This window comes from Leeuwenhoekiella nanhaiensis (assembly GCF_002744755.1).
In the GTDB taxonomy this organism is placed as follows: Bacteria; Bacteroidota; Bacteroidia; order Flavobacteriales; family Flavobacteriaceae; genus Leeuwenhoekiella; species Leeuwenhoekiella nanhaiensis.
In genome coordinates this window covers 1-57,671 of record NZ_KZ319301.1, presented here as the reverse complement: position 1 = coordinate 57,671, position 57,671 = coordinate 1, and the positions used below count along the sequence as shown (strand labels likewise).

Genomic DNA, 57,671 nt, shown 5'->3' with positions numbered 1-57,671 from the left:
AATTCTGGACTAAAATCTTTGCGCTTACTTTTGGTATTGGGGTGGTTACCGGAATTGTGATGGAATTTGAATTTGGTACCAACTGGGCGACCTACTCGCGCTATGTGGGTGATGTTTTTGGCAGCGCCCTGGCGGCTGAAGGAATCTTTGCTTTTGCCCTCGAAAGCGGTTTTCTGGGCGTGTTGCTTTTTGGCTGGAACCGCGTTAAGCCCTGGGTGCACCTAGTATCAACTATTGGAGTATTTCTGGGATCTATGTTTAGTGCGATCTGGATTGTGGTCGCAAACAGCTGGCAGCAAACGCCCGCAGGCTATCACATCGTGGGAGAAGGCCTGAATGCCCGTGCTGAGATCACCGATTTTTGGGCGATGGTTTTCAATCCGTCTAGCGTAGAGCGCATCATACACGTTTGGCTCGGTGCCTTTTTAGCAGGCGCGTTTTTGATACTGAGTGTTCACGCCTATTATATTTTAAAGGGACGTTATGTGGCGATCTCTAAAAAAGCCTTTAAAATCACCTTGATTGTGGCTACGATAACTTCCCTAGGGCAGCTGGTTGCCGGTCACGCGAGTGCAGACGGAGTTGCCAAAAATCAGCCCGCAAAGCTTGCTGCGCTGGAGGGACATTTTGAAACGGAAGCTCCGGCAGATTTATATCTTTTCGGCTGGGTAGATAAGGAAAAACAGGAAGTTACCGGTCTGGCGATACCCGGCGGACTTTCTTTTCTGATAGATCAGAACTTTAAAACGCCGGTAACCGGGCTTAATGCCTTCCCCGAGGAAGATCGCCCCTCACAAATTAACGCGGTGTTTCAGTTTTACCATCTTATGATTGCTATTGGCATGTTTTTAATAGCCCTGAGTCTTTATGGCTGTTATTTATTATGGCGCAAAAAGCTGTTTCAAAAGCGCTGGTTGTTATGGGTGTTTGTGTTTACCGCTTTGCTTCCGCAGATTGCCAATCAGGTAGGTTGGTTTGCCGCCGAAATGGGCAGACAGCCCTGGGTGGTTTACGGCTTGCTGCGCACAGATCAGGCTTTTTCGCAGGCGGTGTCAGCCAACCAAATTTTGTTTTCGCTGATCCTGTTTATGTTAGTGTACAGCTTGTTGTTTGTGCTGTTTGTGTACCTGCTGAACAAAAAAATAAAGCATGGCCCTTATGAGGAGTCTGAGGAAGATGATGACAACCGCCCGCTCACTAAAGAAATTTCAAAAGCAGTAACCGGTTAAAACACAGATTATGGAAACATTTTTAGGATTAGATTACCCCACCTGTTGGTTTCTGGTTGTAGGCGGACTTTTTTCGGGCTATGCCATTTTAGACGGTTTTGATTTTGGCGCGGGTGCCTGGCATCTGTTTTTTAAAAAGGAACAAAGCAGGCGTATCGCGCTGAATGCCGTGGGGCCGGTTTGGGATGGTAATGAAGTTTGGCTAGTTATAGGCGGCGGGGCGCTGTTCGCGGGTTTTCCGGTGATGTATGCTACCCTGTTTTCGTCGCTTTATGTACCCTTTATGCTGTTTTTGGTATTTATCATATTTAGAGCGATCGCTATTGAATTTCGTGGTAAAGAACCGATGCTGTGGTGGCGCAGGCTTTGGGATGTGTGTTACAGCATTTCGAGCATAATGCTGGCGTTTTTACTCGGAATCGTTTTAGGCAATGTGCTTCAGGGAATCGCTATAGGGCCCAATTTTGAATACGCGGGATCGGGCTTTTTTGAATTTTTAAATCCGTACGCGCTGATGACCGGTGTTACGACTTTGACACTATTTATGGCGCATGGTGCCATTTATTTACTGCTAAAGACCGAAGGCCGACTTTTTGCCAAGCTTACCTATCTGCTCAAGAAAGGCATGATCTTCTTTATGGTAAGTTTTGCCATTACCAGCCTGTATACACTATTGTACATTCCGCATCTGTCTGATGATTTTAAGAGCAATCCCGCGCTGTTTATCGTGCCCCTGCTCACCTTTATGAGTATCGCCAATGTACCGCGCCTCGCCAGCAAGCGCAATTATAAAATGGCGTTTTTCTTCTCCTCACTTACGGTAAGCCTGCTTATGGTTCTGGTGGCCATAGAATTATATCCCAACCTGCTGTTTTCAACCCTGGACCCTAAATACAGCCTGGATATTTACGAGGCGGCTTCGTCCGACAAATCCCTGGGTATTATGCTACTGTTTGTTGCTATTGGCGGTCCGCTTGTGCTGGGCTATACTTTTTTTGTCTACCGAACCTTTAGAGGCAAGGTGCAACTGGATGATCACAGCTATTAACGCATATACTCCTGCCACGCTACGATAAGGTATTTTTCTTTTCCGTTTTTCTTAAGGCTAGAAAGCCGTAGTCGTATTTTTCCTTTTTGGTGTTTTTGGAAATCCAATTAACGCATTAATAAACGGTTCACGACAAGGGCTATAAACGCATTGCTGTCGATTTTCCGCTCGGAAAATCAACACCTTTTAGTATCTTCACCTGAACCAAAAATCCTGCGGATTTTTTCCGCAACGATTTATAGCCTAAACCTTGGGTACCAATTTGATGAAAACAAAGTACGAAAGAATTTTATGGTTGATTTTAACGATTCTGTTCGTCACTTTGATTATTAAAATGACTAATCTTCCATCTGCATACGGATTTTGGTTTCCTTTTATTCTATCATCTCTTTTTTGTCTTGTGGCAATTGGAATTGGCGGAATCATAATGGCTGGACTCCTGAAAGCTGTTTTGAACTATGAAATCAAATTCTGGAATTTATTCAGCATTACCTCATTAATAATTACAACCGGACTTCATGTTTACTTTCATTATCCACCATTGAAAATAATCGTACCGAACAATTTTGCTGGAGAAGTAACTTTAGTGGTTGACCCGAATAATAAAAAAACCCTAATAATTGACTCGGACGGAACTGGATACATAACTGAATCTATTTATTCAAACTCAAGCGGAGATAAAAAACCAAATGTTTATTTCCAAAACGGAGAAAAAATCTCGGAAAATAGAATAGTAGGATATGATTCACTATTTTTCTATGGACGAGGAAATTATAATGGAAAGTATACTTTGAAATTTGAAATAAAACGTGAATAAAAAATTGGTGCCAAAAATATATAACCGCAATTACGGCATCCCGAGGCTTCGGGAGACTACTTCCTAAGCCACTCGGAATTGCTAACGCCAGTACCAAACTAAAAATTAATGTTTATTAATCCGAGACTGATTGTTATAGGAGACCATTGTAGTAAATATGACAGAACAGCCGACATTTAAAATTAAATGGATAATTGACATGATTAAGGAACGGGAACCTGAACGGACTGACCTAATTAAGCAATTGGAAAATTCAGAAATCAAAGAGTGGTTTAAACAGGCTTATGTTCGTTTTGTAAGCGGATTTAAGCCTAATCAATCAGATTCTGAATGGCAATTTGAAGAATGTATTGAATTGGAGCATTCTTCAGAAGGAATAATTGTTTTGGATATTTTAAAAGACGGCAGAATTGGTGGAATTGAGTTCTTGAATTATATTCCACATTATTGACTTGCGGATATGAAGTGTGACTGAATTAATAAAAAGATAAAATACGTTGCACAAGTCTCTAATTCTTAATGACCTCAATTATTTAAACCTCCCGAAACCTCGAGATTAAGCGGTTTTCTCTTTTTATATAATCTGTACGTTCTAGATTGTTTCTAAATCAATCACTAAACAATCAATTAAAAAAGATTGCTTTTATGGAATTCCTTAAAATTTAGTGAGGTGATTTTCATAAGTTCACAAATTATCAGATTTTTAAAAAATATGCGTAACACCATTTTAATTTGCCTTTTAACTTCAGTTTTAAGTCTTTCAGCAACAGCACAAATCACCTTCGAACCTGGGTATTACATCACCAATGAGGGTCAAAAAGTAAACGGTTTAGTACGCAACGCAGACTGGAGCAACAATCCAACCAGTTTTGAATTTAAAGCGAATGCCTCTGCAAAATCTCAAACTATAGATATTGTTTCTGCAAGGGAGTTTGGTATTGATGCCAGTTCAAAATATGTGCGTGCCCGGGTTGATATTGATCGTTCAACGGAAGACATCGCAACCATGAGTACGAGCCGCGCCCCAGATTTTAACGAAGAAACCCTTTTTCTTGAGGTTTTAGTAGAAGGTAATGCGACCCTTTACAAATACAAGGACGGTCAGCTCATTCGGTATTTCTTTAAAACCGAAAATTCAGACATCAATCAGTTGATTTATAAAAAATACCTCTTCAGCACCCGAACAACAGCAGAGAATAAAGCTTTTCAGCAACAACTTTACGACCAGGTTAATTGCCTGGATCAAAGTGTTACGCAGATCAGCAATCTCAGCTATACGAGTCGCCAGCTCGTAGCCTACTTTGTGACAGAAAATGCGTGTTCTAATGAGGCTTTTACAAATTATGAAGCTAACCGAATGAAGGCAGATTTTAATCTGCATTTAAGAGCAGGCGTTAATTTTTCGAGCCTAAGCGTAAGCAATGTCATTGCGGTATACCGCGACAGCGATTTTGGTAATAGTATTGACCCACGTTTTGGTATCGAGGCTGAAGTAATCCTTCCTTTTAATAAAGGCAAGTGGAGTTTGTTTACCGAACCCTATTATGAATCCTATAGCGGGGAAAGCTTTAGAGAAGGTAATAGTGGCCCGCTAAGCAATTATGAAAATCGTGTTGATTATGAATCTATAGGCTTACCATTTGGCATAAGATATTATGCATTTTTAAATGAAAAATTAGCAGCTTACTTAAATCTGGGAGTGCAATGGCATTTTGATTTTGACAACGAGATTGTGTTTGCCAGATCTAGCGGAAGCGAAATACCCATCACTATAAAGGCCGGACAAACGCTCTTTTTTGGTGCAGGCCTTAGTCTTAACAAAAGGTATTCTTTAGAATTTAGATACAACACCTCCCGCGATCTCACCTCTACTTCGGGTACCGTAGCAAGTGAATTTCAGGTAGTATCACTCTCCTTAGGTTACAAACTATTCTAAAATTCATTCTCAACAGGTTTTAAAAATAAAGACAGAATAAGACTCTAGATAAGCCCTGATGCTCAATTCGTTTTGAAAAAGCATCAGGGCTTTTTTTATGAATGTAACCGGTGTTACGTAACCTTCATGCAAGTTTTTGGTTCTTTGCGAGACTAAGATGAAGCATTGAAAAAGAAACCCCTAAAAACCCCTTCACATGAATTGGATTTATGATCCCTGGCCCTGGTATGTTTCAGGCCCCCTGATTGCGCTTACCATGTTTATTTTACTTTTTGCCGGCAGACAGTTTGGTATGTCGTCTAACCTAAGAAACCTCTGTGCGGCAACGGGAGGCGGTAAAGCTGCAGATTTTTTCAAATTCGACTGGAAAAAAGAACGCTGGAATCTACTGGTTATGGTTGGTGCGGCCCTTGGAGGCTTTATTGCCTCTCAATACCTTTCAGACAATACGGTTGAAATCAATCCCGATGTAACCCAAAAACTGGAGACTTACGGTATTTATTCGACCAATGAGGCTTACCTGCCTAACGAGATCTTTAGTCTGGAAGCACTGAGCAATCCGGCTAATATTCTAATCCTGATCGTGGGTGGCTTTCTGGTAGGTTTTGGCGCACGCTATGCGGGCGGTTGTACTTCAGGACACGCAATTTCAGGCCTGAGCAATTTGCAGCTCCCCTCGCTTATCGCCGTGATTGGCTTTTTTGCCGGTGGCCTGGTGATGATTCATTTCATTTTCCCCTTAATATTTTCATAATGAAAACCATATTTTATTTAGTTGTAGGAACTTTTTTCGGAATACTGATGTACAAATCTGAAGCGGCCTCTTGGTTTCGTATTTACGAAATGTTTGAGTTTGGCTCCTTTCACATGTATGGAATTATTGGATCTGCACTCATTCTGGGCATTTTGGGTGTTCAGCTTATCAAACGCTTTAATGTAAAAACCCTCAAGGGCCAGGATATGCATTTAAAGCCTAAAAACAAAAGTTTTTACCGCTATGCGATTGGCGGAACTCTTTTCGGCTTAGGATGGGCATTGGCAGGTGCCTGCCCCGGACCTATGTATGTACTTGCGGGTGCAGGCTATATATCGATCCTGGTTGTAATTTTTGGCGCCCTACTCGGTACCTTTATATACGGCTTGTTGCGAGATAAGCTTCCGCATTGATGATTAAGATTGGTCCCTTACCCGTCTGATTTTAAATTTATGTTGATAAAGCCTCCTTCAAGGGGGCTTTTTTAATGCACGAAGTTTCCTATTTTTACCCCCAAAGTCACAAAAATGCTCATTATTGGTATCGCCGGGGGGACCGGCAGCGGTAAAACAACGGTTGTTAATCAAATCGTACAGGAACTTCCTGAAGGTGAGGTAACCGTTATTTCCCAGGACTCCTATTACCGGGATACTTCGCACCTCAGCTATGACGAGCGTGTAAAAATCAATTTTGATCACCCTAAAAGCATCGATTTTGAATTGCTTTGTGAGCATCTGGATCAATTGCGTGCAGGTGAAACCATAGAACAACCCGTCTATTCATTTGTAAAGCACAACCGCACCAGCGATAAGGTGATCACGCATCCGCGAAAAGTCGTAATTGTTGAAGGCATTTTGATTTTGACCCATCCTGAAATACGGGATCTTTTTGATGTGAAAATCTATGTTCACGCAGATTCAGATGAGCGCCTTATACGTCGCCTGAAGCGGGATATTGCAGAGCGCGGTCGGGATCTGGAAGAAGTGCTTACGCGCTACCAGACCACCCTTAAACCCATGCACCAGCAGTTTATAGAGCCTACCAAAGAGTATGCAGATATTATCATACCTTATAACCGCTACAATACAGTGGCGATAGATATCGTTCGCAGTATTATAAACGAGCGTCTGGTCTAAACTAAAGCATTATACCGTGTCAATCCTTAAAAAACTTCGTCAAAAAAAATGGTTTCGCATTTTGGGTAATAAGTACGTGCTGTTTTTAGTAATTTTTACCGTTTGGATGGTGTTTTTTGACACCAATTCCTGGTTTATTCACGACGAACTGGACGATGAGATCGAAAAGCTTGAGGGAAACCGGGCTTATTTTAAAGAGCAAATTCAGCAGGATCGCAGTCAGATCAATAAACTTAAAGACAGTCAGGAGCTGGAGCGTTTTGCCCGCGAAGAATACCATATGAAAAAAGAAGGCGAAGAAATTTTCATCATCGAGTATGAAGACAGCCTTAAACTCAAAGAACATGAATAACCCATCGGACGAAAATTCCAATAAAAAACCCAAATCTGCCCTTGACGTGGCTTTTGAGGCCAGTAGGGAATCACAAGACAAACGAACCGGACTGTTTGCCGAATTTAATGCTGTAAGCGAAAAAGGGTTTAAGCAACAGATTCAATACGATCTTAAAGGCGCAGAGTATAACGAGTCTTTGGTTTGGAAAAGCCCTGAAGGCATTCACGTAAAGCCTTTTTACCATCGGGAAAGTACTGCGGTCACCTCAATTCCCGGACAGCCGCAATCCTGGCAAGTCGCTGAAGAAATTTATGTTCTTGACGAAAAACAAACCGCCAGAACCGCTCACGAAGTGCTTCAGAAGGGAGCCGAAAGTATTGTTCTAAAAGCTGATAAACCTTTAGACAGTAAAAAATTGCTGAATGCCCTTCCGGCGGAATCCTTCAGCCTGTATTTTAATTTGAGTTTTTTCGATCATGAATTTATGCTTTCGCTTTGCGAAAATTTGAAGTCAAAACCTTATAAATCTTTCCTCAATATAGATCCGGTGGGCAATCTAGCCTTTACCGGAAACTGGTTTTCTGATCAAAAAACCGATTTTAAAGGCCTCGAACGGCTTTTTCTAAACACCGCTAACGATAACGTTATAGGTGTTGATGCCACAGGATATCACAATTCAGGAGCTACGGCTGTTCAGCAATTGGCCTATGCTTTGGCGCACGCCAATGAATACCTCAATCATTTTGGCGACCAACTCAACAATCAGACGATCACGTTTAAAGTAGCTGTTGGCTCTAATTACTTCTTTGAAATTGCAAAAATCCGTGCCCTGCGTCTGCTTTATGCAAGCCTGGCATCAGAATACAAGCTACCGGAAACCTGCCACATTCTTGCAACTCCTGCCCTCCGCAACAAAACGCTTTACGATTACAATACCAATTTACTGCGCACAACGACTGAAGCGATGAGTGCTGTTTTGGGTGGCGCTAACACAATTTGCAACCTGCCTTATGATTCGATTTATCATAAGACTAATGAATTTGGCCAACGCATTGCGCGCAACCAACTGCTCATTCTAAAGCACGAAAGCTATTTTGATCAGGTAACAAATCCCGCTGAAGGCGCTTATTATGTTGAAGCCCTGACCACTCAGCTGGCAGAGCAGGCGTTGGCCCTGTTTAAAGAACTGGAAGCCGGCGGCGGACTCGTGACTCAACTCATTGAAGGAAAAATTCAGAATAAAATCAAGGAAGCTGCTGCAAAGGAACAGGCGCTTTTTGATACGGGCGAAAAAATTCTGGTAGGGACAAACAAATATCAAAATGCAGAGGATCGCATGAAAAATGAGCTGGAATTGTATCCTTTCCTTAAAGTCAAACCCCGAAAGACGCTGATACAGCCCATTATTGCCAGACGCCTTTCGGAAGCAATGGAACAAAAACGTCTGGAAGATGAATAGAATGTTATTTTTTGTGTTCATCGTACTTCTTGTTTCGTGTAAAGAAGTCGTTCAAACGGCTACCACACTCTCTAGAGCAACTGAAGAAGAGGCGCCCATGGTGGTAGAGGGGAGCTATTTTAGCCTTGATAAAGACGCGGTGTCAATCTACCTGCCCGATACTTTCGAAAAATATACGATTAGTGAATATGCGTACGAGGCAAAGCAGCTTAACGATAGTATTACTGATCCGTTTATAGCCTTATTTACCAATTTACGGGATAATTTAAAGGGCAATTTCTACCTGCTCTACGATAAAGAAAATTACTCGTTTTGCGCAGTAAATAGTATTCCGTACTTCGATTTTAAAAGACAGGATGCCAAGTATATGCTTGCGATGATCCGTAAAAATCAACAGGATGCTTCAGGCCCTGATCTGTTCTTTGAAAAGCAAACCGCAAAGTACAGTGCGACAGATGATGTAAAGATCTTTAAGGCTGTTTTCAAACTTTCTAATTTTGAGGAAACCTTGATGAATTATAGGCATATTTATCTGATAAGTACCCGTAATAATCAAACCTTTCAATTCATTTTCAATACGCCATTTGAAGCTGATTTTGATCCGTTTATTAGCCGAATGAAAATTTAAACTATGCGCAAAAACCTGCAACATATTAAAATCAAAGCATTTCAAGCGGATAGCATTTCGAGCGATTCTCAGCTTACCGCCGAAGAAATCGAGGTAAAAAAACAATACACCGCTCAGGATCTGAAGAACCTGGAGCATCTGGATTTCGCAGCCGGGATTCCGCCTTATTTACGCGGTCCGTACAGTACGATGTACGTGAGCCGCCCCTGGACGATACGCCAATATGCCGGTTTTTCAACCGCTGAAGAAAGCAATGCGTTTTACCGCCGCAATTTAAAAGCCGGGCAAAAAGGACTTTCTGTGGCTTTTGACCTCGCCACCCATCGTGGTTATGACAGCGATCACGAGCGCGTGGAAGGCGATGTAGGTAAAGCCGGCGTTGCCATTGATAGCGTTGAGGATATGAAAATCCTTTTTGACCAGATTCCGCTTGACCAGATGAGTGTCTCGATGACGATGAACGGTGCGGTGCTTCCCATTATGGCTTTTTATATTGTTGCTGCCGAAGAACAAGGCGTAAAACCCAAACAATTACAGGGAACCATACAAAATGACATTTTAAAGGAGTTTATGGTGCGCAACACCTACATCTACCCTCCTGCCCCGTCGATGCGCATCATTTCAGATATTTTTGAATTTACGTCTAAAGAAATGCCGAAATTCAATTCGATCTCCATTTCGGGTTATCATATGCAGGAAGCCGGTGCAACCTGTGATATCGAACTCGCATATACACTGGCAGACGGACTCGAATACCTACGCACCGGTATTGCTGCCGGAATGAGTGTAGACGACTTTGCGCCCCGGCTGTCGTTCTTTTGGGCGATTGGGATGAACCATTTTATGGAAATCGCCAAAATGCGTGCAGCGCGTATGCTCTGGTCGAAAATTGTGCAGCAATTCAATCCCAAAAATAAAAAGTCGCTTTCCCTGCGCACCCATTGCCAGACCAGCGGCTGGAGTCTTACCGAGCAGGATCCGTTTAACAACGTGGCGCGCACGACCATAGAAGCAGCTGCGGCAGCTTTTGGAGGAACACAAAGCCTGCACACCAATGCGCTCGATGAGGCGATCGCTCTGCCTACCGACTTTTCGGCGCGCATAGCCCGCAACACGCAAATCTATTTACAAAAAGAAACCGAAATCACCCGAACGGTAGACCCATGGGCCGGGAGTTATTATGTGGAAAATCTCACCCACGAGATCGCTGAAAAAGCCTGGGCTCACATTCAGGAGATTGAAGCGCTTGGCGGGATGACCAAAGCCATTGAAAAAGGAATTCCCAAACTGCGTATTGAGGAAGCAGCAGCCCGTAAGCAAGCCCGTATAGACAGCGGTCAGGATATCATTGTAGGCGTCAACAAATACCGCCTGGACAGCGAGGATGACATCGTTACCCTTGAGGTTGACAACGACGCCGTGCGCAAATCACAAATAGAACGCCTCAAAAAACTAAAAACAAAACGGGATTCTAAAGCCGTTGAAAAAGCCCTGGCTGATTTAACAACCTGTGCTAAGACCGGCGAGGGTAATTTGCTAACTTTAGCAGTAGCAGCAGCCCGTAAACGTGCTACTTTGGGCGAAATTTCGTCTGCTCTGGAAGAGGTTTACGGCAGGCATAAAGCACAAACCAAATCCTTTAGCGGCGTGTATAGTAAAGAAATTAAAGAAGATCCCGCTTTCGCGAAAGCCCGGGAACTGGCAGATCGTTTTGCAAAACTCGAGGGGCGTCGTCCACGTATTATGATCGCCAAAATGGGCCAGGACGGCCACGACCGCGGAGCCAAAGTTGTCGCAACCGGCTATGCCGATGTAGGCTTTGACGTTGATATTGGTCCGCTGTTTCAAACGCCGAAGGAAGTCGCCCGCCAAGCGGTAGAAAACGATGTACACATCCTGGGCGTTTCTTCCCTCGCGGCAGGTCATAAGACCTTAGTGCCACAGGTGATTGAAGAACTCAAAAAACTGGATCGCGAAGACATAATGGTAATCGTGGGTGGTGTGATTCCGCGTAAGGATTATCAGTTTCTGTTTGACGCGGGCGCCGTGGCGGTTTTTGGTCCGGGATCGAAGATTAGCGAGGCGGCGATTTCCATTTTGGAGATTTTGCTGAAGACTTTTGAAGAGTAAAAAGCATTTAGATGTTACTAAGACTTTTTCAAATGTTACATGAGACCTACAATTCTGTGAATTAATGAAATAGATACATTTTTTAAGTTAATTTCCTTTACTTATTAAATGCATCAATCATGAAAATCAACAGTTACAGTCTTACTTTTCTAATCTTTTTTCTGGCTTTAAGTCCCGGCAATTCTCAAACCGCAGTTCAGTTTATCGACGACCCGGCGTATGAAGTCACCACCAGTGGGATAACCTATATAAGCCGAATAGAAAGGACTCCGGAAGAAACCCGAGTCACCATTCATTCTAAATTTATTCCCGGTTGGTGGGTCAATTTTACCAAAGACACGTATCTAAGGGATGTAGCTACGGATGAGAAGTACAAGATCAAAGAGGTAATAGGTGCCGAATTTGATGAAAAACTCTGGACACCGGAATCTGGCGAACAATTCACCGAACTCATTTTTGAACCGCTTCCTCTTTCGACTCAAAAAATCGATTATGTGGATGGAGAAAGCACGATTTATGGTGTTTCACTAACTGAAAGCGCTTCTGAAACTTCAAACGAAGTACCTGTAGAAGTGATGAACTGGCTGGAGGAAGAGTTAGCCAAATCTGACCCGGCATTAGAAAGTTTTGATCCTGACACCTTTTTCAGTCGAAAAATGGGACGGGTTGTGGGTTATATCAAAGGTTATGATCCCAGACTTGGTTTTGAAACCGGAATGATTTACATCGGGAATGAGCTTACCCGGGAAGAATATCCCACAGTAATAGAAATTGCTCCTGATGGACGATTTGAAGCCGAAATACCCTTGGTTCAACCCGTAGAAACGTATATGGTAATTGCCGATGAAGGTTTTACCTTTTATCTGGAACCCGGTACTACTCTGGGCCTTGTTCTGGATTGGGAAGAGTTTTTACTCGCAGATCGTTATCGTGACCGTCGTTACGAATTTGAAAGTATTGAATATCTTGGGCCGCTAGCTCAGATAAATGAGGAATTACAAACTTTCAAACCGGAGCGGTTTGATTATGGTAAGGATTTTACAAATATGATCAAGACCTTGCCTCCTCTTGATTTTAAAGCGGAGGTATTAAAGCAATACTATACCAACGAAGAAAAATTAGCTGCGCATTTATCTAAAAATACCCTTTCACAAAAAGCACAAGATCTTTACAGGGCTTATGTTAAGTTGATTTCGAGTACCGATCTGTTTGACTATGTATCGAACCGGACGTATTATAAAACGCAGGATACTACAAATGCAGTACTTAAAATGGAAGTACCTGATTCTTACTACCAAGCCATTCAGGATTTATTGCCGGTTAATGATCTTGGCGCTTTAGCAACGGATCAGTATAAAGTTCTAATAAACCGCCTGGAGTTTGCAGAACCACTTCAGGAAGTAGATCGCAATTCTTCAAGGGCCAAATATCGTCAATCTGAAAAAACCTTGCAGGAGTACTTTGAAGAAGAAGGAATTCTTTTGGAAGATAAATTTAAGGAACTTTTAAAACCACTGACTGAAGATGAGGCTTCAAAACTAGACGCTTTGGAGCGCAGACAACTATCTGATGAGTTTAATGAAAAATACTTTGTGGAGTTACAGAACTTTAGTAAAAAATACACTGAGCCCCTCCCAAAAGATAAAGCCCCAATTGAACTGGAAAAATGGAAGCAAAAAGACAGCTTGCTTTTTAATATTTTTGGTATTGAAAAGGGTCTGGCAAGTGATATTATTAAAGTACGAAGTTTAAAATTTTGGTTCGATTTCTGGGGAAAAGAGACCTCAGAGCTGGTCTGGACGAACCTTAAAAAAGACATAGGTAACCCATTTTTAAGAGCTGAAGGACAACGTATGTATGACCAGACATACCCTCAAGTGTCAGATAACGAAGAGCTTGTTGATGGAGATCTACCTGCATCCGAAATCTTTAAGGAAAATACTCTTGTGCTTCCTGAAGGTAAGGGTACCGCGGCTTTTCGTAAGATTACAGACTCATTTAAAGGGAAAATCCTGTTTGTTGATTTTTGGGCTACTTCTTGCGGTCCCTGCGTGGCCACCATTAAACATATGAAAGAAACCCGTAAAAAGTTTAAAGATAATCCTGATTTTGAATTTGTCTTTATCACGGATGAATCCCAATCCCCCCAGAAAACCTATGATAAATTTATTGCTGATCAGGAGCTGGAAAATGTATATCGGGTAGATCAGAGCACCTATCACCGTTTCAGGGATTTATTCAGTTTTAATGGAATTCCTCAATACATTGTTTTAGACAAAGCCGGCAATGTGGTTGATGCTGATTTTCAGATGTATGCGTTTGATTTCGAGTTGCCAAAAATCCTTAAGAAGTATAAGTAGTTTAGAAAAAGTAGGATTAGGTGATTGAATCGTTTGCTGAAAAATGTACATTTAAAAAAAGCAATACGAATTACACGAAACTATTATGAATTACACCGATAAAATGCTGCGCGATGATGCGCTTAAAAGAAAAACTATTGTAGTCACCGGTGGTGGCAGCGGTCTGGGAAAATCAATGACCAAATATTTTCTAGAGCTCGGAGCCAACGTGGCAATCACCTCCAGAGATCTCGATAAACTTAAAAATACCGCTCAGGAACTTGAGGATGAGACCGGAGGCACCTGCTTTGCCGTGCAATGCGATGTACGCCACTACGATCAGGTTGAAGCCATGCGGGATGCGGTTTTAAAACGTTTTGGCAGTGTTGACGTGCTTCTCAATAATGCCGCAGGTAATTTCATTTCGCCTACCGAGCGACTTTCGGCCAACGCCTTTGATGTGGTTATTGATATTGTATTAAAAGGAAGTAAAAACTGTACGCTGGCATTTGGTAAGCACTGGATTGACCGGGGCGAAAAAAACAAAACCATCCTGAATATCGTGACGACCTACGCATGGACGGGTTCGGCCTATGTAGTGCCCAGCGCGACCGCAAAAGCCGGTGTACTGGCGATGACGCGCTCTCTTGCAGTAGAATGGGCGAAGTACGGCATACGCTCTAATGCGATTGCACCCGGCCCCTTCCCTACCAAAGGTGCCTGGGAACGACTGCTTCCGGGAGATCTGGCGGAAAAATTTGACCTGTCTAAAAAAGTACCGCTACGTCGCGTAGGCGATCATCAGGAACTGGCAAATCTGGCTGCTTATCTCGTTTCTGACTTCTCTGCTTATCTTAATGGTGAGGTCGTTACCATTGACGGTGGCGAGTGGCTTGAAGGCGCGGGACAATTCAACCTGCTTAAAGACATCCCAGAAGAATTATGGGATCAGCTTGAGGCTATGGTTAAAGCCAAACGCAAGAGTTAACTCTTACCGAAAAAAAACTCGAAATTAGAGCCTTAATTTATGGTTTTTCAAAAACTATATACTTAGTTTTAACGATCCCTATACAACGCCCATTCGGGCAAGTACTTACACTAACATTAAATACGTATTAATGAAAAAGCACAATTTTTGGATTTTTGGTCTCTGTCTGTTCCTCCTGGGAACGGTACAAGCTCAAAATGTAGAGAACAAGGCCAATTCGGCAAACATTCCGCAAGGTCAAATCCCAACAGATCCTAACGTCAAAATAGGAAAGCTTGAGAACGGTCTCACCTATTACATTCGCAACAATGGCAAGCCCGAAGACAAGGTAGAATTACGTCTGGTTGTTAATGCCGGTTCGATCCTTGAAAATGATGATCAGCAGGGTCTGGCGCATTTTATGGAGCACATGAACTTTAACGGAACTACCAATTTTCAAAAAAACGAACTGGTAGATTACCTGCAAAGCATCGGTGTGAAATTTGGTGCTGACCTTAACGCTTACACCAGTTTTGACGAGACGGTATACATCTTACCCATCCCCAGTGATGATCCTGAAAAGTTGGAAAAAGGATTTCAGATTCTGGAAGACTGGGCGCACAATACTACGCTTACTGAAGAAGCCATTGATGGGGAACGTGGCGTCGTGCTTGAAGAATACCGTCTGGGCTTAGGTCCTGATAAGCGTATGCTACAGGAGTATTTACCTAAAATGCTTTACGGTTCAAAATATGCAGAGCGCTTACCCATTGGTAAAAAAGACGTTCTGGAGAACTTCGACTACGAGACTCTGCGTAATTTTTACAACGACTGGTACCGTCCTGATTTGATGGCGGTAGTCGCTGTGGGTGATCTCGATGTAGCCACCCTGGAGCAAAAAATAAAAGATCACTTCGGAAGAATTGAGCCTGCAAAAAATGCTCCGAAACGTGAAGAATTTGATCTGCCTAACCACGAGGAAACCTTCATAACTGTAGCCAGCGATCCTGAAGCGCCTTTTAGCCGCGTTCAGGTAATGTACAAAGACACGTTTAAGAGTCCGGCTGCTAAGACCACTCAGGATTATAAAGATCTGGTTGTGCGCAGTTTGTTTTCAACGATGTTAAACAACAGGCTGAATGAATTGCGTAATGCGGCAAATCCTCCCTTTATTTTTGGATACAGCTATTATGGTGGCACCTATGCCCGTGATAAAAAAGCCTATCAGTCTGTAGCTCAAACGAGCGAAACCGGACAACTGACTGCATTACAGGCCTTGCTGGAAGAGAACGAGCGCGTAAAGCGTTTTGGTTTTCAGGAAGGTGAACTGGAGCGCGCCAAAAAAGAGCTGATTGCCCGTATGGAAAAGGCTTATAAAGATCGTGATAAGATAGAAAGTGGTCGTATTGTAGGTGAGTACATCAATAATTATCTGGAAGAAGAGCCTATTCCCGGGATTGAGTGGGAATATGACTTCTATCAAAAAGTGCTTCCTTCAATAGAACTTAAAGACGTAAACGGTCTTATTAAAAACTTTATACATCCAGACAACCGGGTAATCATTCTTACCGGCCCCGAAAAAGAGGGACTGGAGTTGGTCAAAGAAGACGAAGTTTTGGCTTTGCTTGAAGAAGTAGAGAATGCTGAACTAACTGCCTACGAGGACGAGGCTGTACGCAGTGAACTGCTTGAAACCAAACCTCAGGCGGGCACAATTGTTTCTGAAGAAACCAATGCCGACTTAGACTACAAATCGTTTACCCTGAGTAACGGAGCAAAAGTTACCTACAAAATCACCGATTTTAAGAATGACGAGGTGCTGTTTAGCGCTTTCAGTTATGGGGGTACAAGCTTATATTCTGACGAAGACTACCTAAATACCGTTTACGCCAATGGTGGTTTATCACAGGCAGGTATTGGCGGTCTTTCCCTTAACGATATGAATAAAATGATGAGCGGAAAAATAGTTGGTGTTTCACCCTATATTTCCAGCAGTACTGAAGGCTTTAGAGGTCAGGCAGCGCCAAAGGATCTTGAGACGCTTTTTCAACAGGTCTATTTGTATTTTACAGGTCTAAATAAAGATGAAGAAGCCTACAATTCATTTATAAGCAAGCAAAAGAGCTTTTTGGGCAACCTGATGGCTAACCCCAATTACTATTATCAGAATGAAATAGGCAAAGTACGTAACGAGGGTAACCCAAGATTTAGTGGTTTCCCTACACCTGAAAAACTGGATGAGGCTGATTACGATTTGGCGTATGCCAAATATCAGGAGCGTTTTGCAGATGCCGGGGATTTCAACTTCTACTTCGTTGGGAATATTGATGAAGCAAAGCTGAAAGAATTTGCTAAAACTTATATTGGCAGTCTACCCGGAAAAGACAGTAACGAGACTTTTGAAGTGCCAGAGTTCCGCGTGAAAGATGAGTATCAAAAAGTTGTTGTAAATAAAGGTACAGATCCTAAAAGTAGTGTTCAAATTGTATGGGTTGAAGAAACCGATTATGATGCTGATGAAGCTCTTGAATTAGACGCTCTTGGCGAAGTACTTACCATCAAACTTATTGAGCAATTGCGTGAAGAAATAGGTGGTGTTTATGGTGTAGGCGCTAACGGAAACTTACGTAAATATCCTTATGGAAATGCAACTTTCAGCATCAGCTTCCCTTGCGGGCCTGATAATGTGGAGAAACTAACGGAAGCTGCTCTGGCCGAAACAGAAAAACTTAAGGAAAATGGTCCTACTGCTGAAGATTTGGCTAAAGTCAAAGAAACCTATTTACAGGAACGTAAAGACAAAATGCAACAGAATGGCTTTTGGCTTTCGGTATTGCAGGAAAGTGATGAAGACGATATGGATATCTCGCGTATGATGAGCTTTGAAGAACGCGTACAGGCACTTACCGCAGAAGAACTTCAGGAAGTGGCCAACAAATATCTGGATGCCAATTACTTTATGGGCGTTTTAATGCCTGAAGAAACCGAGTAATGGTTAATACATAAATCACTAAACTCCCTCAGGTATTCTTAACCTCGAGGGAGTTTTTTTATGGGTGATACCAAAGGTATAATACCTTGAAGCTTGCTTAAAAAAATAGCTTAATAGAATGCCTTTTGGGTGTTATGCAAAGGAGTTTATTCTGCTCCAGATTGAGCAAGTGTCTCTTTGTTTTTATTGCCTTTAAAAACCGAATCAAAACCCCGTTTCAGTAATTGAAAACTTACCACGTAGAATAGCAATACCGGGAAATAGCTAAAATCAAAGGCTACGGCCTCTAAATGAAAGATGTGCTTAAAAACATCAACCAGGTAAAGCGGAAACTCAAGTATCGCATGAATGTTCCATACCAGTTGAAGACCTATAAAATAGAGAATTACCGCATTGTTAAACACGGAATACCCTAACAGAAAGGAGGCTTTAGGTCTTCGATCTGTGGTATAAAAGCGTTTGGGAGACTTTATAAAGTCGCTCAAAGCAGCATTAGCTCTGGATAAAAGGTTGGGTGTCCCACTCCAATCAGACAAAAGCCAGTACCCGTCAGAACGTATAAAGGGAATAAGCTGAATCATGCTGTAAAGCGCCAGCATAAACACAATCTGATTGAATAAAACAACATCAGGGTAAAGCCAATTTAGAAGGTAAAAAAACACCAGACACCACAATTGCATATAAACTCCGGCCAGATTGCCAATGATGCGTTCGCTTTTCTTAGCCTGCCAAAGGGCAGTAATGTTTGAAAACAACACCGGGAAAATAAGGTATAGCCCTCCTCCTATTTCTCCGTTTTTCCCTGTGAACCGTTTGCAGGCTGCAATATGACCAAGTTCATGAAGTACTATGGTGCCCAGATACAAAAGCATTAAATCAGTCACCGAAAAACCCGTATTTTGAAAGCTGAAGCGTATCAGACTAAAAACCGCAAGCAGAAATAACAGACCAAAACTGATGTAAAAAAATACTTTATTAAATAAGGGAATGAAGGGAGCAGCAATTTTACCGGCCCATTTCGCGTTGAGAATTACAAACTGAAGGTTGATGAATTTATGTTCCTTTTCCTCAACGGGTTCGTAGTCTAAAAGCAAGCCGGTAAATCCTAACCGGTTTACAATAAACGCCCAAAATTCCTCAAGTTTAAATTGATAGCCGTAATCCTCATTAAATCTGGAACAGGCATCTTCCAGGTTTTCAGCACGCTCCAGGAGGTCTACCAGTTCTTTTGCCGGGGCAGAAATGATATAATGCCTGTTAGCATTCTGCAGAACCCAGGAGTTTTGCTCGTATTTTGAAATGCTGAAATGCTTTTTTAAGATTGCCATTTTACTTACTTACCTCGTCGATGATATTCCGGTTGTGCTCAAGCATCTTAAACATACTTTCGATCCAGGAAACCAAATCATAAAGTTGCAGGTTTAAAGCCTCAGCTCTGGCCTTTTGAAATTGCTCTTCCGCAAAATCATTACATTCACGGGCAATTCCTGACAAATAGAAAACACGTTCTTCAAAACGTTGCAAATTATTTGGATTTTCTACCCCTTCTTTTTCGATATAGCTTCTTACCCGGCTAATGCAATAGGTCAACTGCCCAGATTCAATATCCTTATCAAAGTCTTCCAGATCGTCAAGCATTTGCATGCCATAAAACAAGGGAGTTAAGAGCTTCTCCAGCCGTTTTTGATCTATTTGCGATTCAAAAAGCAGCAGCAATCCGCCTGATGGGACAAACGCAGGCGCGTGTTTAGCGAGGGCGTAAGCTTTAAAGCTTTCAAGACTATGCGAAAATGAAGCGGTATTATGTTGTTTTTCAAGAACCAAACCGCAATAATAGGCACTCATATAAGTTTCCATAATGTTCCAAAAACGGGAGTTCTCATCAAACAACCGCGCTAATATGCGCAAAGATTGGGTATTAGAACGATTTGCTTTAACAAGCTTGTGCTCTGCTGCCGGAACGCCAATCTCAAATGCGATTTCTCCATCTACCAGAGCATCAATCGTAAAGGTGTAATACGTGTAGTACTCTACAGCCTTTTTAAACGTATTGAATCTTTCGTCATTGTTTATGACGCATAATGGACTGATAAAGTCGAGTAAACGGGTAAAAAAATAGGTAGAGACTGTGTTTTGAGACATATCTGAAAATGTAAAAAGTTCAAATTAAAAATTTAATTTGAACTTTTAGTTTTAACTGCACCTTAAGGTGCCACCCAACTAGTACTTATTTTAGGTTGGTGTACCGCCACATGATGGTGGAGGTGGTGGTGGACAAGACGGTGGCGGTGCACAAGGATCACACGAGCTGTGTGTTTTCGCACAACCGGAGTCGTGGCTGTAATAGAACGTAAATTCCTTACGCTCTTCCAATTTCTCAAAAGAGAAATCTTCCAGATTAAGTTTGGTTTGGTTCATAATACTTAGTTTAAAATGATTAACAGTAATGAATCTACAAGCATTTAAAGGATCAAAAAAATAAAATCGACCAAACCCCAAATTTTCAGACGTAAATAGTTTATTCAATGAATATAATCTATTATTAAAAATAATTAAAGTATAAGAGAGTCAGTTTTGCAAAAATTCATTTTGCCGGCTTCTATTCCAGAAGGAGTAGTCAACCGCGACTGTTAACAAAAAGCATTTTATTTGCGGGTTATATATTGTATTTTCGCTTAATAATTCTCACAAATCCTATGGGTAAAATCATTGCAATTGCAAACCAAAAAGGGGGCGTTGGTAAGACAACTACTTCGGTAAACCTGGCAGCCTCTTTAGGGGTTCTTGAAAAAAAAGTTCTTCTTATTGATGCAGATCCACAGGCAAATGCCACCTCCGGTCTGGGTATTGACGTAGAGTCTGTGGAGTTGGGCACCTATCAGCTACTGGAACATTCAAGTTCAGCTGAAGAAACCATTATAAAGACCGAATCTCCAAACCTGGATCTTATTCCCGCTCATATTGACCTTGTAGCGATAGAAATCGAACTGGTAGAGATGGAACAGCGTGAGTATATGCTGCGTAAGGCCATACGCCACCTGAAGGATCAGTACGACTATATTTTGATTGATTGTGCACCTTCTTTAGGACTTCTTACACTTAATGCACTTACAGCATCAGATTCGGTAATCATACCTATACAATGTGAATATTTTGCCCTTGAAGGGCTGGGTAAATTGCTCAACACCATTAAAAGTGTTCAGAAAATACATAACAACACCCTGGACATTGAAGGCTTACTGCTAACGATGTTTGATTCACGCCTGCGTTTATCTAATCAGGTTGTAGAAGAGGTACAAAAGCATTTTGATGAAATGGTTTTTGAAACCATCATACAGCGTAATGTGCGTTTAAGCGAAGCTCCAAGTTATGGTGAAAGCATAATAAACTACGATGCGGGCAGTAAAGGTGCCGCAAATTACTTAAGTTTAGCCCAGGAGATAATCACAAAAAATGACGCGTAAGCATGGCTAAAGCAATGAAAAAACAAGCTCTGGGTCGTGGTCTTTCTGCATTGCTGAAGGATCCCGATAACGACATAAAATCAGCAGGAGATAAAGGTGCAGATAAGGTTGTAGGCAATATCGTTGAGTTAGAGCTTGATCAGATTGAGGTAAACCCGTTTCAGCCTCGTAGCAGCTTTAATGAAGAGGCTCTTAAGGAACTGGCTTCGTCAATCAGGGAGTTAGGGGTTATTCAACCCATTACCGTACGTAAGATAGATTTTGGAAAGTACCAACTGGTATCAGGTGAGCGCCGTTTTAGAGCTTCAAAACTCGTAGGTCTTGAAACCATCCCCGCTTACATACGCATTGCAAACGATCAGGAATCGCTTGAGATGGCTCTGGTTGAGAATATTCAGCGTGAGGATCTTGACCCCATTGAGATCGCTTTGTCTTATGAGCGTCTTATTGAAGAAATAAATCTTACTCAGGAGCAAATGAGTGAACGCGTGGGTAAAAACCGCTCTACGATCTCCAACTATCTGAGACTCTTAAAGCTTGATCCCATCATTCAAACCGGAATGCGTGACGGATTTTTGTCAATGGGCCATGGCCGTGCTCTAATCAACATCGACAGCACTTCAGATCAGCTTGATATCTACGAAAAGATCATCGAGAATTCTTTATCTGTACGGGCAACAGAAGCTTTAGTCAAAGATTATAAAGCCGGAAAGGGTATTAAAACGCCCGAAAAACCAAAACCAGCACAGGTTCCTGAGTTTATTGAAACCGGAAAAAAAGAGTTTGCTGAGTATTTTGGGGCAAAAGTTGATGTAAAAGTTGCCGCTAAAGGCAATGGAAAGCTAATCATTCCGTTTTCATCTGAAGAAGACTTTAAACGTCTTAAAAAACTCATTTCTGGTGCGTAAACTGCTTCCGTTTATTACAGGTCTTTTTTTGACCCTTACGATTCAAGCTCAAATTTCTGAAGAGCAGGAAGCACCCACTGTCAAAGCGGAAGCCATTGACGAGACCTTTCAGGAATACGATGCCTTAAAACCTTCACGTGCCGCGTTTTATGCCGCTGTACTCCCGGGACTTGGTCAGGCCTACAATGGCGACTATTGGAAAATTCCCTTGGTTTACGGTGCAATTGGTACCGGTGTAGGTATCGCGATATACAATCATGATTTGTTTCAAACCTATCGAACGGCTTATAAAGACCGCATTGCCGGGCGTATTGATGAGTTTACTGAAATTGATGAAGAAGGCAATATCAATCAGATTTTTACGGAAGATCAATTGATAAGAGCCCAGGATTTCTACCGCAGAAACAAAGAACTTTCCATCTTAATTACCGCAGGTATTTATGTGCTCCAGATTTTAGAGGCTAACGTAGACGCGCATCTTTCGCAATACGATATTGAAGACAGACTAAGTTTCGCCCCATATATACAACGCGACGATTTAAACATTTCCAATAACTTTGGAATGCGTATTACCTATTCGTTTTGATTGTGAAAGCGCATTAGCGGCATTTAATAAATAAACCAAAACCAACCGATACGGATAGAAGATTAACTATCCCGGCAAAAAATTAAAAACAGATGAACATTGCGCTCTTAGGCTACGGCCGAATGGGAAAAACCATAGAAAAACTTGCTACCGAGCGTGGTCATAAAATCGTAAAAACTATTGATCAGGATGATGACTACGAATTTAATGGCGCAGACGTGGCTATAGATTTTAGTGTTCCTGATGCGGCAGTAGCAAATATTTCAGCCTGCCTTAATGCAGGTGTTCCGGTGGTTTCTGGCACTACAGGTTGGTTAGAACATTATGATGAAATGGTTTCGCTTTGCGAAAACAAAAAAGGCGCATTTATATACGCCTCAAATTTTAGCGTGGGTGTCAATATCTTTTTCGAACTCAATAAGCAATTGGCCAAAATGATGCAAAACCTTGAGGAATATGATGTAGATATGACCGAAGTGCATCACATTCACAAGCTTGATGCCCCAAGCGGTACCGCAATAACCCTGGCTGACGGAATACTGGATTATTCTGACAAGAAGGATTGGGTTTTAGACGAAAAGGAAACCGGTAAACTGACCATAAACGCAGTTCGTGAAGGCGAGGTTCCCGGTACGCACACTATTAAATATCAAAGCGCGGTTGATGAAATCACCATTGAACACAAGGCACACAGTCGCAATGGTTTTGCTTTGGGAGCAATTATCGCCGCGGAATGGTTAAAAGATAAAACCGGCGTTTACGGTATGAAAGATGTTTTGGGTTTATAGCTAATTAATCTGAGCAAATAAATTACCTCAGAGGTATTTACCAATAGCATTCGCAATAAAAATGTAACAGAATATTGATTTTTTTGACTTACAACCTAAGTTGATCCTTTTGTAGTCAGCATTTAAAATAAAGACCTATGACACTAGCACAGTGGTTTATTTTTTTTCTGGTAGTTCAGGTAATCCATTTTTTAGGAACCTGGAAACTGTATAAAAAAGCCGGCAGACAAGCCTGGGAAGCACTTGTTCCCGTTTACAATGCCGTCATTCTCATGAAAATAATCGGCAGACCCTGGTGGTGGACGATTTTGTTATTTATACCCATCGTAAACCTCATCATGTTTCCGGTTGTCTGGGTTGAAACCGCACGAAGTTTTGGTAAAAATACCACCACAGATACCGTTTTGGTCCTTGTAACACTTGGGTTTTACCTGTATTACATCAATTACACTCAGGATGTAACCTATAGAGAAGATCGTTCTTTGGTTCCTAAAAGCTCTTCAGGAGAATGGGTAAGTTCGATACTATTTGCAGTGGTAGCCGCCACAATTGTTCACACGTATGTGATGCAACCCTTTACCATACCTACAGGATCGCTTGAACGTACGCTGCTTATTGGAGATTTTCTGTTTGTAAGTAAGTTTCACTACGGCGCACGTACCCCAATGACCACGGTCAGTTTCCCAATGGTACACGATACGATTCCTAAATTGGGTATCAAATCTTATTTAGATAAGCCCCAACTCCCCTATTTCAGACTTCCCGGATTTCAGGATGTGGAGCGCAGCGATATTGTTGTATTCAGTTGGCCGGTTGATACGGTCAATAAATTTTACAACCTTAATGATGGTAAATACTACCACAAACCTATAGACAAAAAATCAAATTACGTAAAACGTGCAGTAGGCTTACCGGGAGACAGCCTCAAGGTTGTAGACGGTAAAGTGTTTGTAAATAACAAACCTTTAGAATTGCCAGACCGGGCACGCGTGCAATACGGTTATACCGGAGTATCAAAAAACGGAGGCTTTAATGCCGGTAATCTTTACGATCAATACAAGATCAAACAACTCAGTTTTGTTCAGGGCAACCAGTTTTTTATCCCGGAGCTTTCGGAAGAAAGCGCGGCACGATTTAAAAACCATCCCAATGTTGCAGCTCTTGAACGCTTTATAAGACCAAAGGAAGATAAAGATGCTGATATATTTCCAAAAGGATCAGCCAGCCTGGGAAATGTAGATCAGATTGCGTCGGTATATATTCCTAAAGAAGGAACGACGACTCCTATAACTACAGAGAACATTCCACTTTACAAAAGACTTATAGAAGTTTATGAAGGGGAAGAGATGGGAAATCCGCGTAAAGTCAGCATTAATGGAAACCAGGTATTGCTAGACGGGCAACCGCTTACCTCCTATACGTTTAAGCAGGATTACTACTGGATGATGGGTGATAACCGCCACAACAGTGAAGACAGCCGTTTTTGGGGTTTTGTACCCGAAAATCATATTGTAGGTAAACCCGTATTTATCTGGTTTAGCTGGGATAGCAATGGTAAAGGTATTGGTGAAAAAATACGCTGGGAGCGTCTGTTTACTACAGTGGGTGGTAGCGGTCAACCGGTATCTTATTTTGTGTATTTTCTTGTTGCCCTGGTAGCTTATTTTATTATATCTAAAATCATCAAAAATAAGCGGGCTTCAAAGTCGTAAAACAATACTAAAACGTGGCTAAAAGCATCAATTCCTCAGGTTTTGATGCTTTTTGTTTTAAGACCCCTAAAAATTCAGATTTTAACACTTATACCTAGGTATTCCAAGCCCTAATCCATAGTTTGTCCCTATGGAAACACAGGAAAAAAACACACAACGTAAAGTAAAAAATAACGACACCGTAAAAGTACATTACACCGGTAAGCTTACTAACGGTCAGATTTTTGACAGTTCGGTAGATAAGCAGCCATTAGAATTTCAATTGGGTCAAGACATGATCATTCCGGGTTTTGAGCAAGGTTTGATTGATATGTCTGTAAATGAAAAGAAAACCGTTACTATTCCGGAAGCTGAGGCTTATGGTGAAGTACGGAAAGAGCTTTTTCAGGAAGTTCCTAAAAGTGACTTACCTTCAGAAATTGATCCTCAGGTAGGTATGGGACTTATGGCTAAAAATCCTGACGGAACAGAACGTCAGCTACGTGTTGCTGAAGTGCGCAACGACAGTATCGTAATTGATGCCAATCACCCGTTAGCCGGTCAGGATCTTGTATTTGATCTGGAACTCGTAGAAATAAAATAATCTATTTTTAAAGAAAGCTGAAAACCAGCCAAAAAAAAAGAGAATCCTGCAGTTCATCGAATTGCAGGATTTTTTTTAACAGAAAAATAAGAACACCAGAGCACTATTGACCGGTTTTCGAGGTTATAGAAACCTAACTATAATTTTTACAAAAATGAAAACTTTAAACACCGTTGCGGCTCTGGGCGTAACCATACTCACCGTTTCTTGTGTATCTAAAAAGAAATACACAGAACTACAAAGTCAATACGACAATACCCGGGTAACACTTACCAAAACACAGGTAGAAAAAGAGGAACTTGAAGCTAAGTATAATGCAATAGAAAATCGGGTAGCAGATTACAATACTAAAATCAACTCCCTGCGCGATGAGAACTATCAGAAATTAGATCTGGTAGAAAATCTGGCGGTTATGTCTGAAGCGTCTAAGGAAAAAATGCGTGAGACGCTAAAGAATGCTAATCAGGAGGAACTTTCTCAGGCAACAAGCCTTGAAGATTCTATGAATCTGGCTATCTCTTACAATTTAAAAAAGAATCTGGATGAAAACGTCACTGCAGATGATGACATTCAGGTTGATATTGATGAGACCGTAGTTATGATCAATGTTTCAGATAAGTTGCTTTTTAATAGCGGAAGCTACCGTGTAAGCCGCAAAGCTGATGACCTTCTGAAGCGTCTGGCTGATGTCATTAATTCTGAACCCGCCGTTGAAGTTATGGTTGAAGGTCATACTGACGACCAGACTGTAAAACCCGGCGCTTACATTAAAGACAACTGGGAATTGAGTGTACAACGTTCTACTGCCATCATCCGTGAGCTACAGGACAAGTATAATGTGGATCCTGCTAAACTGATCGCAGCAGGACGCAGCAGCTACCTTCCACTTGTAGATAATGCAACAAAAGAAGACAGAGCAAAAAATAGAAGAACGCGTATTATTATCCTTCCTAATTTAGATAAGTTTCTTTCTCTGGTAAGTAGTACCGACTAGTTTGGTTAAAAATCCTTGTAAAAAGCTGCCTTAGGGCAGCTTTTTTTATGAGTACGATTGAAATTCAGGCTATTTTGATCATTTAGGATTAAATTATCGTGTCTATTTCTTAAATTCAGGTTTTAGTCAGAACTATTGAAAATTTATGAAAGTCTGTGATACACCACTTATTAACCATGTGCTTCAGGAACACAGATTCTCTTTTGGAGTGTTTTACTTTTTTGACGACTTTATTATTTCTGAAATAGCAGAAGGAGTTTTGTTTGATTGGGATAAAGCTTTTGAAGTTATTAGTCTGGGTACCGACTTTTATGGCACCGAAACCAATCATTTGAATTACATTTCAAACCGAATAAATGACTACTCCATAAAACCTCAGGACTGGTTAAAGTTCTTAGGTATGGGCAAACGATTCAACATCTTTGCTGCCGTTACTTACCGCTCAAAATCAATTCCTAACCTGATTATTGAACGTTTTTTTTATAAAGACACCATCGTCTCATTTGACAGTCTGCTTGAAGCTGTTAATTTTATACGGCAAAAAGAAGACCTCGTTCCTCTTCAAAGCTTTAATGAACTCTAAACCCTTATTTTTCCATGCATCTACTTTATGAATTGGCACTCATTTGTGCAGGAATACTTCTAGCTGTAGCTACGCTCACCAAATACGATGGAAAGATGCAAATCGTAAGTAAAATAGCTGGTGCCTTACAACCATTTGCAGCGGTAATTGGAGGGATTTGTTTAATTCTGGGCATTTGGTATCTGCTCAGACCCTTCTGCTTTTTTAGAGATGCTGTAAGTATTTTAGCAGGACTAACCCTTTTAGGCGGAGCTTTAGAAAACAGACCCAGCTTACACGATTTTTTCAACAGAGCTTCGGCGGTGCTTAATCCCTATCGTGTAATTATTGGCATCATCGCGCTTATTCTGGGTGTACTCGGTCTTTTCAACATCAGTTTTATATGCTAAAAAAAAGCTTCATCAGAATCTGATGAAGCTTTACAATCATTTATTCTAGAACAATCCTAGAGTTCCTGAGTTGTTGGTCTGATTAAAATTTCATTCACGCTACTGTGCTCCGGTTGAGTAAGTGCATAATGAATAGAATTTGCAATATCCTGAGCCTGTAATGGCGTCAGATCCTGAAACTGAGACATCATTTCCTGAACGTCCTCGTCAGTAATCGTATTTGTTAATTCGGTATCCACAAAACCAGGTTCGATAGCCGTAACTTTAGTATTGTATTTAGGCCCCATTTCCTGGCGAATTCCTTCACTTAGTGCGCGTACCGCATATTTAGTTGCACAATACACTGCACCTGCAGGCATTACTTTTCGCCCTGCGACAGAAGAAATATTAATGATATGACCGCTTTTGGTTTCTTTCATATCTGGCACTACACTGGCAATACCGTTTAGAACACCTTTAATATTTACATCAACCATTTTGTCCCACTCGTCAGTCTTCAGGTTTTCAACAAAAGACAACGGCATGAGTCCGGCATTGTTGATGAGGACGTCCACTTTACCAAACGTCTGGTGTGTTTGGTCCATTACTCCTTTCCAATCCTCTTTACTGGTAACGTCAGCAGTCACGACAAGCGCTTTGCCACCATCTTTTTCAATTGCATTCTTTAATTCTTCCAGACGCTCTGTACGTCTTGCCGTAATTACCACATTTGCTCCTGAGGCGGCAAGCTTTTTTGCAGTTGCTTCACCTATTCCACTTGATGCTCCGGTTACTATTACGGTTTTATTTGATAAATTCATAGTTTTTGATTTTTTGATTTTATCAAAATTAGTGATCATCTGTCCCTTTCTAATTAACCTATGTGATCGCAAGTTGTTAAGCAGGCATTAAAAGCTGTTAAGCTGTGTTAACTTATAGATCAAACTTGTGAATGGAGCGCTTTACGAATACGGCTTAAGGATTGGGGCTGTATACCCAAATAACTGGCAATCTGATAATTGGGAACACGTTTTTCGATATTGGGATAAGAATTACAGAAGTCTAGATAACGTTCTTTTCCGCTCTTATCAATACCGCTTAATACACGGCTCTTTAAACTCAGGAAAGCGCGGGTTACTTTAATTCGAAAAAAACGTTCAAATTTCGGTACCCGGTTGTAAAATTCTTCCAGATGGGCTTTTTGCAAACCTAAAACAACCGAATCTTCTATACATCTAACGTTAAGCGAGGCTGTGGTTTCATTATAAAAAGCAGTAAAATCGCTTATCCACCAGTCTTCAATGGCAAACTGAAGTACAGACCGATCTCCGCTTTCTGAAGTATGATAGGCCTGAATACAACCCTCAAGCACATAATACTCTTTGGTTACCAGATCGCCCTGTCGTATGATAAAATCATCTTTACGAAATTTTTCAACAGACAAAATGCTTACAAATTCATCAAACTCGGCATCTGTAAGTGTAATAATAGATTCAATATGACGGCGAAGTACGGGATACATAATTTTTGTACTATAATTTAAAGATAAGCTTATTGAGATGTGTTTATATCCTTCTGTTAAGCTTTAAGTATAATTTAGGAATAGCACTTTGACTTTCAATTTACTTTTATATAAAGATTGAAGTCTATGGATCTGGCTATAATTGAGGTATTCGTCATACTGGGATTAACTATTGTTTTTTTTGTTACCGAACTCTTTCCGGTTGACAAAATTGCCATTTTTATAATTGTGGCATTGGTACTTCTGGGTTTGGTTTCCCCGGAAGAAGGTATAAGCGGTTTTTCCAATACCGCAACCATTACGGTACTTGCGCTTATGATTTTAGCCATTGCACTTGAGGATAATGGTGTAATCGCCTGGCTTGCGCAAGGTCTTCAAAAATTGAGCATTCTCCCGCTCATCCTGCTTATTCCGGTTTTTATGTTTATTACTGCGGGTATTTCTGCATTTATAAGCACTACGGCGGTGGTCATTGTTTTTATCAAAATCATATTTCAACTTTCAGAACGCTTTGGGATACCTTCCGGGAAATTATTACTCCCCGTTTCTTTTGCCGGTATTCTGGGCGGAAGCTGTACGTTGATGGGTACTTCAACAAACCTCATTGTAAATTCTATAGCACAGAACAGAGGCGTTGAAAAATTGGCTTTTTTTGAATTTGCCTGGTTGGGTGGTATTTTTTTAGTTATCGGCATAGTAGTGGTCAGCATCGCATCGCGTTTTCTACCATCTGGCAACACTTCAGAAAATCTCGAAAAATCGTATAAACTTGATGAACTCATCACCACTTTAAGTATCACTAAAGATTCAAAACTCATTGGCAAATCTATAAATGACTCTTCGATGCTTAGTAATTCCAATGTCACACTTTTGAAACTGGTGCGTAAAGGTGTCGTAACCAATGCTCCGGGGAAGTATATCAGCCTTCAGGAAGGCGACAAACTGGTTTTGATGGCCGATTTGGAAACAATAAGCCGTATATCTAATGAAGAAGGACTTTCGGAACGCAAAACAGAAATGACAGAGTCTGAAACCAAAGAAGCTGAAGATACGGCCATACAGTTGGTAGAAGTTCTTGTGCTTCCGGGGTCCTCGCTGATAGGAAACTCCTTATCTGGCATAAAACGCTATAAGCTTGAAGGAGCCTTGCCGGTAGCTATCAAAAAACGAAAGAACATCCGTAACACCACCGAAAGACTTATACGCAAAGACCTGGATCAAATCCGAATTAAATCAGGTGACCGCATTCTGCTGGAAATCACTCAGGCTGAAATACAAAAGCTGGAACAGGTAGAGGGAATAGCGGTTCTCAAAACACACGAATCCCTTCAACATACAGATACGAAACGCAAATACATCACCGCAGCGATTTTGATTACTGTGATAGGCCTGGCTGCATCGGGAGTGTTGAGCATTTTGGCGAGTTCGCTCACAGGTATCGCTTTGCTCCTATTGACCAACAGCTTACAGATGGATAAAATCTATCATAAAGTAGACTGGCAAATTTTCTTCTTGCTGGCAGGAATGATCCCACTAGGCGTTGCGATGACAAACAGCGGTGCTGATGTCTGGCTTTCCGAAAAACTGCTGATGCTTTTTGAGGGAAAAAATCACCTCTTCATACTGGGCGCTCTTTTTAGTATAACCATGATTTTAAGCGGTTCCATTTCTAATAATGCTACGGCGGTGATAATGACACCTATCGCCATAACCGTTGCCTCAGGTCTTGATTTGCCTGCGAAACCGTTTATTCTTGCGGTACTATTTGCCGCAAGTTTCAGTTTCTTTACACCGGTGGGTTATCAGACCAATACGCTTATCTACAGTCTGGGTATTTATAAGTTTAAGCACTTTCTTATTGTGGGAGGTTTGCTTTCATTAATACTCTGTATGGTAGCAACCTTTCTGCTTTCAGGCCTACTTTAGGTAAACGCTTTTAAGGCAAGCCTGGAGTCATCTAAAGGAAGTAAAACCTGATATCGAAATGAGATTAAGAGTTTTATATCTTTTAGCTATGCCCAAAAAAAAAGCAGCTATCTAAAAGAATCAGATAACCGCTCGTTTGGGATTGATGAATGTGTCTTTAATACTCAGTCTTCTCACCATCGGCACATTTCCCATAAAAAGGAAACAAGCCCACTGTCTTATAAACTTTCCGCCACCTCGGCAGCCGTTAGTCTAAATTTAAATCTGAATAAAAAAGAACGTTTTTGATTGATGTTATATAAGATAGACGCGCCACTAGTTTTTTTGTTACAGTACATGGTAAAGTTTTTTGTTGTTAAACTAATGTAAAGCCCCATAGCTATCTCTTTAGATAACTATTACCTTTGTGTTTTTATGAAAAATCCCTTGAAAAACAAGCCAAATTCTTCTTTAAAACACAAGGCCTTTACCACCTTAATGAAAATCATAAAGTACGTTGAAATTGGTTTTCGTTTTGCGGCACTTAAATTTCATACGGCTATTAAACGCAAGTGGGTACGTTATCCGCTAATGGCCTTTGGGTCGCTTTTTTTCATGTTCTCCCTGTTTTTTTTAAGTATTTATCTGGGGCTTTGGGGTAAACTTCCTACCAAGTATGAACTCTCCCATCTTGAACAATCTCTGGCTACCCAACTGGTAGATCGCAACGGTGAAAATATTGGTAATTACTACATTTTTGATCGCAGACCCATAGGATTTGAAGAAATTCCCACCCATCTTAGAGATGCCTTAATTGCTACCGAAGACGCCCGCTTTTACAAGCACGACGGTGTTGACAAATTAAGCCTGATGCGGGTATTTTTTAAAACGCTCCTAATGCAGGACGAATCTTCCGGAGGTGGAAGTACACTTACACAGCAATTGGTTAAGAATATTTATGGACGTCCCGATAATGGCACCTTAGGACTGGTTGTATCGAAATTTAAAGAATTTATTGTCGCTCAGCGCATCGAACAGGTTTATTCTAAAGACGAAATAATAAACCTCTACTTAAACACCGTTCCGTTTCCTGACAATACCTATGGCATTGAAAGCGCCAGCCAAAAGTTTTTTAATAAAAGTACTGAATTGCTTACACTCAATGAAGCCGCGATTTTGGTAGGTACGCTTAAAGCCAATAACAGCTATAATCCCCGTGTAAACCCTGAACGCGCTAAAAAAAGACGGGATGTGGTTATCAATCAAATGTTACGCTACAAGTATCTGAAACCTCAGGATACTATTGGGATGGAACGGGATACAATCGTCCTAAACTATCAGGAACGCAGTGATCTGGGCATCGCTCCCTATTTCAGGGAATTGATACGTAAAGAAGCCCGCGAACTGTTGAAAAACTATTCAAAAGAAGACGGCAGCTCTTACGACCTGTATCAGGATGGTCTTACCATTCACACCACTCTCGATAAAAAAATGCAGCAATATGCCGAAGCTTCCATGCGTGAGCATATGGCAGCCCTGCAGACACAGTATGAAAAAGCGTATGGGAATTACGCACCCTGGAAGCAAAAATCTATACTGCAACCTTCTCTGGAGCGTCTTCCCTATTACCAAAAACTTATTAAAGACAGTATTTCCGGTCAGGCACTTGAAGATTCGCTAAACCTTAAAAAGAAGCGCTCTATCTTTGACTGGAATACAGACGAGCGCACCCAGCAAATTTCGGTACGCGATAGTCTGGCGCACTATCTTTCCCTTCTCAATTGCGGGTTCATAGCAATGGATCCTCAAACCGGAGGTATTCTGGCCTACGTAGGCGGAATTGATTTTGAAAATTTTAAATACGATCACGTAAGTCAAAGTGAACGTATGGTAGGTTCTACCTTTAAACCCTTTGTATATACCACCGCTCTTGAAAATCAAATGGATCCCTGTACGTATTATGATGGATCGCAAGAAGTATATCATTTTAATGGCAAAGTGTGGTCTCCTTCAAACTCGGGCGGAGAGGGTGAAGATTTGAAATATTCGTTGAAAGGAGCTTTAAGCAACTCCATCAACACGGTTGCCGTTAAGGTTTTGCTTGATGTAGGAATAGGCAAAGTAATCAATCAGGCTAAACGCATGGGTATTGAAAGTAAACTGCCTTATGTTCCATCGCTTGCTTTAGGAACTGCCCAAATCAAAATGCGTGATTTAGCTTCGGCATATACCGCATTTGTAAATCAGGGAAAACCTGCTAAACCCTATTACATCACAAAAATAGTAGACCGAAGCGGACGTGTTATCGCCAAATTTGAGCCCGAAATTGCTGAAAAACCCGTAATGCGCAGCAGTACCAGACAGGCCATGATCGAAATGATGAAAGCAACTGTAAGTGAAGGCACAGCTACCCGACTAAGGTATACGTACAAGCTCAAAAATGACATTGCCGGTAAGACGGGTACCACTCAAGACAATAAGGACGGTTGGTTTGTAGGTATTACCCCGGGAATGGTAGCCGTAACCTGGGTGGGTAATGATGATTATCGTATAGGTTTTAGCAGTACCGGTTTAGGTGCAGGTGCAAATTCGGCTTTGCCTATTTTTGCGAAGTTAATGCAGCGATTAAATGCAGATACCACCTACGCCTCAATTACCCAGCAAAGATTTAGAAGTCCTTCGGCAGAGGTTGCAAATGCTTTAAACTGTGCCCCAATTGTACGCGATAGTACTTCAAGAGTACAGTCCTTTTTTGAGTCTATTTTTAATGGGCAGGAAGAATCATTTACTAAAGAAGTTTACCTCGATGATCGTGGGAAAATTTTAAAAACGGTTGAGCAGCCTGTTGAAGAAGAAATTGACACGGAAGAACAGGAGGACGAAGGCAACAATGGCGGATTCTTTTCGTTTTTAAAACGGAAGAAAAAGAAGAATAACAATGAATAATTGATCAAATAAACAATCTGAATGGAATCAAATGTTAAATTACTACTAAAAGTGACCAAATAATTTGATTTGATAAATATCCATGTTATAATACATTCCATTTACTTTAAAAAACAATTTTATATATGAGACAACTCAAAATCACCAAGCAGGTAACCAATCGGGAATCAAAATCTTTAAATACCTATTTACAGGATGTAAGCAAACTCGATATGATTACCGCTGATGAGGAAGTCGAGTTGGCACAACGTATTCGTGAGGGCGATCAGGTTGCTTTAGAACGATTGACGAAGGCTAATTTGCGTTTTGTGGTATCTGTTGCTAAACAGTATCAAAACCAGGGTTTAAAATTACCTGATTTGATTAATGAAGGTAATGTAGGTCTGGTTAAAGCTGCAAAACGATTTGATGAAACCCGTGGTTTCAAATTTATTTCTTACGCCGTATGGTGGATTCGTCAGTCAATTTTACAGGCTATTTCAGAACACTCAAGAACTGTTCGTCTACCGCTTAACAAAATTGGTACAATCAGCAAGATCAATAAAGCGTTTTCTTATCTGGAGCAAAGTCTTGAACGACCACCTTCTGCAGATGAGATCGCGAAAGAACTTGATATGACTGTGGCCAAAGTTAAGTTGGCAATGAAGAATTCGGGTCGTAATCTTTCTATGGATGCTCCTTTTAAAGAAGGGGAAAATGACTCTAATCTTTATGACGTTTTAAAATCTGGAGAGTCTCCAAACCCTGATGCAGATTTAATGCAGGAATCTTTGGGTACTGAGATTGAGCGTGCTCTTGAGACCTTATCTCCCCGGGAATCTGATGTAATTAAATTGAATTACGGTCTGGGTGGTGAGCAACCGCACACCCTTCAGGAGATTGGTGAGATGTTTGACTTAAGTCGTGAACGTGTACGCCAGATTCGTGAAAAAGGAATCAGAAGATTGCGTCATACTTCAAGAAGTAAAGTGCTAAAAACCTATTTAGGTTAATAAAAGCTTCCTAAAACTAAAAAATGCCCTGCTTTCGCAGGGCATTTTTTATGCTTTAAAGTTAACTTTTATTCAATAGTCAGGTTAAAGGTTTGAGCAACATCAGTCTCTCCACCTGCATTAGTTAAGTTACCTTCACTTACACCTGCTGCATCTTTATTAGGCTCGTGACGCAGCGTAACGGTAAACTGACCGGTTGATGCAGCCCCGGCTGTTAATGTAAAGCTTAAGCCCACTGGGTTTAAGCTACCATTATTTAGATATTGATTTTCGGTATCATCGTAGCTAACTGTCGCATCCAGACCTGAACCAATCTGATAGAAAAACTGATGTTCATCTGCTTCAGCTATAATCTCTTCATTGATAACTTCCGCAGGAGAAACAGTTTCATTTTCAAGAACAACAGTTCCAGTGTATTCGATACCAGACTGTAGATTACCTCCTGTGACACTTATTACAGGAGCATCAGGGCCTTCACCATCTAAATCTCTTGATGTTAATATTATTTCCTCACCGTTCCCAAAATTTGACTTAAGAGTTACGGTTACGGTTGTAATAACCTCTTCTTCATTTATTAATTCGGGTGTTCCCTCATCGTCTGAACAGCTTGAAAAACTGATTAACGCTAAAAGTAAAAGGCTTGAGATTTTTAAATTTTTCATAATTTGATATTTAATAATTGAGCTTAATTTGAATTTTAAAATTTCGTCCTAAATCGTCAGCGAAATAGCGCTGTCTATTCAGGTAATCGCGATAGGCCGTATTCAAAATGTTATCTACAAAGAGGCCTAAAGTCAGTGTAGATTGATTAAGCACCTTAAATTCTGCTGAAGATGCCAGGTGAAATAAGCTATAAGCTGCTGGAGATTCACTAATTCTTACGGTTTCAGTTACCTCGTCTCCAGAATCGTTGATGTACGTCACCTCAAAATCATTATCGGGAAAACGATTCTGCTTAAAAACACTTTGATTCCGTAAGGAAACATTTAGATTATTCCATTCCGCTTTGCGAAATGAAAAAGTCGTATTCACATTAGGCGCCGGCATATCAATTAAGGGACGGTCACGATCTAAATCGTGCCCGTTGACATAAGCAAAACCCGTTTTTACATCAAACTGATCGTTAAAGTAATAGGCTGCCTGAAGATCTACCCCATACAAACGCGCATCAACCTGTCTGTATTCGTGAACCGGAAAAGCACCTCTATTAGTAAATTGAAGTCCGGTGGGTTCAAGAATAATAAAATCGCTGATCTGATTGTAATAGGGATTGATTCCAAAACTAAATCCACCACTTTGCCCATTAAGCTCGAGACTGGTCTTGTAGGATTGCTCCTGTTTAATACGCAGATCCCCTAATTCAATTATCGCAGCCGAGTGGTGAAGGCCGTCACTAAATAATTCTGCAGGGTTTGGCGCCCGTGACGCAGAACTAAAATTGAGTTTCAAATCCCAGTTGTTTGCAAACTGATATCTACCTCCCAGCGTTCCTGAAAAATTATGATAGTCAAAGACCGGATTTACCAACAGCTGGTTGTCAAATTGCTCGACAATTAAGTCGGCAAAATCGGTATCATAATCCCTTTCTTCCCATCTGCTGTTTTGATAAAATTTTTCAGCGTCTATTTCACTAAAATCATATCTAAAACCCCCATCTAGTTTGAAATTGCTGTTGATGTCATAAGAAGCTGTTGCATAAGCCCCAAAAGTATACATCTCATAATCCGGTATCAGACGTCTGATATCGGTTTCCGGATTAGGGAAGTTCTCCTGATAGGAAGCTTCAACCCCAAAATCTGCTTTAAAATCAGATCGCGCATCGTAGGCAAAATTACTTTGCAGCGTATGTGTGGTTAGCCTTAAGTCAAGACTGGGTTTATCACGGTTCTCGCCCCTTCTGATGTCGTATTCTAATCGGTTGTTTTGCTGAAACGAATAATCAAGCGTTAATTTACCGGCTTTCTCAAAGCGCTTAAAAACACTTAGTTTGGCCAGATGATGCCTTACATCCTGCTTTGGCGCATTGATATCGTAGATAAAATCCCTGATAACATCAGGTTCTCCGCTGTTGATGGCTCTTACCAGGTCACTTACATTTCCTATATGGCTGGCTCTAAGAATACCAATTTCAGCATCATACATACTGTAGTACGCGTCAAAACCATAGGTAAACTTATCCAGACCAAAACCAACCGAAAAGTCATTTTCAGAAACTCCGGTATTCGATAAAACATAATCTGGTGCTTCACGATCGCCCGAACGCTTACGGGTTCCCTGACCCTGAATATAAAGTCCGCTATGATAGGCCTTCATTAAGGTGGAAGTAATTCCGTAGCCACGGCCATTTGAAGCTCCGCTTAGGATAGTTTTTCCATAAAGGGTATCTTTAGCCGGTGCTTTGGGAGATTCGGTCAAAATCACCCCGCCTACCGCGTCACCACCATAGCGAAGCGCACTCGCTCCTTTTACAACAGTGACGTTTGCCGCAGTATTTAGGTCCAGGTTTGGAGCGTGCTCTACTCCCCACTCCTGATCCTCCATCCGCGTACCGTTATTGATAATGAGTACACGGCTGCTGTGCAGTCCCTGAATTACCGGTTTGACAACGGTGCTTCCGGTATTGAGGGATGAAACACCGGGAATTTCCCGGAGCGCATCTCCCAGACTCGCATCGCTGTAGCTTTCCAGAGCATCGGTTTGTAAAATTTGCGCAGCACTTGAAGCGGAACCTTTTTTAAGGTTTTGCCCTTTAACCGTAACCGAATTGAGTTCTTCGGTATGATGCTCAAGCTTAAAATCTCGCTGCACATCACCGCTTACCTCAACGGTAAACTCAGCGACCTCGCACTCCGGATGCGTTATGGTAATCACGTAAGAGCCTTCACACAGGCCTTTAAGTGCATATTTACCATCCAGATTAGATAAGGCATATTTTTGATAGCCGTTTATACTTAATGTCGCATTAGGCAAAACCTGGCCATCGTGAAAATCACGCACTACACCGCTTATGGTATAGTCGCATTCCTGTGCCTGAATGTGTAAACCAAATACACATACAAACACTAAAGTGAAAAATTTCATAGTGAATCTATATTTCATCTCTTTAAAAGAAAAGAAATGCTTAATCAGTTAATTATAACAATCACTTGCATTTTTCGCATAGCGAAAAACAACGATTGTAAATCGGTATTAAACTGATGGGTAAGGGGGTGCTTTGTTAAGCGATTTCCCGGTAAGTACCGGAATATTTTTTCTAAAGGTGTAGAAAAAACTTTTTTGCAGATCGCTAATTGCCACAGCAGTGTGTTCTAAACCGCTGTAGGCTTCAGGTAAGAAGAAATCTGACTGATTTTTCTGCTTTTGACTCAGCAGGCACAATTCACAATGATGATTGTTTAAATCATCTTTGTCGTGAACGTATTTATGTAAATCAGCTACTTTAAAAGCAAAAACAGCCACAATCAGAACAAAGCTGATAAGAATCTGTATATTTTTACTCTTAAATATCATGTATTGATTTTACATTAAAATTTATGAAACAAGCTCACAATGAGTTGACCTTTGGTTTGCGCATTTGTTACTTCACGCATATACGCCAGTTCGGCCCAGACTGCATCAGAAAACTTGTATCCACCACCGCCAAAAAACCAGGTTCTGTCATAGATATTTGGCGTTACTACAGACTGTTTTCCATTTAGAAAAACCTCTGCAGCTGTCCACAAATAAAGCGTTTTTGCAGAAATTTCCGGTTTGTTTAACGGAATTTTTGCATTTAGCATATAGCGATAGCGCATTCTAAAATCCTGATTTTCTATAAACCGCTCCTCAAAACGGATACGATGTAGAAAATAAAGACGGGCTGCAATTTTTTGATTCCAGATGACATCCTGATAAGGACGATGCTCATAAAAAGTCTCCTCGCTTTCCCCAAAAAAACCGGTAACAAAATAGGAGTGCCCCGCTAAAACCTTTAAAGGTGTATTCTTAAATTTATAGGAAAGACCGGCGCGAACAATAAACTGCTGAAAATCGCTGGTTACTTCATAATTCCTGTATTGCACGTCACCCATTAGTCCAAACTGGGAGTCTTTAAAGTCAGAAAATATAAAATAGCCATACCAGGCTCCCAGGGTTGGATTTCCTTCCTGAGCTTGCATGTTTTCAGTATTTAAAAAACTGAAAATCACTAAAATCAGATAGATGGCTCTCTTCAAAATATACAGGTTATTGAGCTGGAACATTAGCATACATCTGACTCAGCTTTAAACGCAACTTACGCATATAATCTTCCTCAAGCCAATCCTTATAATTTTTGGTATTCTTCATAATGCAGTATGAATATTGGCGAATGCGATACTGAATTTCTTCCTTCAGTTCCCGTGCTAAAATACGTGCATCAAAAATATCTTCGGTATTCTCAAAAACAATTTGTGCGTGCTGATTTATAGATCGCTCTAAAGCTTCCTTAGATTTAAGCCCCTTGGCAAACACCTCTTCGTATTCCTTTTTGATATCGAAATCTATGTTATCGCTTTTGCTGAATTGCTCCCGCAGTTCAGGTGGCATCACATACTCAAAGTTGCGTTCAATCTCCTCATCACTTATGAGATTTTCAAGATAGAAATCAGGATACAGGAAGATATCATTCCAATCCATAGGGGCATCCCACAGCCCGAAACGTGCCATATTGTTACCCAAATCGATCACCTGAAAACTCTTCTTGTCTGGCAGAACCCGTGAACCACGGCCTATCATTTGGAAGTACAGGGTAAGCGAACGCGTCGCCCGGTTTAAAATAATCGTTTCGACCGTAGGCTCATCAAAACCGGTAGTAAGAATACTTACAGAGGTGAGAATGGCATCCGGTGTGTTTTTAAACCATTTCAGGATTGCCTTTCTTTCTTTATTGGTATGTGTATTATCCAGATGTCGTACGTCGTAACCCGCCTCTTTAAAGGTTTCATAAACGTATCTGGAGGTATTGATTCCGTTATTAAAAATCAGGGTTTTGGTTCCTTTAGCCCGCTCCTCATAGGCACTGAGCAATTTCTCCTGCATACTGTGATTGGTATACAGAATTTCTGAAGACTTAACCGTATAATCCCCGTTAATCCCTACCTGTAAGGTTTTTAACCCTACGTCATAGGTATGCACGTGAGCTTTGGCCAAAAAGCCTTTTTCTATTAATGAACCTATGCTCTCCCCGATGATCAGTTTACGATAGTTGTCTTTCATAGGCAACTTCACATTAGAACTCAACGGAGTGGCCGTAACACCCAAAATAAAGGCATCTTTAAAATAGCTAAACAGCTTTCTAAATGAATTGTAATGCGCCTCATCTATAATCACTAACCCGACATCGTTGATGTCAATTTTTTCATCCTGAAGACGGTTGTTAAGCGTCTCAACCATGGCCACATAACACATGTAATCTTCATTGCCCTCAAGGGTTTTAACCTTTGAGTTTATGACCATATTGGGAACATTAAAGGTTTTGAGCATTTTTGAGGTCTGCGAAGACAACTCAATACGGTGGGTAAGAATAACCACCTTTTTTTGCTTTTGAGCAATATACCGGCGTACGATTTCTGAAAAGATTACCGTTTTACCACCTCCGGTGGGTAATTGGTAAAGCAGATTAAAATCATCTGCCTCTTCTTCCATACAGGTAAAAATCCGATCGAGATCTTTTAACTGGTAGTTGTATAATTCTTTTCCGCTATTTAAATCCTGCTCTTTCGCCATACTGCTTTTTAGTAGCTCTGTGTAATTATGAATTTTGCAAAAATAAGGGATTTCAAGGGCTTCTCGTAAGAATCTACAAGGAATTACCAATTTGGCAATAAAGTCTCTTTATTCTGAAAATTCGATAACGTCGGCTTCTTTAATCAAAAGACTTTAAATTGAGGATCATAGGCTGATAACCACATTGTAAAAAAATGCCCGTTTGAATTTGAAAAAAAAAGCTTCAAACCGTTACCTTTGCTTTCTAAATAAAACCCATCAATTTTGAAGAACCCGAAAGCACAAAAACTTATAAATAAACTCATAGGAGAAGTTGAGTTAAATGGAATCATAACCAATACGGTTGTATCTGATCTAAAGGATTTGAGACCTTTTGCTGTGGAAGAGAAGCGCCCTTTGCTGGCTAAAACTATCCGCCTAACCTTTGAGCATATCGAAGAATACCAAACTTTTGATATTCCTATCCCGGAAGAAGAACCTATTGAGGGTTATGAAGAATTGCTGGAAGAGCAGGATAATCAGGCAACTCCCGAAGAAAGTCTATTATACTTATTAAATCTAATCGCAGAGCCTGAAAACAAAACAAACAGGCTCGACCTAAGGGCTTATGTCAATGCGATGCAGGAGTATGCTGAAGAAAATTAATTGAACCTATCTTTAAAAAAAGACCGTCTGCAAAACAGACGGTCTTTTTTTTTTGGTGGTAGTTTACCCGGCAAACCGGTATTTAAATGCCTCATTAAGCAGTTTGATTTTCTTTATTTCTGTGGCGGCTTTGAGGGTCTCACCTCAATTTTACTGGGTAGTGTACGCGGATTCATTTTTAAAAGATCTACCACGAGTTCCCCAATGTCTTCACTCTGAATTTTCCAGGCATCTTTTTTTGAAGGCTCATTCCCATTAAAATGCGTGGCTACTGAACCCGGCATAATTGTAGAAACCTTTACATCGTCCTGTCGCAAATCGAGCATGATAGCCTGTGTAAAACCGGTTACACCAAATTTACTGGCGTTGTAGGCTGCACCACCTGCAAAGAAGTTAGTACCGGCCAGACTTGAAATCGTAAAAATGTAACCTTTTGACTTTTTCAATTCGTTTAGCGCAGCTTTTACACTAAAAAATACTCCGGTCAGATTGGTGTCTATAGTCTCCTGCCATTCATCAATGGTCATGTCCGAAATTCCGGCAAAATGCCCTAAACCAGCATTTGCTACCAGTACATCAAGTTTTCCAAATTCCTTTAAAACCGTATCAACGGCCTGCACCTGACTGTCCATCTTCCGCACGTCGGCTTTGACACCGATGGCTTTACCTTTTCCAGCTTTTGACAATTCAGCCGCCACTTTTTCGGCAGCAGTGAGATTTCGGCTGGTAATCGCCACATTCATTCCCAGTTCGAGGAGTGCTTCCGCAATACCTCTTCCTATTCCTTTTGTGCCCCCGGTGATGAGAGCAACTTTATCTTCAAATTTATCCATATGTTAAAATTAAAGGTATTCTGAGCGATTATGAAGACTGAAAAAATTAAAGTTTTCCCAAATCTTGGGATTTTCCCTTAGATAATACCCGGCATCTTTGTGAGGGCCTTTGTCATAGGATATATTTGCAAAAAAATTACAATGTCCCAACAGCGCAAAACCGAAAAAAAATCAAGACTAAAGCTGCTGCACCAATATTACAGGTACACGGGCTTTTATAAATTTTTGGGAGGCAGCCTTAAAAAGGCACTTACGCCTCTACTGGTTTTTGTGGTTCTGCTTTTAGGCATTCATTATTTCGTAATTGACATCAATAGTTTATTGGTTAAAATGACCAATACCTTCCCTCCTTTTTGGGTACTGACGGTCTTTTTTATTTCCGAAAGTATTTTGGGACTTATTCCTCCAGAGATTTTTATTGCCTGGAGTGATAAAATGCCCGATCCTATTCTCTACCTATCTCTTATAGCTGTGCTTTCATATGCAGGCGGAATCGTAAGTTACTTTACCGGAAGAGCGGCAACCCGTATTCCATCGGTACACGATTATCTGGAAGTTAAAATGGCTAAACACCTTAAAAACGCCCGTAAATGGGGAGGTTTTTTAATTGTGGTAGGTGCCACTTTACCAGTACCCTTTGCCATCAGCAGCCTCGCCGCCGGAATGATTAAATACCCGTTTACGAGTTACTTGCTTTTTGGTTTGCTACGTTTTGTGCGCTTTGCGGTTTACGGTGCTGCTATTTTTAATATGGTCTAAAATGATACAGTCTTTTAAATGGATTGCGATTCTGGAAGGTATATCCTTTCTTCTCATACTTTTTGTAACCATGCCGCTTAAGTACATTTTTGATATGGGACAGCCCAATCAAATTATTGGGATGGCCCACGGTTTTTTATTTTTGGCTTACGTGGTCATGGCATTCCTGGTCAAATCTGAATTAAATTGGAACATTAAGACTCTTTTAATTGTTTTGGCTTGTTCGGTAATTCCTTTTGGTACATTCTGGATGGAGCGTAAGTATCTTGAAGCCTCCAAATACTAGCTGGATTTTTGTAATTTCCAATTTAAACCAGGCTTCACTTACTGTTAGTGCTGCAGACATTATTTCTAAACTAATTTTTGATGAAAAACTTCTTCTTTCTATATATATGCGGAATTTTTTTCGCGAATGCGCAAAGCGAAAAAGCTCCCTTAGTAAAACTGGACACCCTACAAGACGGGTTTACCTACGATATACGTTACGCCAGCACAAACAATTTTCTGAAAGAAGCCTTTTACGACTGTGCAGCCTGTTACCTACGACCGGAAGTTGCAGCAGCGCTTAAGGAAGCTAATCATTATTTCTGCGAAAAAGGATACCGTATTGTGCTTTTTGATTGCTACCGGCCGGTAAGTGCTCAGAAGAAAATGTGGGCGGTATATCCCAATGCCCAATACGTCGCAAATCCCTACACTACCGGATCAGTACACAATCGTGGAGCAGCCGTAGACATCAGCCTTGAAAAATTAGACGGCACTCCGGTTGATATGGGTACCGATCATGATTTTTTTGGCCGGGAGGCGCATATTGATAATACCGATCTACCTAAAGAGGTACAAGCAAACAGGGCCTTGCTTCAGGAAGGTATGATTCGTTTTGGTTTTGAAACCATCCGCACCGAGTGGTGGCATTTTAACTACAAAAAGAATTATGCGTTTAAAATTATTGACTACGATTTTGAATGTACCAATTAATTCATGCATAGCTTAATTCCGTCTGGTTCTGTCCAAAATATATCTAGCATTTTTTTCTTCCCAAAATTAACATAAACAATTCCCTATTATTTATAATAATTAGTGTTAATAAATGCTTTTCAAGTACTTTTTCTCTTAAAGCTTTGTTAAAGGCTAGTTTTAAAAAAACCTTAGGTCCTTTTCACTCGTAGATTTCAGTACAATAACCAAAAACTACGACATTATGAAAAAGAAAAAAGGAAATGAGGTAAAAACTCAGGCTGTGGGCAGAAACCGCAGAAACTTCTTAAAAGTCAGCGGTCTTGCACTTGCAGGTTCTGGCCTTTTATTGGCATCATGCGACAATGATGATGATGCCGGGTATATGAACCCGAACGGAATATTTGATCTCGGGTCCGGGGATGTTGGTGTTCTTAATTATGCTTATGCTCTAGAACAACTTGAAGCAGCCTTTTACACTAGCGTATTAGATGGTTCCTATTGGGCCGGTGCTGATGCCGAAGAAAAAGCTATTCTTGAAGATTTATACAATCACGAGGTTAATCACAGAGATTGGTTTAGAGCGGCAATAGGTGCAAATGTTACCAACCCGGCACAACGCTTACCAGACAATCTGGAATTTGATTTTAGCAGTGTCGATTTCAGCAGCCGTACTTCAGTTTTACAAACCGCAATGGCTCTTGAAGATACTGGTGTGGGCGCCTACAATGGAGCAGGGATTTATATTCAAACTCCTTTATACTTAACGCTTGCAGGTAAAATTGTTTCTGTAGAGGCACGTCACGCTGCAGCGATTCGCTCTATAATGAATCCTGATGGAGATTTTAAAGCTTTTGCAGGCGACGATATTGTAACCGTGGATACTGGTCTTGATGTGGCCTATACGCCAGAGAAAGTATTTGAAAATGCAGGTCCTTTTATAGTAACGCCATTTACTTACAAAAACCCAATGGGATCGTAAACACTAACCTTAAAAGAAAATCACAATGAATATCATAAAATTTTTAGACGAATTTACCACAGATAAACTTCAGCAACCTATGTCTTCACGACGTGAGATGTTTGGTCAATTAGGAAGTATCAGTAAAAAAGCTGCAATGCTGGCAGTGCCTTTTGGCCTTGCAACCGTTAGTAATAAAGCTCACGCTCAGGAGAGCGGTGATGTTGCAGGCATTTTTAATCTTGCTTTGACTCTTGAATATCTAGAAGCTGAATTTTACATGAAAGCCCTTGATTCCGGAGTGTTAGGCAGTAGCGGGAAAGCGCGCGAAATTTACGAGCAAATTTCACAACATGAGGATGCACACGTGGCTTTTCTAAGACAAGCGTTAACCAATGCAGGAGCTACACCCGTAGAGAGTCCTACATTTGACTTTACAGCCGGAGGAAGCTTTGATCCCTTTAATGAAAATGGAAGCGGGCAGGATACAGCCTATGCTCAGCTATTAGCTTTAGCCCAGGCTTTTGAAGATACCGGTGTACGCGCTTACAAAGGTCAGGCAGCAAATCTTATTGGTCAGGGTGGCCTGCTTACCGCAGCTTTACAAATTCACTCGGTAGAAGCACGTCACGCCTCTGAAATCAGAAGACTTCGAGGTCTGGAAGGCTGGATTACAGGAGATCAACGCGGAGCCGGTATGCCCGATGCTACCCAAGCCGTTTATAACGGAGAAGAAAATGTGAATCAGGGTGGAGTTGATGTTACCACTTTAGGTACTTCAGATCCGTTCTCTTTTGAATCTTCAACACAAGCTTATGATGAGCCTATGAACGGAGATACCGCAAGAACCATTGCAAGTCTGTTTATTGCAAGCTGATTTTATACAGTAATTAGAATAAAAAAAACCCGATGTTTTGAAACATCGGGTTTTTTAGTTTATTGAAAATTCTTATTTCTTTTCGTTTTGCGGTTTTTCAGGCTCATTAAGCTTTTTAGAAAGCTCCAGAGAAAGCGCAGAGCGTTCAAAACGCATCTTGCCGGCACCGGCATCTAATAAAACGCTATCTTCATTGAGCTCTAAAATTTTACCGTGCAAACCACTCTTGGTAATCACACGATCTCCGCGTTTTAAGGCTTCAGAAAACTTCTTTTCTTCCTTCTGACGCTTCATCTGCGGGCGAATCATAAACAGATACACCACAGCGATCATCAAAAGAATAGGTAAAAAACTGGTTATTTGTTCCATTATAAGGGATTATCCTTGTGCAGCAGGTCCTTCAGTAGGCTGTACAAAGGCGGTTATTTTTACGGTTTCAGATCCTTTTTCGGTATTAGACTTTACAGTCACTACTTTGGTTACCGCGTTAAGACCGCTACCGTTGTATTTTACTAAAAGTTCGCCTGTTTCTCCCGGTTGAATAGGTGCTTCAGGATAGCTAGGTACGGTACAACCACAAGTACTGGTTGCATCTACAATAACTAGAGGTGCTTTACCGGTATTCTTAAATTTAAAAACGTGCTCTACTTCGGTACCGCGTGCGATGTTTCCGAAATCGTAAGCTGTTTCTTCAAATTCAATTACCGGGAAAACAGTTGCATTCTCATCACGAGTCGCAGCCATTTCCACATTTTCACCTTTAACCTTATCAGACGCATTGTCTTTACAGCCTGTAAATGCCATTGCAGCAACAATACCTGCAATTAAAAATACTTTTTTCATGTTCATCAAATTTTTAAAAGTTCAAAAATACAATTTTATTGGCAACGCCAAAGGCATAATACCTTCAAGGTTTGCCTAAAAACTAAGTTTCAAAAGAATGCCCTGGGCTTGACCCAAAGTGACTGTTTTAATTGGAGATTCTATGATCCCGTCTCAAATCGATACAAAAGCTATTCCATAAGACCACGACCGGCCTTATTTAATCGTCCTTCTTTTTTATACTTCTTAACCAGACGATCAAGCACCCCGTTTACAAAGATGCTACTCTTTGGGGTTGAATATTCTTTAGAAAGTTCCAGATATTCATTAATACTCACCTTGATGGGAATTGATGGGAAACGCAAAAACTCGCACAAGGCCATTTTGATCAAAATCTTATCTAAAACCGCGATACGGTCCTGATCCCAGTTTGGAGTGTTGCCCAGTATTTCGGCTTCAAATTCCTCGTCATTATGTGCAGTGCGTCTCAGCAGATCGCGGGCAAAATCACGGTCTTCCTCATCTTTATAAAGTTTTGGCAGGATCGTGCTTTCGGGAGAATTGGGTTTGATCTTTCCTAAACGTTTTACGAGCGTGGTATTCACTACCGGCAAATCGTCAAGCCAGGTTATGCGGTAATCTTCCAGATAATCGTAGAGCTTATCATTTGGCGCCACAAATTCGGTAAACATATCAATAACAAACTGACGGTCTGTTTTAAAATTGGTTTCGGGCTGTGACATATAGGCCTCATAAAGATCACTCTTAACGAGTTCATCATAAATAAGCACAACATACTCATTGTCCAGACGCCAGTTTTTCAGCTTTGCTTTTTTAAGACTGCCCTGCAGGGTCTCGTTTTCTGAAAGACGCACCAGGATTTCATTATTTACAAAACGTAAATTGGGATTACGATCTTCTTCTGTTGCGAGGATTTTTTGCTGGGAACGCTCCAGAATATCTTTTGCGTGAGCGTGAATTTCGGTAAGTAAATCTACCAGAACCAGATACAGGTCATACATCTGGGCAGTACTGGCATTGAGAAACTTTTCTTCTTTTTGTAAATCGGGCTGTTCGGCCTGACTTAAAGCATAAAGCGCCTGCATTACCTTAATGCGAATGTGCCTCCTGTTGAGCATAGCGTTAATGAACTTAAAGTGTTAATACCCGTAGGTATTTTAAAGCTTTGGTTGCAAGAGCCTCCACATTACCTTTAATGCAGGTAGCCGGGCGGCTCAAAAACGCTGCAAAAATACATGATCTTAGAAAGTTCTAAGCCTGAAAACTGCTTTTTTATCTTAAAAATACCGGAGCCACTTTTCTAAGCCGAATCGCGTATCTTTGTCGGCCGTATTACAGACCTTAAAAGTGGTCAAGACTACCAATCTCGCTGCATTACGCATTATGAAAGAACTTCAGCATCTCAATAAATATTTTAAAAAGTACAAATGGAAACTCATTCTGGGCTTCTTCATCGTACTGGTTGCCCGCATTTTTGCCATTCTTACACCTAAGTTTAGCGGGGATATGATCAATCTTGTTGAAAATTATATGAGTAAGGGTGGTGATCTGAGCGAACTGAAACACAATCTGTTGATGACCCTGCTCCTGCTTCTGGGAGCCGCTTTGCTATCAGCCTTCTTTACCTTTTTAATGCGGCAGATGTTTATTGTGGTTTCCCGCTATATGGAAGCCGACCTTAAAAACGAGGTGTACGAGCAGTATCAAAACCTTTCGCTCAACTTCTATAAGAAAAACCGCACCGGTGACCTGATGAACCGTATCAGCGAGGATGTGAGCAAAGTACGCATGTATCTGGGGCCCGCCATTATGTATGGGGTGACCACATTTATACTCTTTGCAACGGTAATCCCCTATATGTTTTACACAGCGCCAGAGCTTACCTTATACGTAATCATACCGCTACCCATTCTTTCGGTGGCTATTTACCAGTTGAGCCGTCTTATTCACAAGCGCAGTACGGTAGTACAGCAATACCTTTCGCATCTCAGCACCTTTACGCAGGAGTCTTTTAGCGGTATTGGTGTGATCAAGGCTTACGGAATCGAAAAACAAACCTATACTAACTTTGAAAAACTCAGCATCACCAGCAGAGATAAAAACCTCGATCTGGTAAAGGTTCAGGCCTTTTTCTTCCCCCTGATGATCGCTTTGATCGGGGTAAGTAACCTGCTTGTTATTTATATAGGCGGAAAAAAATACATCGAAGGCAGTATTCCTGATCTGGGCGTGATTGTCGAATTTTTGATCTACGTAAATATGCTGACCTGGCCGGTAGCTTCGGTGGGATGGATTACCTCTTTGGTACAACAGGCCGAAGCCTCTCAAAAGCGTATCAATGAATTTTTGAACGAAAAACCCAGCATTGTAAATCATACCGAACAGCATACCCCCATAGACGGAAGCATTCAGTTTAATAAGGTGAGCTTTACTTATGAAGATACCAACATCACGGCCTTAAAAGACGTCTCCTTTGAAGTTAAAAAAGGGGAAACTCTGGCTATCATTGGTAAAACCGGTTCCGGAAAGTCTACCATTTTAGAACTTATAGGACGATTATACGACACCACTGGCGGAAGTATCGAAATAGACGGTACAAACATCACAGCGCTCAACCTGAAAGATCTACGAAACAGCATAGGCTATGTGCCTCAGGAAGCTTTTCTTTTTAGCGACAGCATCAAAGAAAATATCAAGTTTGGTAAAAAAGACGCGACCGATGCCGAAGTTACGGAAGCGGCCAAAAATGCTTCGGTACACGACAATATTGTCGATTTTACAAAAGGTTACGACACGGTTCTGGGTGAGCGGGGTATTACTCTGAGTGGAGGCCAAAAACAGCGTGTTTCTATCGCCCGGGCCATCATTAAAGACCCGCAGATTTTACTCTTTGACGACAGTCTTTCCGCAGTAGATACTGAGACCGAAGAAGAAATTCTGGAAAACATAAAACGCATCGCTTCAGATAAAACCACCATCCTGGTGAGCCACCGCATTTCTTCGGCTAAAAATGCCGATAAGATTATTATCCTTGAAGAAGGACAAATCATTCAACGCGGTACACACAATGATCTGGTCAATCAGGAAGGCTATTATCAGGAGCTGTATCGCAAGCAGCTTGAAGAAAAAGAAATGGAATAATTTTTTGTACACCATTTAATTTTTTTCCATTTTTGACAGCGTAATGCATATTAATTAAACCAAGAATATGAGCAATACTGAAATGAGGGGGAATGACGAGATATTCTCTAAAGTGTTAAGAGCAGGGCGCCGCACCTATTTTTTTGACGTACGTTCTACCCGTGCAGGGGATTATTACCTAACCATTACCGAAAGCAAGAAATTTACCAATGACGATGGGTCTTTTCATTACAAAAAGCACAAAATCTATTTATACAAAGAAGATTTTGAAGGCTTTTCTGAAATCCTGAATGAAATGACCGGTTACATCCTTGATGAGAAAGGTGAAGAGGTCATCAGCGAACGTCACCAGAGCGATTACAGCAAAGAGGACGATGCAGAGCTGGTAGCCGAAAAACCTGCAAAAGCCTTTACTGACGTAAGCTTTGAAGATATTTAAAAAAAATGACGTTTAGATTAAAGCCGCAACTACTGCGGCTTTTTTTATGCCCTGCTCTTACCTAAAAGCTATTTTCCCCCCAAAGGCTGTGCTTATGCACAGAAATCAATATCTTTAAAACAAATCGAATATAATAATCCTAAAACCCGTTACAGAACTATGAAAAACGCTACGCTTCTTGTTTTTCTGCTCAGCTTAAGTTTCCTTACTGCACAGGTAACAGATCTTAACCTCGATTATTACCTCCCAAAAAATGTAAGCTACAACCCCGAAATACCAAAGCCTCAGGAACTTCTGGGTTATATGCCCGGAGAATGGCACGTTAGTCACGATCAGCTTATTAGCTATATGGAGCGACTGGCTGAAGCATCGCCCCGTATAAGTATTGATCTTCGCGGCAGCACTTTTGAAGGGCGCCCTTTGCTCCTGCTCACCATCACCTCTCCTCAAAATCATCAGAATCTGGAAAACATTCGCGAGAAGCACGCTGCGCTAACTGAAGATGGAAGCGCAAATCTGGATACAGCCACTATGCCTATTGTGGTATATCAGGGAATGAGCATACACGGTAATGAGGCCAGTGGTTCTAACGCCGGTTTACTGGCAGTCTATTATCTGGCTGCTGCCGAAGGTCCTGAGATCGAGTCTTTGCTTAATGATGTGGTTATTCTTTTTGATCCCTCTTTTAATCCGGATGGTTTACAACGCTTTTCGTACTGGGCCAATACCAATAAAAATCAGACCGTAACTGCCGATCCTCAGGACCGCGAATATGATGAGATCTGGCCCGGCGGGCGTACCAATCACTATTGGTTTGACCTGAACCGCGATTGGTTACCGGCAGAATTACCCGAGTCTCAGGCGCGTATAGAAACCTTTCACCAGTGGCATCCCAACATTTTAACCGATCATCACGAGATGGGCAGCAGTTCGTCTTTTTTCTTTCAGCCCGGGATACCAAGTCGTACGCACCCGCTTACACCGGCTCTTAATCAGGAGCTTACTGCAGAGATTGGAACCTATCACGCCAAAGCTTTTGATAACATTGGTTCGCTGTATTACACCGAAGAGGATTACGACGATTTTTACTACGGAAAGGGTTCTACCTTCCCCGACATTAACGGAAGCATCGGTATTCTTTTTGAGCAGGCTAGTTCACGCGGTCATCTTCAGGAAACTGAAAACGGACTGCTGAGCTTTCCGTTTACGATTCGGAATCAGTTTACCGCATTCCTGTCTACCCTCGAAGCAGCAAAGGCTATGCGTACCAAACTGCTCAATTACCAGCGTGATTTTTACGCCAATTCAAGAGCTGAGCGCGGAAAGGACGCGTATATCTTTGGCAATACAAACGATCCTGCACGTGCCGCGCATCTGGCCAAATTGCTGAAAAGACATCATATCGAGGTGTACAAACCGACCCGCGACTATGAAACAGATGGAAAAAACTTTGGTACAAACAGCAGCTATGTGGTGCCAAAAACCCAAAAGCACAGTCGTTTGCTCAAAGCCATGTTTGAAACCCGCACCACCTTTGAAGACAGTTTATTTTACGACATCTCAGCCTGGAGTTTTCCACTGGCTTTTAATCTCGATTTTAGCGATGCGGCTCCGGCCGGTCTTGCCGGCGAAAATCTTGACAGCATCACATTGCCTCAACCGCTTACCTTGCGGCAAAGCAATTATGCCTATTTGATTCCATGGGGAAATTACTACGCGCCAAAAGCCTTAAACACCATACTCAACGAAGATATTCGGGTTAAAATGGCCATGCAGCCCTTTACCCTTAATGGAAAAACATACGATTACGGGACTTTAATGATCCCCGTGCAAAATCAAAAACTCGATGCCGAGGCTCTGCAAAGCTTTCTGGATGGGGTCGCTAAAGACGCACACCTCACCATTGATCCTGTAGCAACCGGCTCTACGCAGGGAATTGATTTGGGAAGCCGGCAGTTTGAGTCGGTTAAAAAGCAACACATTGCGCTTTTAGTGGGTGAAGGTATCAGTTCGTATGATGCCGGTGAGATTTGGCATTTGCTCGATACGCGTTTTGACATTTCGATTACCAAATTAGACACCCGCAATTTCAGCCGTTCTGGTCTGGATCGCTATACTACGATTATCATGCCTTCCACCTGGGGTCGTGGCCTCACCGACGAGGATGCCGAAAAGCTCAAAACCTGGGTTCAACAAGGCGGAACTCTCATTGGCTCTAAAAACGCTGCAAGGTGGATCAAACGCAACGGACTCGTTGATTTTAAAGAAGTAGAAACCGAAAATCCCGCCACCAACATCAGCTTTGAACAACGCGGGGATTTTAACGGAGCGCAGGTTATAGGCGGCGCCATTTTTAAGGCCAAACTGGACCGCTCCCACCCTATCGCGTTTGGTTATGACCGGGATGAAATCAACCTCTTTAGAGATACTACCCTGTTTATCGAAGCCGATGAAACCAGTTATAAAAACCCGGTTTTATATACCGAAGAACCCTTGGCCAGCGGTTACATCAGCGATATCAACCTCGAAGCGCTAAAAGGCACACGCCCCTTTGTACATCAGAGCCTGGGCAGAGGTGACGTGCTTGTCTTTACAGATAACACCAACTTTAGAGCGTTCTGGTACGGTACCAGCAAGTTGTTGATGAACGGTATTTTCTTTGCTGGAGCGATGTAGGATAAAGGTTTGCGGTTTGCGGTTTGCGGTTTGCGGCAAAATGTATTTAAATCAGGAATTCCGTATAAAACGAACAACTCGAAAGGGTATATTTACGAGAACGCAATCGTATAGTATATGTTTACAAACCTTTGTAAATGAATTATAAAACAGATATAGCAGTACAAAATGTACTGTTATCTAATTGTTGTGTGTCATTTGAGAAAAGATGAGTAATACAGATAAACTTTGTTCAGAATGTTTCACAGACCAAGGACTTAAACTCTTGGCGGAGCGAATTGGAATAGAAAATTCCCAGAGCTGCACTAATTGTTCAAACTCAAACGGAATTAAACTAAACATTGAACAAATAGAAAATTTGGCTTATAGATTTTTTGTTATTGGAAGTATCTTTAAACCAGATTATGGAGCTGCCCCTCTAATTCAATTTAATGAACATCAAAAAACAAGCATCAAGTTATCTAAATCATTACAAAAAGATATCAAACTATTTGAAAAGGAATTAGGTGTTGGCTTTTTTCATTATGGTCCTAGACTTTGGATGATTGGCGAAATTGAACCTCTTAAAAACTTGCAAAATAAGAAAACAAGAAAATCAATCTTCGACAGGATAATCAATGAGTTTCCAACAATTTTATTAAAAGAAAACGAATTATTCTATAGAATTCGAACTAATCCTAAAAATCCAATTGCTGAAAATGAATATGATAGTTCACCATATCCAGGAAATGGACGATTTGACAGTGAAAATCATCAAGTTTTGTATGGTTCACAAGATTTAGAAGTTTGTATACACGAATGTCGAGTAACAGTAGAGGACGAAATATATGTCGCAACTCTAAAGCCGAATAAGGCTTTAAAACTTTTAGACTTGACAGAGCTAATTGATGAAGAAGGTACTGAATTTGAAAGTCTTGATTTATCAATACAAATGCTGTTTTTAGCTTCGAAACATTCCTATGAAATTTCAAAAGAATTAAGTCTTTATGTAAGCGAGAAAGGTTTTGATGGCATTATATATCCTTCCTTTTTTAGTTTAGCCAGGACAGGGAAAATTCCATTCCCAACGGTTTATGGAATTTCTACAAGAAGGATTCCTCAATATAAAGAATTTGAAAAATCAAGTACAATTCCGAATCTTGCTTTATTTGGAAGCCCTATAAAAGACAAGAAGATTGGAGTTGAAAATATTAATAAACTTGGACTAAATAGAATAATTTACGATTATCAATTTGGTCCGGCTGAAATAAATTAAAAAAAACACCAAAACGTTGGCTATAAGAATTGCTTGTAATCGCCTACTTCTGAAAATCCTCGCGTCCCGAAGCTTCGGGATTCAGTTTAGTGTGTACTTGCAAAGTTAAATGCTAACCCACGCAACTACTCATAGCCAAGACCGGTGGCAAAAATCAGAAAAACATATGGCTGGAATAGTTGAACCTGATTTAGAACAATATTTTCATTTCTTGATTGCCGATTACGGCTTTGAGAAAATGAAAGAATATTCTCTAGCCAGAGAAGTGTTTAATGATTATTTTAAAGATGGAACTCTCATAAAGTTTATTTATGACGGGACTTTAAGAGTGAATATCAGCAAGGCAAAAGACTACAATCAAAGTCATAATTTTTCGGAAAAAAAATTTAAAAAAGTAGTTGGTATGAATCAGCAAATCTCAAAAGCTTACCTCGAGAAAATGTATAATGAAGAAGGTCATTTTAAAGAGCAAGCACAGCTGATTTCTGATACTTTTAAAAAGAATACGAAACTTCTGGAATCGAAAAAATGACTTTTACCAACAATATATAAAAACAATGCTCAAACCTGTCTTGAATCGAAAGTCCATGCTCGCGTGCAACGCCTGATTGTCCTGGACAATCAAACTCGCCAGCTCGCACTGCTTTTATACGAGACATTATCCACAAGCTGAAAAATTGAAATATTTGATTGTCATACTTGCATTTTTCTTCTCTTCGAATGACGATAAGAACCCTCGAGAAATACCAATTGACTTAAAAGAGATGGGGGTTGTTGACTTTTTTCAACCAGATGAAATTTTAAGAGTTTGGAGATATCCGGAAGGAGGAGCAGCTTTTGAAGAATTATTTGAAATAAAAAGAACTGGGAATAATTGGACTGCAAGTAGATTTACATATTTACCGGACGAGTTTCGAAATGACAATCAACTCCGGTCGTTACGGAAAAAGGAAAAAATTGATTTGTCAAAAGACGAAATTAAAGCATTTGTAAACAGAAAATTATTACATAAGGATACAAAGCCAACTGAAATCAGAGAGGATGTTGTTTCCACTGTTTGTCTTTGCGATTTATACAGGACGGAATATCGAAAAGGAAATCAGGCCCACTTTTTTGAATTTAATCTTGAAGAAAAAGGCAATACAAATATTTCCAAAATCAAACTGATTTCCTTTTTAACTAAAAGCGTGTTGGAGTAAAGCCCAGTGGCTGAAAACGTGTATAAAACGTTACCACAAATTGAAAAACCTCGGAATGAAATTTAAAATACTGATTTTAAGCATATTAATATCCAATTTTATTTACTCACAATCTGTAAAAGATTCACTTTTACAAAAGGATATCGTTGACTTAGTTGAAGAAATGGAATTTATGTATGGTTATGACCAAATACTACGTGAATACATAATATTTAAAACTTTTGATAAATCAGAAACTGACAGAATAGAAAATCTTCCTGACAGTTTAAGAACAGAAGAAATGACTAAAAGACGATTTAAATCTGATAGCATCGGAAAATTAATTTGGAAGAATTATATCAACCCAAAAGATGCTGAACATACCGAAAGAATGATTGAAATAACAAAAAAGTATGGTTTTCCAAGTTTAAATCGAATTAAAAAGTATTATCACGAAGAATTCGCTGACCCAGAATTTAATCCATATATATTATTAGTTCACGCGCCTAAAAAATATTGGGAAGAACTGAAAATATTAATGAAAAGTGAACTGGATAGCGGAGTTATTAGTAAATGCACTTATGGTCATTTATTATGGCATATTACAGGAAGAAAAAGTTTTCAACCTATGTTGGATAATGGATATGAAATGGTCGTGAAAAATGGAAAAACGACTTTAAAATCAACGTGTAATTGAAAAACGTTGCACAACAATTTATAATTGTAATCACGGCCCCCCGAGACTTCGGGAGACTGCGTCTGAATCCACTCTGAATTGCTAACGTCTATGTCAAAACGAATAGTAACGCATATTAACCCCTAACTGCGATTATATAAGGCTGTTGTGCTACATTATGGGAAAACAAATTCTAACAATAATATTATTTTCGATTTCAAGTCTGACTTTCGCTTGTAGTTGTAAATGGGGAGGAAACTTTATAAAATCTTCCAAAGATTCTGAAGTAATAATAAAAGCCAAAGTGGTTGACGTATTGTGGCATTTTGATAGTGGAAAAACGTTTAATAATGAGGAAAGCTTTGGGGATTATTTAATCAAAACCAATGAAGAACATTATAAGTCTACAAGAGTTGAGGTTATTGAGTTAATAAAAGGAAAAGAAGAAAGGAGAATTTTTGAAATTTACGGGAGTGATGGTGTTGATTGTCGAGAAAGTATTCATCTTTTCGAAATTGACCGAATCTATATTTTTGGTATTTACAAGAGTCGTAAAACTGAATATAGCCAACCTAATGAAGATGAAAATGATTATGCGATTGGTGGATGTTCAGAAAAATGGTTAGAATTCTTACCTGAAACGAACAAAGTAAAAGGCTATATAAAAGGACAAAAGCGAAAGAAAAAGCGAAAATACGATTATGAAAAGCTTGTGAAGAAAATAACATAGCAAAATAACGTATGACCGCAATTGCGGCGTCCTGAGGCTTCGGCTAACTAGGTCACAATCCATTTAGAATTCCTAACTTCTGTACTTAGCCGAAAAGTATTAATTTCAAACACGTAATTGATGATTATACGAGAGCATTGTTTACAATTTTAAAAATGACCGCAAATAACAAACTAACTTTTGGAATACTATTTTTTTTACTGTCTTGTGGGGCTTCAAAGAATTTGGAAAAACAGACCTCAAATCAAACAACTGAAATGAAAAAAGTACTGACTGACTTATTCCAAAAGTCATTGACCACGAGAGACAATAATTATTTTACTACCGATCAAATAAAAAATAATTGGATTGGCAATCTTCCAGCAACCCAGAAAGAAATTGAGGAAACTGAATCAAGGCTTGGGATTAAATTACCTGCTGATTACAAAGAATTTCTCAAAATAGCGAACGGATATCCGACTTATAATGACGCAGTTGAACCGAGTTTTGAAAAAGTACGTGAGATTCAATATTTAAGAGTTTTTGATCCAGAAACAATTCAAATTTGGATAAAAACTGGTAACGATGAAATAGGAAAAAAATTAAACCAAAGCATAATTGTTGCAGGAAAGCAAGAAGAACAGTGGTTTCTTTTAATCCCGCCAATTGAAGAAAATGATACGTGGAAATACTGGAAATTTGCGAGTTGGATTCCAGGAGAAATTGAATATAAAAATCTGACAGAATACTTTTTAGACACATCAAACGGAATTGAATAAAAAACTGTGCGCAAAAACGATAATCGTGACACAAACCTCATAACTTTTAAGCACTATCTCATAAAGTGTGTAACTAAA

General features: G+C 40.6%; 56 protein-coding genes (1 of these 56 running past the window's edge). 42 read left to right on the top strand and 14 right to left on the bottom strand.

Features of this window, described 5'->3' with window-relative positions; all coding sequences use genetic code 11:
- The 15 genes from CJ305_RS16945 to CJ305_RS16875 form a co-directional block, all read left to right on the top strand.
- Positions 1-1,229: the 3' portion of a cytochrome ubiquinol oxidase subunit I gene (locus CJ305_RS16945; protein ID WP_099647488.1), read on the top strand. The gene continues 154 nt to the left of window position 1, outside the view; only the last 1,229 of its 1,383 coding nucleotides appear in the window; the start codon falls outside the window, past its left edge; its stop codon occupies positions 1,227-1,229.
- 10 nt (positions 1,230-1,239) lie between these two features.
- Positions 1,240-2,277 (top strand): cytochrome d ubiquinol oxidase subunit II, encoded by a 1,038-nt coding sequence (gene cydB / locus CJ305_RS16940; protein WP_099647487.1) that lies wholly within the window; start codon positions 1,240-1,242, stop codon positions 2,275-2,277.
- Positions 2,278-2,542: 265 nt separating this feature from the next.
- Complete coding sequence (locus tag CJ305_RS16935; protein WP_099647486.1) at positions 2,543-3,094, top strand: hypothetical protein; 552 nt, start codon at positions 2,543-2,545, stop codon at positions 3,092-3,094.
- A 157-nt stretch (positions 3,095-3,251) separates the two neighbouring features.
- Entirely contained in the window at positions 3,252-3,545 is a 294-nt protein-coding gene (locus CJ305_RS16930; RefSeq protein WP_143469407.1) for a hypothetical protein, read from the top strand.
- 261 nt (positions 3,546-3,806) lie between these two features.
- Positions 3,807-5,030: an outer membrane beta-barrel protein gene (locus tag CJ305_RS16925; protein WP_143469406.1), complete on the top strand. Its 1,224-nt coding sequence runs from the start codon at positions 3,807-3,809 to the stop codon at positions 5,028-5,030.
- A gap of 196 nt (positions 5,031-5,226) precedes the next feature.
- A complete protein-coding gene (locus CJ305_RS16920) occupies positions 5,227-5,784 on the top strand; it encodes a YeeE/YedE family protein (protein WP_099647483.1) in 558 nt (185 codons plus the stop codon).
- Entirely contained in the window at positions 5,784-6,197 is a 414-nt protein-coding gene (locus CJ305_RS16915) for a DUF6691 family protein (protein ID WP_099647482.1), read from the top strand. Before CJ305_RS16920 ends, CJ305_RS16915 begins: the two co-directional genes overlap by 1 nt.
- A gap of 114 nt (positions 6,198-6,311) precedes the next feature.
- The gene (gene udk / locus CJ305_RS16910) at positions 6,312-6,920 is read left to right on the top strand and encodes a uridine kinase (protein WP_099647481.1); all 609 of its coding nucleotides are present in this window, start codon (positions 6,312-6,314) and stop codon (positions 6,918-6,920) included.
- 16 nt (positions 6,921-6,936) lie between these two features.
- A complete protein-coding gene (locus CJ305_RS16905) occupies positions 6,937-7,272 on the top strand; it encodes an FtsB family cell division protein (protein WP_223248911.1) in 336 nt (111 codons plus the stop codon).
- Complete coding sequence (locus tag CJ305_RS16900; RefSeq protein WP_099647480.1) at positions 7,265-8,713, top strand: methylmalonyl-CoA mutase subunit beta; 1,449 nt, start codon at positions 7,265-7,267, stop codon at positions 8,711-8,713. The genes CJ305_RS16905 and CJ305_RS16900 overlap by 8 nt, the downstream gene beginning before the upstream one ends.
- Entirely contained in the window at positions 8,706-9,341 is a 636-nt protein-coding gene (locus CJ305_RS16895) for a hypothetical protein (protein WP_143469405.1), read from the top strand. The genes CJ305_RS16900 and CJ305_RS16895 overlap by 8 nt, the downstream gene beginning before the upstream one ends.
- A gap of 3 nt (positions 9,342-9,344) precedes the next feature.
- On the top strand, positions 9,345-11,471 hold the full coding sequence (gene scpA / locus CJ305_RS16890) for a methylmalonyl-CoA mutase (protein WP_099647478.1): 2,127 nt from the start codon (positions 9,345-9,347) through the stop codon (positions 11,469-11,471).
- A gap of 119 nt (positions 11,472-11,590) precedes the next feature.
- A complete protein-coding gene (locus CJ305_RS16885) occupies positions 11,591-13,831 on the top strand; it encodes a TlpA family protein disulfide reductase (protein WP_099647477.1) in 2,241 nt (746 codons plus the stop codon).
- An 85-nt stretch (positions 13,832-13,916) separates the two neighbouring features.
- On the top strand, positions 13,917-14,798 hold the full coding sequence (locus CJ305_RS16880) for an SDR family oxidoreductase (RefSeq protein WP_099647476.1): 882 nt from the start codon (positions 13,917-13,919) through the stop codon (positions 14,796-14,798).
- A 130-nt stretch (positions 14,799-14,928) separates the two neighbouring features.
- Positions 14,929-17,769, top strand: coding sequence for a M16 family metallopeptidase (locus CJ305_RS16875; RefSeq protein ID WP_099647475.1), 2,841 nt, complete (start codon positions 14,929-14,931; stop codon positions 17,767-17,769).
- Between the two features lie 146 nt (positions 17,770-17,915).
- Here the strand turns inward: CJ305_RS16875 and CJ305_RS16870 are convergent, their stop codons facing one another.
- The 3 genes from CJ305_RS16870 to CJ305_RS19320 all read right to left on the bottom strand — a co-directional run bounded on the left by CJ305_RS16870 (position 17,916) and on the right by CJ305_RS19320 (position 20,187).
- Positions 17,916-19,097 carry a hypothetical protein gene (locus CJ305_RS16870; RefSeq protein ID WP_099647474.1) on the bottom strand — a complete coding sequence of 394 codons (1,182 nt, stop codon included), beginning with the start codon at positions 19,095-19,097 and terminating at the stop codon, positions 17,916-17,918.
- A 1-nt stretch (position 19,098) separates the two neighbouring features.
- Complete coding sequence (locus CJ305_RS16865) at positions 19,099-19,911, bottom strand: hypothetical protein (protein ID WP_099647473.1); 813 nt, start codon at positions 19,909-19,911, stop codon at positions 19,099-19,101.
- A 90-nt stretch (positions 19,912-20,001) separates the two neighbouring features.
- Complete coding sequence (locus tag CJ305_RS19320) at positions 20,002-20,187, bottom strand: hypothetical protein (protein ID WP_143469404.1); 186 nt, start codon at positions 20,185-20,187, stop codon at positions 20,002-20,004.
- A 278-nt stretch (positions 20,188-20,465) separates the two neighbouring features.
- Between CJ305_RS19320 and CJ305_RS16860 the strand changes: the two genes are divergently transcribed.
- The 9 genes from CJ305_RS16860 (at position 20,466) to CJ305_RS16820 (ending at position 27,776) form a co-directional block, all read left to right on the top strand.
- Positions 20,466-21,233 (top strand): ParA family protein, encoded by a 768-nt coding sequence (locus CJ305_RS16860; RefSeq protein WP_099647472.1) that lies wholly within the window; start codon positions 20,466-20,468, stop codon positions 21,231-21,233.
- A 2-nt stretch (positions 21,234-21,235) separates the two neighbouring features.
- Entirely contained in the window at positions 21,236-22,141 is a 906-nt protein-coding gene (locus tag CJ305_RS16855; protein WP_099647471.1) for a ParB/RepB/Spo0J family partition protein, read from the top strand.
- Positions 22,134-22,727, top strand: a complete 594-nt coding sequence (locus tag CJ305_RS16850) for a DUF5683 domain-containing protein (protein WP_223248910.1) — start codon at positions 22,134-22,136, stop codon at positions 22,725-22,727. The genes CJ305_RS16855 and CJ305_RS16850 overlap by 8 nt, the downstream gene beginning before the upstream one ends.
- Positions 22,728-22,819: 92 nt before the next feature.
- Positions 22,820-23,515, top strand: a complete 696-nt coding sequence (gene dapB, locus CJ305_RS16845) for a 4-hydroxy-tetrahydrodipicolinate reductase (RefSeq protein ID WP_099647469.1) — start codon at positions 22,820-22,822, stop codon at positions 23,513-23,515.
- A 137-nt stretch (positions 23,516-23,652) separates the two neighbouring features.
- Complete coding sequence (gene lepB, locus CJ305_RS16840; RefSeq protein ID WP_099647468.1) at positions 23,653-25,227, top strand: signal peptidase I; 1,575 nt, start codon at positions 23,653-23,655, stop codon at positions 25,225-25,227.
- Positions 25,228-25,357: 130 nt separating this feature from the next.
- Positions 25,358-25,810, top strand: coding sequence for an FKBP-type peptidyl-prolyl cis-trans isomerase (locus tag CJ305_RS16835; RefSeq protein WP_099647467.1), 453 nt, complete (start codon positions 25,358-25,360; stop codon positions 25,808-25,810).
- A gap of 154 nt (positions 25,811-25,964) precedes the next feature.
- A complete protein-coding gene (locus CJ305_RS16830; protein ID WP_099647466.1) occupies positions 25,965-26,804 on the top strand; it encodes an OmpA/MotB family protein in 840 nt (279 codons plus the stop codon).
- A 145-nt stretch (positions 26,805-26,949) separates the two neighbouring features.
- Positions 26,950-27,387, top strand: coding sequence for a hypothetical protein (locus tag CJ305_RS16825; protein ID WP_099647465.1), 438 nt, complete (start codon positions 26,950-26,952; stop codon positions 27,385-27,387).
- A gap of 14 nt (positions 27,388-27,401) precedes the next feature.
- On the top strand, positions 27,402-27,776 hold the full coding sequence (locus tag CJ305_RS16820) for a hypothetical protein (protein WP_099647464.1): 375 nt from the start codon (positions 27,402-27,404) through the stop codon (positions 27,774-27,776).
- A gap of 56 nt (positions 27,777-27,832) precedes the next feature.
- Here CJ305_RS16820 and CJ305_RS16815 read toward each other — a convergent pair whose 3' ends face one another.
- Together CJ305_RS16815 and CJ305_RS16810 are read right to left on the bottom strand one after the other, a co-directional pair.
- A complete protein-coding gene (locus tag CJ305_RS16815; protein ID WP_099647491.1) occupies positions 27,833-28,576 on the bottom strand; it encodes an SDR family oxidoreductase in 744 nt (247 codons plus the stop codon).
- Between the two features lie 119 nt (positions 28,577-28,695).
- On the bottom strand, positions 28,696-29,277 hold the full coding sequence (locus CJ305_RS16810) for a Crp/Fnr family transcriptional regulator (RefSeq protein WP_099647463.1): 582 nt from the start codon (positions 29,275-29,277) through the stop codon (positions 28,696-28,698).
- A gap of 126 nt (positions 29,278-29,403) precedes the next feature.
- Here CJ305_RS16810 and CJ305_RS16805 point away from each other — a divergent pair, with 126 nt between their 5' ends.
- The 3 genes from CJ305_RS16805 to CJ305_RS16795 all read left to right on the top strand — a co-directional run bounded on the left by CJ305_RS16805 (position 29,404) and on the right by CJ305_RS16795 (position 35,120).
- Positions 29,404-31,203 (top strand): SLC13 family permease, encoded by a 1,800-nt coding sequence (locus tag CJ305_RS16805; protein ID WP_099647462.1) that lies wholly within the window; start codon positions 29,404-29,406, stop codon positions 31,201-31,203.
- A 477-nt stretch (positions 31,204-31,680) separates the two neighbouring features.
- Positions 31,681-34,128: a PBP1A family penicillin-binding protein gene (locus CJ305_RS16800; protein WP_223248909.1), complete on the top strand. Its 2,448-nt coding sequence runs from the start codon at positions 31,681-31,683 to the stop codon at positions 34,126-34,128.
- Between the two features lie 125 nt (positions 34,129-34,253).
- Positions 34,254-35,120, top strand: a complete 867-nt coding sequence (locus CJ305_RS16795; protein ID WP_073097290.1) for a sigma-70 family RNA polymerase sigma factor — start codon at positions 34,254-34,256, stop codon at positions 35,118-35,120.
- A gap of 68 nt (positions 35,121-35,188) precedes the next feature.
- Here the strand turns inward: CJ305_RS16795 and CJ305_RS16790 are convergent, their stop codons facing one another.
- From CJ305_RS16790 to CJ305_RS16770, 5 genes are all read right to left on the bottom strand, one after another.
- Positions 35,189-35,782, bottom strand: a complete 594-nt coding sequence (locus CJ305_RS16790; protein ID WP_099647460.1) for a type 1 periplasmic binding fold superfamily protein — start codon at positions 35,780-35,782, stop codon at positions 35,189-35,191.
- A gap of 10 nt (positions 35,783-35,792) precedes the next feature.
- Positions 35,793-38,201 carry a TonB-dependent receptor gene (locus CJ305_RS16785; RefSeq protein WP_099647459.1) on the bottom strand — a complete coding sequence of 803 codons (2,409 nt, stop codon included), beginning with the start codon at positions 38,199-38,201 and terminating at the stop codon, positions 35,793-35,795.
- A 108-nt stretch (positions 38,202-38,309) separates the two neighbouring features.
- Positions 38,310-38,630, bottom strand: a complete 321-nt coding sequence (locus CJ305_RS16780; RefSeq protein WP_099647458.1) for a hypothetical protein — start codon at positions 38,628-38,630, stop codon at positions 38,310-38,312.
- 14 nt (positions 38,631-38,644) lie between these two features.
- On the bottom strand, positions 38,645-39,334 hold the full coding sequence (locus CJ305_RS16775; protein ID WP_189319480.1) for a DUF2490 domain-containing protein: 690 nt from the start codon (positions 39,332-39,334) through the stop codon (positions 38,645-38,647).
- A gap of 10 nt (positions 39,335-39,344) precedes the next feature.
- On the bottom strand, positions 39,345-40,865 hold the full coding sequence (locus tag CJ305_RS16770; protein WP_099647456.1) for a DEAD/DEAH box helicase: 1,521 nt from the start codon (positions 40,863-40,865) through the stop codon (positions 39,345-39,347).
- 264 nt (positions 40,866-41,129) lie between these two features.
- Between CJ305_RS16770 and CJ305_RS16765 the strand changes: the two genes are divergently transcribed.
- On the top strand, positions 41,130-41,510 hold the full coding sequence (locus CJ305_RS16765) for a hypothetical protein (protein WP_099647455.1): 381 nt from the start codon (positions 41,130-41,132) through the stop codon (positions 41,508-41,510).
- Between the two features lie 113 nt (positions 41,511-41,623).
- Here CJ305_RS16765 and CJ305_RS16760 read toward each other — a convergent pair whose 3' ends face one another.
- The gene (locus tag CJ305_RS16760) at positions 41,624-42,343 is read right to left on the bottom strand and encodes an SDR family oxidoreductase (RefSeq protein WP_099647454.1); all 720 of its coding nucleotides are present in this window, start codon (positions 42,341-42,343) and stop codon (positions 41,624-41,626) included.
- A 141-nt stretch (positions 42,344-42,484) separates the two neighbouring features.
- Here CJ305_RS16760 and CJ305_RS16755 point away from each other — a divergent pair, with 141 nt between their 5' ends.
- The 5 genes from CJ305_RS16755 (at position 42,485) to CJ305_RS16735 (ending at position 45,897) form a co-directional block, all read left to right on the top strand.
- Positions 42,485-43,102 (top strand): YqaA family protein, encoded by a 618-nt coding sequence (locus tag CJ305_RS16755; protein WP_099647453.1) that lies wholly within the window; start codon positions 42,485-42,487, stop codon positions 43,100-43,102.
- A gap of 1 nt (position 43,103) precedes the next feature.
- Entirely contained in the window at positions 43,104-43,388 is a 285-nt protein-coding gene (locus CJ305_RS16750; RefSeq protein WP_099647452.1) for a DUF3817 domain-containing protein, read from the top strand.
- An 80-nt stretch (positions 43,389-43,468) separates the two neighbouring features.
- On the top strand, positions 43,469-44,080 hold the full coding sequence (locus tag CJ305_RS16745; RefSeq protein WP_099647451.1) for a M15 family metallopeptidase: 612 nt from the start codon (positions 43,469-43,471) through the stop codon (positions 44,078-44,080).
- 223 nt (positions 44,081-44,303) lie between these two features.
- Positions 44,304-45,041 (top strand): ferritin-like domain-containing protein, encoded by a 738-nt coding sequence (locus CJ305_RS16740; protein WP_099647450.1) that lies wholly within the window; start codon positions 44,304-44,306, stop codon positions 45,039-45,041.
- A gap of 25 nt (positions 45,042-45,066) precedes the next feature.
- Positions 45,067-45,897: a ferritin-like domain-containing protein gene (locus CJ305_RS16735; RefSeq protein ID WP_099647449.1), complete on the top strand. Its 831-nt coding sequence runs from the start codon at positions 45,067-45,069 to the stop codon at positions 45,895-45,897.
- 72 nt (positions 45,898-45,969) lie between these two features.
- Here CJ305_RS16735 and yajC read toward each other — a convergent pair whose 3' ends face one another.
- The 3 genes from yajC to nusB all read right to left on the bottom strand — a co-directional run bounded on the left by yajC (position 45,970) and on the right by nusB (position 47,858).
- Positions 45,970-46,266, bottom strand: a complete 297-nt coding sequence (gene yajC / locus CJ305_RS16730; protein WP_099647448.1) for a preprotein translocase subunit YajC — start codon at positions 46,264-46,266, stop codon at positions 45,970-45,972.
- Between the two features lie 9 nt (positions 46,267-46,275).
- The gene (locus CJ305_RS16725; protein ID WP_099647447.1) at positions 46,276-46,740 is read right to left on the bottom strand and encodes a DUF1573 domain-containing protein; all 465 of its coding nucleotides are present in this window, start codon (positions 46,738-46,740) and stop codon (positions 46,276-46,278) included.
- A 170-nt stretch (positions 46,741-46,910) separates the two neighbouring features.
- Entirely contained in the window at positions 46,911-47,858 is a 948-nt protein-coding gene (gene nusB, locus CJ305_RS16720; protein ID WP_189319479.1) for a transcription antitermination factor NusB, read from the bottom strand.
- Between the two features lie 265 nt (positions 47,859-48,123).
- On the opposite strand from nusB, the gene CJ305_RS16715 reads away from it, so the two are divergent.
- From CJ305_RS16715 to CJ305_RS16675, 9 genes are all read left to right on the top strand, one after another.
- Positions 48,124-49,881: an ABC transporter ATP-binding protein gene (locus tag CJ305_RS16715; RefSeq protein WP_099647445.1), complete on the top strand. Its 1,758-nt coding sequence runs from the start codon at positions 48,124-48,126 to the stop codon at positions 49,879-49,881.
- Positions 49,882-49,948: 67 nt separating this feature from the next.
- Positions 49,949-50,320, top strand: coding sequence for a PUR family DNA/RNA-binding protein (locus CJ305_RS16710; protein WP_099647444.1), 372 nt, complete (start codon positions 49,949-49,951; stop codon positions 50,318-50,320).
- A gap of 159 nt (positions 50,321-50,479) precedes the next feature.
- Positions 50,480-52,996, top strand: a complete 2,517-nt coding sequence (locus CJ305_RS16705) for a M14 family metallopeptidase (RefSeq protein WP_099647443.1) — start codon at positions 50,480-50,482, stop codon at positions 52,994-52,996.
- A 208-nt stretch (positions 52,997-53,204) separates the two neighbouring features.
- Positions 53,205-54,251, top strand: coding sequence for an RES family NAD+ phosphorylase (locus CJ305_RS16700; protein WP_099647442.1), 1,047 nt, complete (start codon positions 53,205-53,207; stop codon positions 54,249-54,251).
- A 166-nt stretch (positions 54,252-54,417) separates the two neighbouring features.
- Complete coding sequence (locus tag CJ305_RS16695) at positions 54,418-54,783, top strand: hypothetical protein (RefSeq protein WP_099647441.1); 366 nt, start codon at positions 54,418-54,420, stop codon at positions 54,781-54,783.
- Positions 54,784-54,937: 154 nt separating this feature from the next.
- Positions 54,938-55,450: a hypothetical protein gene (locus CJ305_RS16690; RefSeq protein WP_099647440.1), complete on the top strand. Its 513-nt coding sequence runs from the start codon at positions 54,938-54,940 to the stop codon at positions 55,448-55,450.
- Between the two features lie 55 nt (positions 55,451-55,505).
- Complete coding sequence (locus CJ305_RS16685) at positions 55,506-56,126, top strand: hypothetical protein (RefSeq protein WP_099647439.1); 621 nt, start codon at positions 55,506-55,508, stop codon at positions 56,124-56,126.
- A gap of 157 nt (positions 56,127-56,283) precedes the next feature.
- Positions 56,284-56,835 (top strand): hypothetical protein, encoded by a 552-nt coding sequence (locus tag CJ305_RS16680; RefSeq protein ID WP_099647438.1) that lies wholly within the window; start codon positions 56,284-56,286, stop codon positions 56,833-56,835.
- A gap of 155 nt (positions 56,836-56,990) precedes the next feature.
- Positions 56,991-57,593, top strand: coding sequence for an SMI1/KNR4 family protein (locus tag CJ305_RS16675; protein WP_223248908.1), 603 nt, complete (start codon positions 56,991-56,993; stop codon positions 57,591-57,593).
- Positions 57,594-57,671: the final 78 nt, after the last annotated feature.

Excerpts from the sequence above, each read along its gene's own strand:
- CJ305_RS16745 (WP_099647451.1), top strand. The coding sequence starts at position 43,469 with ATGAAAAACTTCTTCTTTCTATATATATGCGGAATTTTTTTCGCGAAT.
- CJ305_RS16780 (WP_099647458.1), bottom strand. The coding sequence starts at position 38,630 with ATGATATTTAAGAGTAAAAATATACAGATTCTTATCAGCTTTGTTCTG.
- cydB (WP_099647487.1), top strand. The coding sequence starts at position 1,240 with ATGGAAACATTTTTAGGATTAGATTACCCCACCTGTTGGTTTCTGGTT.
- CJ305_RS16800 (WP_223248909.1), top strand. The coding sequence starts at position 31,681 with ATGAAAATCATAAAGTACGTTGAAATTGGTTTTCGTTTTGCGGCACTT.
- CJ305_RS16715 (WP_099647445.1), top strand. The coding sequence starts at position 48,124 with ATGAAAGAACTTCAGCATCTCAATAAATATTTTAAAAAGTACAAATGG.
- CJ305_RS16710 (WP_099647444.1), top strand. The coding sequence starts at position 49,949 with ATGAGCAATACTGAAATGAGGGGGAATGACGAGATATTCTCTAAAGTG.
- CJ305_RS16875 (WP_099647475.1), top strand. The coding sequence starts at position 14,929 with ATGAAAAAGCACAATTTTTGGATTTTTGGTCTCTGTCTGTTCCTCCTG.
- CJ305_RS16770 (WP_099647456.1), bottom strand. The coding sequence starts at position 40,865 with ATGGCGAAAGAGCAGGATTTAAATAGCGGAAAAGAATTATACAACTAC.
- CJ305_RS16740 (WP_099647450.1), top strand. The coding sequence starts at position 44,304 with ATGAAAAAGAAAAAAGGAAATGAGGTAAAAACTCAGGCTGTGGGCAGA.
- CJ305_RS16760 (WP_099647454.1), bottom strand. The coding sequence starts at position 42,343 with ATGGATAAATTTGAAGATAAAGTTGCTCTCATCACCGGGGGCACAAAA.
- CJ305_RS16785 (WP_099647459.1), bottom strand. The coding sequence starts at position 38,201 with ATGAAATTTTTCACTTTAGTGTTTGTATGTGTATTTGGTTTACACATT.
- CJ305_RS16705 (WP_099647443.1), top strand. The coding sequence starts at position 50,480 with ATGAAAAACGCTACGCTTCTTGTTTTTCTGCTCAGCTTAAGTTTCCTT.
- CJ305_RS16895 (WP_143469405.1), top strand. The coding sequence starts at position 8,706 with ATGAATAGAATGTTATTTTTTGTGTTCATCGTACTTCTTGTTTCGTGT.
- CJ305_RS16795 (WP_073097290.1), top strand. The coding sequence starts at position 34,254 with ATGAGACAACTCAAAATCACCAAGCAGGTAACCAATCGGGAATCAAAA.
- CJ305_RS16725 (WP_099647447.1), bottom strand. The coding sequence starts at position 46,740 with ATGAAAAAAGTATTTTTAATTGCAGGTATTGTTGCTGCAATGGCATTT.
- CJ305_RS16750 (WP_099647452.1), top strand. The coding sequence starts at position 43,104 with ATGATACAGTCTTTTAAATGGATTGCGATTCTGGAAGGTATATCCTTT.
- CJ305_RS16815 (WP_099647491.1), bottom strand. The coding sequence starts at position 28,576 with ATGAATTTATCAAATAAAACCGTAATAGTAACCGGAGCATCAAGTGGA.
- CJ305_RS16900 (WP_099647480.1), top strand. The coding sequence starts at position 7,265 with ATGAATAACCCATCGGACGAAAATTCCAATAAAAAACCCAAATCTGCC.
- CJ305_RS16860 (WP_099647472.1), top strand. The coding sequence starts at position 20,466 with ATGGGTAAAATCATTGCAATTGCAAACCAAAAAGGGGGCGTTGGTAAG.
- CJ305_RS16700 (WP_099647442.1), top strand. The coding sequence starts at position 53,205 with ATGAGTAATACAGATAAACTTTGTTCAGAATGTTTCACAGACCAAGGA.
- CJ305_RS16695 (WP_099647441.1), top strand. The coding sequence starts at position 54,418 with ATGGCTGGAATAGTTGAACCTGATTTAGAACAATATTTTCATTTCTTG.
- CJ305_RS16915 (WP_099647482.1), top strand. The coding sequence starts at position 5,784 with ATGAAAACCATATTTTATTTAGTTGTAGGAACTTTTTTCGGAATACTG.
- scpA (WP_099647478.1), top strand. The coding sequence starts at position 9,345 with ATGCGCAAAAACCTGCAACATATTAAAATCAAAGCATTTCAAGCGGAT.
- yajC (WP_099647448.1), bottom strand. The coding sequence starts at position 46,266 with ATGGAACAAATAACCAGTTTTTTACCTATTCTTTTGATGATCGCTGTG.
- CJ305_RS16810 (WP_099647463.1), bottom strand. The coding sequence starts at position 29,277 with ATGTATCCCGTACTTCGCCGTCATATTGAATCTATTATTACACTTACA.
- CJ305_RS19320 (WP_143469404.1), bottom strand. The coding sequence starts at position 20,187 with ATGAACCAAACCAAACTTAATCTGGAAGATTTCTCTTTTGAGAAATTG.
- CJ305_RS16755 (WP_099647453.1), top strand. The coding sequence starts at position 42,485 with ATGTCCCAACAGCGCAAAACCGAAAAAAAATCAAGACTAAAGCTGCTG.
- CJ305_RS16825 (WP_099647465.1), top strand. The coding sequence starts at position 26,950 with ATGAAAGTCTGTGATACACCACTTATTAACCATGTGCTTCAGGAACAC.
- nusB (WP_189319479.1), bottom strand. The coding sequence starts at position 47,858 with ATGCTCAACAGGAGGCACATTCGCATTAAGGTAATGCAGGCGCTTTAT.
- CJ305_RS16820 (WP_099647464.1), top strand. The coding sequence starts at position 27,402 with ATGCATCTACTTTATGAATTGGCACTCATTTGTGCAGGAATACTTCTA.
- CJ305_RS16935 (WP_099647486.1), top strand. The coding sequence starts at position 2,543 with ATGAAAACAAAGTACGAAAGAATTTTATGGTTGATTTTAACGATTCTG.
- CJ305_RS16790 (WP_099647460.1), bottom strand. The coding sequence starts at position 35,782 with ATGAAAAATTTAAAAATCTCAAGCCTTTTACTTTTAGCGTTAATCAGT.
- CJ305_RS16920 (WP_099647483.1), top strand. The coding sequence starts at position 5,227 with ATGAATTGGATTTATGATCCCTGGCCCTGGTATGTTTCAGGCCCCCTG.
- CJ305_RS16830 (WP_099647466.1), top strand. The coding sequence starts at position 25,965 with ATGAAAACTTTAAACACCGTTGCGGCTCTGGGCGTAACCATACTCACC.
- CJ305_RS16805 (WP_099647462.1), top strand. The coding sequence starts at position 29,404 with ATGGATCTGGCTATAATTGAGGTATTCGTCATACTGGGATTAACTATT.
- CJ305_RS16855 (WP_099647471.1), top strand. The coding sequence starts at position 21,236 with ATGGCTAAAGCAATGAAAAAACAAGCTCTGGGTCGTGGTCTTTCTGCA.
- CJ305_RS16835 (WP_099647467.1), top strand. The coding sequence starts at position 25,358 with ATGGAAACACAGGAAAAAAACACACAACGTAAAGTAAAAAATAACGAC.
- CJ305_RS16685 (WP_099647439.1), top strand. The coding sequence starts at position 55,506 with ATGAAATTTAAAATACTGATTTTAAGCATATTAATATCCAATTTTATT.
- CJ305_RS16880 (WP_099647476.1), top strand. The coding sequence starts at position 13,917 with ATGAATTACACCGATAAAATGCTGCGCGATGATGCGCTTAAAAGAAAA.
- lepB (WP_099647468.1), top strand. The coding sequence starts at position 23,653 with ATGACACTAGCACAGTGGTTTATTTTTTTTCTGGTAGTTCAGGTAATC.
- CJ305_RS16735 (WP_099647449.1), top strand. The coding sequence starts at position 45,067 with ATGAATATCATAAAATTTTTAGACGAATTTACCACAGATAAACTTCAG.
- CJ305_RS16675 (WP_223248908.1), top strand. The coding sequence starts at position 56,991 with ATGACCGCAAATAACAAACTAACTTTTGGAATACTATTTTTTTTACTG.
- CJ305_RS16870 (WP_099647474.1), bottom strand. The coding sequence starts at position 19,097 with ATGGCAATCTTAAAAAAGCATTTCAGCATTTCAAAATACGAGCAAAAC.
- CJ305_RS16680 (WP_099647438.1), top strand. The coding sequence starts at position 56,284 with ATGGGAAAACAAATTCTAACAATAATATTATTTTCGATTTCAAGTCTG.
- CJ305_RS16930 (WP_143469407.1), top strand. The coding sequence starts at position 3,252 with ATGACAGAACAGCCGACATTTAAAATTAAATGGATAATTGACATGATT.
- CJ305_RS16865 (WP_099647473.1), bottom strand. The coding sequence starts at position 19,911 with ATGTCTCAAAACACAGTCTCTACCTATTTTTTTACCCGTTTACTCGAC.
- dapB (WP_099647469.1), top strand. The coding sequence starts at position 22,820 with ATGAACATTGCGCTCTTAGGCTACGGCCGAATGGGAAAAACCATAGAA.
- CJ305_RS16885 (WP_099647477.1), top strand. The coding sequence starts at position 11,591 with ATGAAAATCAACAGTTACAGTCTTACTTTTCTAATCTTTTTTCTGGCT.
- udk (WP_099647481.1), top strand. The coding sequence starts at position 6,312 with ATGCTCATTATTGGTATCGCCGGGGGGACCGGCAGCGGTAAAACAACG.
- CJ305_RS16925 (WP_143469406.1), top strand. The coding sequence starts at position 3,807 with ATGCGTAACACCATTTTAATTTGCCTTTTAACTTCAGTTTTAAGTCTT.